This window comes from Nautilia sp. (assembly GCF_053994455.1).
In genome coordinates, this window is sequence record NZ_JBMYAU010000032.1 from 1 (window position 1) to 47231 (window position 47231).

At 38.4% G+C, this 47231-nt stretch carries 43 protein-coding genes; 12 read left to right on the plus strand and 31 right to left on the minus strand.

The features are described from left to right. Positions 1–88 precede the first annotated feature (88 nt). Positions 89–970 (minus strand): GGDEF domain-containing protein, encoded by an 882-nt coding sequence (locus tag ACXJIE_RS02205; protein WP_456479342.1) that lies wholly within the window; start codon positions 968–970, stop codon positions 89–91. Between the two features lie 69 nt (positions 971–1039). Here ACXJIE_RS02205 and ACXJIE_RS02210 point away from each other — a divergent pair, with 69 nt between their 5' ends. Then, on the plus strand, positions 1040–2086 hold the full coding sequence (locus ACXJIE_RS02210) for a dehypoxanthine futalosine cyclase (protein ID WP_456479343.1): 1047 nt from the start codon (positions 1040–1042) through the stop codon (positions 2084–2086). On the opposite strand, the gene ACXJIE_RS02215 is transcribed toward ACXJIE_RS02210, so the two are convergent. From ACXJIE_RS02215 to ACXJIE_RS02235, 5 genes are read right to left on the minus strand one after another with little or no spacing between them, the layout of a single operon-like run. Beyond that, positions 2079–2855: a carbon-nitrogen hydrolase family protein gene (locus ACXJIE_RS02215; protein WP_456479344.1), complete on the minus strand. Its 777-nt coding sequence runs from the start codon at positions 2853–2855 to the stop codon at positions 2079–2081. The genes ACXJIE_RS02210 and ACXJIE_RS02215 overlap by 8 nt on opposite strands. After that, positions 2852–3025, minus strand: coding sequence for an exodeoxyribonuclease VII small subunit (xseB, locus tag ACXJIE_RS02220; RefSeq protein WP_456479345.1), 174 nt, complete (start codon positions 3023–3025; stop codon positions 2852–2854). The genes ACXJIE_RS02215 and xseB overlap by 4 nt, the downstream gene beginning before the upstream one ends. Next, positions 3022–4131, minus strand: a complete 1110-nt coding sequence (metX, locus tag ACXJIE_RS02225) for a homoserine O-acetyltransferase MetX (RefSeq protein WP_456479346.1) — start codon at positions 4129–4131, stop codon at positions 3022–3024. The genes xseB and metX overlap by 4 nt, the downstream gene beginning before the upstream one ends. Positions 4132–4156: 25 nt before the next feature. Continuing rightward, positions 4157–6385, minus strand: a complete 2229-nt coding sequence (locus ACXJIE_RS02230; protein WP_456479347.1) for an EAL domain-containing protein — start codon at positions 6383–6385, stop codon at positions 4157–4159. Next, the gene (locus ACXJIE_RS02235; RefSeq protein WP_456479348.1) at positions 6369–7631 is read right to left on the minus strand and encodes an O-acetylhomoserine aminocarboxypropyltransferase/cysteine synthase family protein; all 1263 of its coding nucleotides are present in this window, start codon (positions 7629–7631) and stop codon (positions 6369–6371) included. Before ACXJIE_RS02235 ends, ACXJIE_RS02230 begins: the two co-directional genes overlap by 17 nt. A 50-nt stretch (positions 7632–7681) precedes the next feature. On the opposite strand from ACXJIE_RS02235, the gene cmoA reads away from it, so the two are divergent. After that, the gene (gene cmoA, locus ACXJIE_RS02240; RefSeq protein ID WP_456479349.1) at positions 7682–8389 is read left to right on the plus strand and encodes a carboxy-S-adenosyl-L-methionine synthase CmoA; all 708 of its coding nucleotides are present in this window, start codon (positions 7682–7684) and stop codon (positions 8387–8389) included. On the opposite strand, the gene flhA is transcribed toward cmoA, so the two are convergent. The 3 genes from flhA to ACXJIE_RS02255 are packed head-to-tail and all read right to left on the minus strand — an operon-like array spanning position 8386 to position 12885. Further along, positions 8386–10545: a flagellar biosynthesis protein FlhA gene (gene flhA / locus ACXJIE_RS02245; RefSeq protein ID WP_456479384.1), complete on the minus strand. Its 2160-nt coding sequence runs from the start codon at positions 10543–10545 to the stop codon at positions 8386–8388. The two genes, cmoA and flhA, sit on opposite strands and share 4 nt — an antisense overlap. 13 nt (positions 10546–10558) lie before the next feature. After that, entirely contained in the window at positions 10559–10981 is a 423-nt protein-coding gene (locus ACXJIE_RS02250) for an RrF2 family transcriptional regulator (RefSeq protein ID WP_456479350.1), read from the minus strand. Positions 10982–11034: 53 nt separating this feature from the next. Continuing rightward, positions 11035–12885 carry a sensor histidine kinase gene (locus ACXJIE_RS02255; protein WP_456479351.1) on the minus strand — a complete coding sequence of 617 codons (1851 nt, stop codon included), beginning with the start codon at positions 12883–12885 and terminating at the stop codon, positions 11035–11037. 119 nt (positions 12886–13004) lie between these two features. On the opposite strand from ACXJIE_RS02255, the gene rpsO reads away from it, so the two are divergent. Next, the gene (gene rpsO / locus ACXJIE_RS02260; protein ID WP_456479352.1) at positions 13005–13280 is read left to right on the plus strand and encodes a 30S ribosomal protein S15; all 276 of its coding nucleotides are present in this window, start codon (positions 13005–13007) and stop codon (positions 13278–13280) included. A gap of 60 nt (positions 13281–13340) precedes the next feature. On the opposite strand, the gene ACXJIE_RS02265 is transcribed toward rpsO, so the two are convergent. From ACXJIE_RS02265 to hisD, 3 genes are read right to left on the minus strand one after another with little or no spacing between them, the layout of a single operon-like run. After that, a complete protein-coding gene (locus tag ACXJIE_RS02265) occupies positions 13341–15680 on the minus strand; it encodes an ATP-binding protein (protein WP_456479353.1) in 2340 nt (779 codons plus the stop codon). Positions 15681–15699: 19 nt separating this feature from the next. Beyond that, positions 15700–16140: a VIT1/CCC1 transporter family protein gene (locus tag ACXJIE_RS02270; RefSeq protein WP_456479354.1), complete on the minus strand. Its 441-nt coding sequence runs from the start codon at positions 16138–16140 to the stop codon at positions 15700–15702. Further along, entirely contained in the window at positions 16141–17430 is a 1290-nt protein-coding gene (gene hisD / locus ACXJIE_RS02275; protein WP_456479355.1) for a histidinol dehydrogenase, read from the minus strand. Positions 17431–17542: 112 nt separating this feature from the next. On the opposite strand from hisD, the gene ACXJIE_RS02280 reads away from it, so the two are divergent. After that, positions 17543–18265, plus strand: a complete 723-nt coding sequence (locus ACXJIE_RS02280) for an ABC transporter permease (RefSeq protein WP_456479356.1) — start codon at positions 17543–17545, stop codon at positions 18263–18265. A gap of 162 nt (positions 18266–18427) precedes the next feature. Here the strand turns inward: ACXJIE_RS02280 and gpmA are convergent, their stop codons facing one another. Together gpmA and ACXJIE_RS02290 are read right to left on the minus strand one after the other, a co-directional pair. Beyond that, the gene (gpmA, locus tag ACXJIE_RS02285) at positions 18428–19117 is read right to left on the minus strand and encodes a 2,3-diphosphoglycerate-dependent phosphoglycerate mutase (protein WP_456479357.1); all 690 of its coding nucleotides are present in this window, start codon (positions 19115–19117) and stop codon (positions 18428–18430) included. Between the two features lie 19 nt (positions 19118–19136). Next, on the minus strand, positions 19137–19643 hold the full coding sequence (locus ACXJIE_RS02290) for a stationary phase survival protein SurE (RefSeq protein WP_456479358.1): 507 nt from the start codon (positions 19641–19643) through the stop codon (positions 19137–19139). A gap of 24 nt (positions 19644–19667) precedes the next feature. On the opposite strand from ACXJIE_RS02290, the gene surE reads away from it, so the two are divergent. The 4 genes from surE to ACXJIE_RS02310 all read left to right on the plus strand — a co-directional run bounded on the left by surE (position 19668) and on the right by ACXJIE_RS02310 (position 22485). Continuing rightward, positions 19668–20429, plus strand: coding sequence for a 5'/3'-nucleotidase SurE (gene surE / locus ACXJIE_RS02295; RefSeq protein WP_456479359.1), 762 nt, complete (start codon positions 19668–19670; stop codon positions 20427–20429). Then, positions 20429–21670, plus strand: a complete 1242-nt coding sequence (locus ACXJIE_RS02300) for a YcaO-like family protein (protein WP_456479360.1) — start codon at positions 20429–20431, stop codon at positions 21668–21670. Before surE ends, ACXJIE_RS02300 begins: the two co-directional genes overlap by 1 nt. After that, a complete protein-coding gene (locus ACXJIE_RS02305) occupies positions 21660–22286 on the plus strand; it encodes a ThiF family adenylyltransferase (RefSeq protein ID WP_456479361.1) in 627 nt (208 codons plus the stop codon). Before ACXJIE_RS02300 ends, ACXJIE_RS02305 begins: the two co-directional genes overlap by 11 nt. A gap of 70 nt (positions 22287–22356) precedes the next feature. Beyond that, a complete protein-coding gene (locus ACXJIE_RS02310) occupies positions 22357–22485 on the plus strand; it encodes a hypothetical protein (RefSeq protein WP_456479362.1) in 129 nt (42 codons plus the stop codon). Between the two features lie 452 nt (positions 22486–22937). Here ACXJIE_RS02310 and ACXJIE_RS02315 read toward each other — a convergent pair whose 3' ends face one another. Then, positions 22938–24023 (minus strand): TRAP transporter substrate-binding protein, encoded by a 1086-nt coding sequence (locus ACXJIE_RS02315; protein ID WP_456479363.1) that lies wholly within the window; start codon positions 24021–24023, stop codon positions 22938–22940. A gap of 85 nt (positions 24024–24108) precedes the next feature. Between ACXJIE_RS02315 and ACXJIE_RS02320 the strand changes: the two genes are divergently transcribed. After that, positions 24109–25233 carry a PAS domain-containing protein gene (locus ACXJIE_RS02320; RefSeq protein WP_456479364.1) on the plus strand — a complete coding sequence of 375 codons (1125 nt, stop codon included), beginning with the start codon at positions 24109–24111 and terminating at the stop codon, positions 25231–25233. Here the strand turns inward: ACXJIE_RS02320 and ACXJIE_RS02325 are convergent. Genes ACXJIE_RS02325 through rsmH form a run of 7 tightly spaced genes read right to left on the minus strand, consistent with a single transcriptional unit; the run spans position 25227 to position 33890 of the window. Then, positions 25227–26345, minus strand: a complete 1119-nt coding sequence (locus ACXJIE_RS02325) for a calcium:cation antiporter (protein ID WP_456479365.1) — start codon at positions 26343–26345, stop codon at positions 25227–25229. The genes ACXJIE_RS02320 and ACXJIE_RS02325 overlap by 7 nt on opposite strands. Position 26346: 1 nt before the next feature. After that, positions 26347–26808: a pimelyl-ACP methyl ester esterase BioV gene (gene bioV, locus ACXJIE_RS02330; RefSeq protein WP_456479366.1), complete on the minus strand. Its 462-nt coding sequence runs from the start codon at positions 26806–26808 to the stop codon at positions 26347–26349. 10 nt (positions 26809–26818) lie between these two features. After that, positions 26819–28300 carry an AAA family ATPase gene (locus tag ACXJIE_RS02335; RefSeq protein ID WP_456479367.1) on the minus strand — a complete coding sequence of 494 codons (1482 nt, stop codon included), beginning with the start codon at positions 28298–28300 and terminating at the stop codon, positions 26819–26821. Beyond that, positions 28287–29504: a tRNA (N(6)-L-threonylcarbamoyladenosine(37)-C(2))-methylthiotransferase MtaB gene (gene mtaB / locus ACXJIE_RS02340; protein WP_456479368.1), complete on the minus strand. Its 1218-nt coding sequence runs from the start codon at positions 29502–29504 to the stop codon at positions 28287–28289. The genes ACXJIE_RS02335 and mtaB overlap by 14 nt, the downstream gene beginning before the upstream one ends. Beyond that, positions 29505–32627: an efflux RND transporter permease subunit gene (locus ACXJIE_RS02345; RefSeq protein ID WP_456479369.1), complete on the minus strand. Its 3123-nt coding sequence runs from the start codon at positions 32625–32627 to the stop codon at positions 29505–29507. Between the two features lie 53 nt (positions 32628–32680). After that, on the minus strand, positions 32681–32974 hold the full coding sequence (locus tag ACXJIE_RS02350; RefSeq protein WP_456479370.1) for a hypothetical protein: 294 nt from the start codon (positions 32972–32974) through the stop codon (positions 32681–32683). Continuing rightward, positions 32958–33890, minus strand: coding sequence for a 16S rRNA (cytosine(1402)-N(4))-methyltransferase RsmH (rsmH, locus tag ACXJIE_RS02355; RefSeq protein ID WP_456479371.1), 933 nt, complete (start codon positions 33888–33890; stop codon positions 32958–32960). The genes ACXJIE_RS02350 and rsmH overlap by 17 nt, the downstream gene beginning before the upstream one ends. Before the next feature lie 56 nt (positions 33891–33946). Between rsmH and ACXJIE_RS02360 the strand changes: the two genes are divergently transcribed. Genes ACXJIE_RS02360 through recG form a run of 3 tightly spaced genes read left to right on the plus strand, consistent with a single transcriptional unit; the run spans position 33947 to position 37466 of the window. Continuing rightward, complete coding sequence (locus ACXJIE_RS02360; protein ID WP_456479372.1) at positions 33947–34507, plus strand: class II aldolase/adducin family protein; 561 nt, start codon at positions 33947–33949, stop codon at positions 34505–34507. Between the two features lie 21 nt (positions 34508–34528). Continuing rightward, positions 34529–35680, plus strand: a complete 1152-nt coding sequence (locus tag ACXJIE_RS02365) for a M16 family metallopeptidase (protein WP_456479373.1) — start codon at positions 34529–34531, stop codon at positions 35678–35680. Position 35681: 1 nt separating this feature from the next. Further along, entirely contained in the window at positions 35682–37466 is a 1785-nt protein-coding gene (gene recG, locus ACXJIE_RS02370) for an ATP-dependent DNA helicase RecG (protein ID WP_456479374.1), read from the plus strand. Here the strand turns inward: recG and ACXJIE_RS02375 are convergent. The 9 genes from ACXJIE_RS02375 to ACXJIE_RS02415 form a co-directional block, all read right to left on the minus strand. Then, a complete protein-coding gene (locus ACXJIE_RS02375; protein WP_456479375.1) occupies positions 37463–39601 on the minus strand; it encodes a BspA family leucine-rich repeat surface protein in 2139 nt (712 codons plus the stop codon). The two genes, recG and ACXJIE_RS02375, sit on opposite strands and share 4 nt — an antisense overlap. Positions 39602–39706: 105 nt before the next feature. Next, positions 39707–40384, minus strand: coding sequence for an aspartate/glutamate racemase family protein (locus ACXJIE_RS02380; protein WP_456479376.1), 678 nt, complete (start codon positions 40382–40384; stop codon positions 39707–39709). Continuing rightward, entirely contained in the window at positions 40381–41685 is a 1305-nt protein-coding gene (gene murC / locus ACXJIE_RS02385; protein ID WP_456479377.1) for a UDP-N-acetylmuramate--L-alanine ligase, read from the minus strand. The genes ACXJIE_RS02380 and murC overlap by 4 nt, the downstream gene beginning before the upstream one ends. Further along, on the minus strand, positions 41682–42143 hold the full coding sequence (locus ACXJIE_RS02390; protein ID WP_456479378.1) for a hypothetical protein: 462 nt from the start codon (positions 42141–42143) through the stop codon (positions 41682–41684). The genes murC and ACXJIE_RS02390 overlap by 4 nt, the downstream gene beginning before the upstream one ends. Further along, positions 42140–43234 (minus strand): succinyldiaminopimelate transaminase, encoded by a 1095-nt coding sequence (locus tag ACXJIE_RS02395; protein ID WP_456479379.1) that lies wholly within the window; start codon positions 43232–43234, stop codon positions 42140–42142. The genes ACXJIE_RS02390 and ACXJIE_RS02395 overlap by 4 nt, the downstream gene beginning before the upstream one ends. Before the next feature lies 1 nt (position 43235). Next, positions 43236–45404 (minus strand): polyribonucleotide nucleotidyltransferase, encoded by a 2169-nt coding sequence (locus ACXJIE_RS02400; RefSeq protein WP_456479380.1) that lies wholly within the window; start codon positions 45402–45404, stop codon positions 43236–43238. After that, a complete protein-coding gene (locus tag ACXJIE_RS02405; protein ID WP_456479381.1) occupies positions 45404–45997 on the minus strand; it encodes a phosphoribosyltransferase family protein in 594 nt (197 codons plus the stop codon). Before ACXJIE_RS02405 ends, ACXJIE_RS02400 begins: the two co-directional genes overlap by 1 nt. Positions 45998–45999: 2 nt before the next feature. Continuing rightward, positions 46000–46224 carry a DnaJ domain-containing protein gene (locus ACXJIE_RS02410; protein ID WP_456479382.1) on the minus strand — a complete coding sequence of 75 codons (225 nt, stop codon included), beginning with the start codon at positions 46222–46224 and terminating at the stop codon, positions 46000–46002. Positions 46225–46250: 26 nt separating this feature from the next. Continuing rightward, positions 46251–47231: MlaD family protein (locus tag ACXJIE_RS02415; RefSeq protein WP_456479383.1), on the minus strand; the 981-nt coding region annotated here is incomplete at its 5' end.

Consider the following 47231-nt stretch of genomic DNA (forward strand, 5'->3'; position numbering starts at 1 on the left):
GGCGAGTTCTTTTATTATACCGTTAAAATACCCCTTAATTGCTAGAATAAGCGTAATACCGATGATAATTCCGTCAAAAATACTCATATCATTCCCCTATTTCAAAGCCGTTGCGCTTGATTTTCGCCTGATACAGCGCATTATCGGCTCTTTTTATGATTTCATCGAAAGTGTCGTTTCTTTTGTGTTTCGCAAGACCTATAGAAACGGTGACCTTGATTAAATCCTCTTTATATTTCAAAAGAGTGTTTTCTATTTTTTTTATAATTCTTTTTATAATTTTCCTTACATTTAAAATATCCATTCTGTTAAAAATAATAATAAATTCGTCTCCTCCGTATCTATAAATTTTATTTTCCCTTCTTATCATTTTTTTTATTATATCCGCTATTTTTATAAGTACGAAATCTCCTACTAAATGACCATATTTGTCGTTAATTTCTTTAAAATGATCCAAATCCACTATTGCGATTATAAGGTTAAGATCCCTCTCTTTTCCTTTTTCCAATATTTCGTTTAAATCCTTAAGAAGCGCTTTTCGGTTGTAAACCTTCGTAAGGGGATCTATAAGAAGCTCTTTATAAGCTCTGTCAAGCTCTATTTCAAGGGAATGCACCGTCTTTTCGAGTTTGTTTATTTTCTGCAGCAGTGAAGTGCTGAACTGCATAATAATCTCTTTTATCTCCTCCATCTGCAACGGAGCCACTTCTTCGATAAGACTTTCGGAATCCTGTTTTATTTCCTTTGAAACGTTAGAAACCTCTTTGATTGTACTGATTGTTTTGTGAAGTATCATTTCGTTCAGGTCCGGATCCACACATAACAGTTTCGGATTGAGCTCTTCATAAATGCCTTCCTGTTTTACCAAAGAAACAAATATGTTTTTATAATACAAAGGATACGGCGGTTTATGTGCTTTTTTCAGCTCATCCATCGCTTTTTGGGAAATTTTTATAATCGTTTCTTCCATTCCGTTACCTTTTTTGTTATTATCTGAAAAAATCAAAACTTATGAATTATACAAAAAAAAGGAGTGATTTTGAGGCTTACAAAAGAAAAAGCTCTGCAATTAATCAAAAATGAAGATCTGATAACCCTCGGAAAAATGGCACTGGAGAAAAAAAGGGAGCTTCATCCGGAAAAAATAACCACTTTTATAGTAGACAGAAACATCAATTATACGAACATTTGTTTCGTAAACTGTAAATTCTGCGCTTTTTACAGACACAAAAAAGACAAAGACGCCTATGTTTTGAGTTTTGAGGAAATAGATAAAAAAATTGAGGAGCTTATAGAAATAGGAGGGACTCAGATTCTTTTCCAAGGAGGTGTACATCCTAACCTGAAAATCGATTTTTATGAAAATTTAGTGGAACATATACATAAAAAATACCCACAAATCACAATTCACGGTTTTTCGGCCCCTGAAATAGACTATATATCCAAGGTTTCGAAAATTCCGGTAAAAGAGGTTTTACTAAGACTTAAAGAAAAAGGGCTCGGCTCCATTCCTGGAGCCGGTGCGGAGATATTAAGCGACAGGGTAAGGGACATTATAGCCCCTAAAAAAATAGACTCCTCCCGCTGGCTTGAAATACATAAAGAAGCGCATCTTATAGGTATGAAAACCACGGCCACCATGATGTTCGGTACGGTGGAGAGCGTTGAAGAGATAGTCGAGCACTGGGATTTAATAAGACGTTTGCAGGATGAAACCGGGGGATTCAGGGCATTTATAATGTGGTCGTTTCAGCCTTACAACACGGTTCTTTACAAAGAGGGAACCGTAACGGGTAAAACATCTTCGAACAGGTATTTAAGATATCTGGCAGCCGCAAGACTGTTTTTGGACAATTTTAAAAACATACAGTCAAGCTGGGTAACACAGGGCAGTTATATAGGGCAGCTGGCACTTCTTTACGGGGCAAACGATCTCGGTTCCACAATGATGGAAGAAAACGTCGTAAGAAGCGCGGGCGCACAAAACAGGATGAATCAGCAAGAAATGATAGAACTTATTAAAGATATAGGGGAAATTCCGGCGAAAAGAAACACCGCATACGAAATTCTGGAAATATTCAGCTGAAATTTATCTCTTTTGCAAGTTTGTTAAACCTCCATTCCTTTCTCGCCTCTTTTATAAGGTTTTTATCTATACGGGATATGAGAAGCTCCTCTTTTTCCCCGAGACTGACGACGGTTTCGCCGTCCGGGTTTATTAAAAAACTGTGCCCGTAAAATTTCCATTCCCCCCAGCTTCCGGTTCTGTTGACGCGCGCCGCATACATATTTTTAACAAAAGCGAACGTTTTTATCAGCTCAAGCCATCTTTTTTTCGAGTTGAACGTTCCTACACTCGGAATCAACACGAGATCCGTTTTTTTTTCTGAAAAATAATCCCAAAACCTGCTGAAATGCGCTTCGAAACCGAACATAGCCCCGATTCTTATGTTTCCTACGGAAAATATCAGGGGTTTGGATTCTTTTTTGTCAAAAAACATATCCTCGTTCCAGTGTTCGTACGGCATATACACCTGCTGGTAATAAAATCTCGCCTTTCCTTTTTGAAATTTTACGATGCTTTTGTGTTTTTTGCTCCCCTTTACGATTATAAGGGGCGCCACTATCGTAATGTTATATACCAAAGAGAGTTTTTTTAACAGTTTAAGCTGATGGTTCGACTGCTCTTTTACGAAATTAACCGGAATTTTTTCAATATCTTTGAAAAAACGGTTTAAAACGTATTCGGGCAATACGAAAAGTTTTACGTTTTCCGTTTTTGCAATATTCAGATAATAATTCAGTTTCGCTTTGTCAAAAGGAAGCTCGGCACTCTGCAAGAGGGCTATTTTCATTTTATTTCCTGAAACTGCAGTTTCGCCTCCTCTATCATTTTAGTAGCCTCTTCAAGCAGTTTCACCCCCTTTTTATAATATTCCATCGCTTCGTGAAGCGTTATTTCGGGGTCGTTGAGTTTTTCGAGCAGTTTTTTCGCCTCGTTCAGTTTCGTTTCAAAATCCTTCATTTAACATCTCCTTTTAAAATGTCGTTTATGATAAAATCGAATTTTTCAGTTTCAACTAAAAAACTGTCGTGTCCGTAGTCGCTGTTTATCTCAAACAGCCTGCAATCCCCTCCCGTTTTGTCCATATAATTTTTTATATCTCTCATCTCTTCCGGGAAAAAGAGGGTGTCACCGGTAAATGAGATTAAAAACACCCTGTCTTTAATATGGGAAAAAGCGTCTTCTAAAGAAACGAACCCTCTTGAAATGTCAAAAAGCGATATGGCTTTTAAAATATATATATAACTTAGGGGATCAAACCATTTAGGAAACATAGCGCCGTTGTATTCAAGGTAGCTTTCAACCTGAAATCTGCCGAAAAGCTCGAACATTCCGTCGGTTTTTACATATTCCCTTCCGAATTTCCTCTCAAACGTTTTAGGAGATATATAATTCAGGTATCCTATCATTCTTGCGGCGGCAAGGCCTTTTAAGCCTTTTTGTTTTATTATGTCGGGATCATAATTCCCGTTTTTGAATTCGCCGTCCGCCCTTATGGCTTCAATCATGGATTTGTTTATGGCTATAACGTAAGGCTTTGTCTGGTAGGTGGTGGCGATGGGTATCACGTTTTCGCAAAAACCCGGAAAATCAACCGCAAACCTTAAGGCCTGCATTCCGCCCATGCTTCCCCCGACCACCGCTTTTACCCGTTTTATTCCGAGCGAATCGAGTAATATTTTTTGTGCTTTTACCATATCTTTTACGGTAATAACGGGAAATTTCAGCCTGTATCTCTCACTGCTGCCGGGATACATCGGAGACATCGGTGAGGTTGAGCCGAAACAGCTGCCTATAACATTGGTTGAAATAACAAAATATTTTCTCGTGTCTATCGCCTTGCCGTCTCCTATCAGAGCGTCCCACCATCCCGGTTTTCTGTCCCCTTCGTACATACCGGCTGCGTGGTGTGAGCCCGAAAGCGCATGAGTTATGAGTATTACGTTGTTTTTTTCTTCGTTGAGTTCACCGTATGTTTCGTAAACAATCTGCCACGGCTCGAGAATCCTGCCGCTTTCAAGGTACAAAGGCTTTGTAAATTTTGCTGTTTTGGTTTCAATATTCATATCTGCCTTTTTTCGTGTAATTTTATCAATTTTTTAAAATTTCTTCTAATGGTTTGGGTTCACAAAAGTAAAATCCCTGAAATTCGTCGACGCCGAGTTCTTTTAAGAGTAAAAATTTCTCTTCGTCGCTTACGAACTCCGCTATTGTTTTCAAATTGAATTTTTTGTTAAAATCGACTATCAGTTTTATAATGTCCTTATATTTTCCGTCTTTTACGTTTTTGACAAGCGTACCGTCTATTTTTATGTAATCCGGATTAAGCATAAGCAAATTTACGAAATTCGAATAACCGCTGCCGAAGTCGTCAATCGCTATTTTGGCGCCGTATTTTTTAACGCAGTTGATAAAATCTATCACTATGCCGAAATGTTCTATGTTTTCGGTTTCGAGTATTTCGAAAACCACGTCCATTTTATTGTTTTTTAGATAAGAACATATAAAATTTCTCGTATCGTCGTTTTGGATATCTTCATAAGAGAGGTTTACCGAAACGGTTTTTTCGATTTTTTTCATATCTTTGAAAACCTTTTCAATCATAACGGTTGAAAATTTGTCATACAGTTTTGAGTCTTTAAGTATGTCCATAAAATAATAAGGGGGATATATTTCACCGTCAAGTTTCAGTCTCATTAAAGATTCGTATTTGAGCGTTTTGCCCTCTTTATCCACTATACACTGGTAATAAGGGAGTATGCCGTCTTTTTCGAGTATTTTGTGCAGCGTCTGTATTTTGGAGAGTTTGACTTTCTGTCTTTCCTCCATATTTTTGTCGTATAAAACAAAATTTTTTTTAGTGCTTTTAAGCGCGAATTTCAAAGCGGTTTCGGCGGTTTCGAAAAGCTTGTTTTTAATATTGCTCGCACCTATGGTGAAATTTATTTTTATATCGAAATATGAAAGCTTCATATCGGTAAAACGTTTAAAATCCTCATAGTCTATATTCTCCTTAAACGCAACGGCAAATTCGTCACTGCCCACACGGTAGACGTTTTCAAAATTTTCTTTGAGATATTCCGCTACGAATCTCAGAATTTTATTTCCGAATTCAAAACCGTAAATATCGTTGATATCGGAAAAATTGTCAACATCCATCAGGACAAGGGCTTTGTAGTTTTTAACGTCGTCAAGCAGTTTGTTTCTGTTAGGAAGTCTGGTAAGAGAATCGAAATAATACCTTTTTATCAGATCTTCTCTTGCCTTTTCATAATTGTTTTTTAATTTTTCATATTCGCAAACTATATTGGTCGCTATTATGTTACCCACATAGTAAGTTATCAAAATACTTAAAACCGCTATGAGGATAAGGGTTAAAAACGTGGCGGTGAACAGTTCTTTTACATTGGAAAATATTTTGTTTTTGGTCCGTTCTACTATGTTTTCTATCTGCGATATGTAAATACCTTTCATTATACCCCAGTTATAAGGCTTGTAAAGGGCGAAATAAGAGATCTTTTTTTCGTATTTTCCCGTTTTGGGATTTTTGAAATAATATTCGACAAAGCAGTTTTTGTCGTTTTTAAAACATCTGAAATATGTTTTGTTAAAAAAGTTTCCTTTTATGTCGGGTTTGTTGATTGAAATTTTACGCCCGATCATATTTTTCAGACCTTCCGGCGCATATATAATTTCACCGAATACACCGTTTTTGGGAGGGTTCCACGTGTCTATTTTACCGAGTGCTATATAAGACACCTGATCTTTGTTTATTTTGTCCAGAAATTCAAAAATGTTTTTCTGGATGGTTTTTTTAATAATGTCGAGATTAAAAGCGATTCCGATATCCGCACCGTCGACGTTTTTATAAACCGTCAGATATTTTTTTCCTCCGTGCTTTGTTACCGTATATATTTTCCGTCCTATTTTTGTTTTTTCCAAAACAATATCCCGCGGATACGCCGTTTTTCCGGTTTTATACCAGAAGAAAAGATCTTCGGTGTAGTAGTTTTTAAAATATTTTTCAACCCCGGCTTTATAGTTTTTGTAATTGTCCGTAACTATATGCAAAAGATTTTTGTTAACGTCGTATGCAAGGGCGTATCCTATCTGCCTGCTCTGGTTTATAACGGCTAAAACGGTGTCCACTTCGTTTTTTAATATTCTTTTTTCGTTTTCGATAAGCTGCTGCTTGTCAATTTCGAATTTTTTATTTGCCAAATCAAAAAGCAGATTTTTATACAGCATAAAAAAAACTGCTATGGTAAACAGAAAAGAAACAATGGGAATAACCAAAATCAGTTTAATCTGCTTTTTCAATAGCCTCCCTTAAATCCTCAATCAAATCACCGACGTCTTCAAGCCCGACACTAAGCCTTATAAGACCTTCCTCAACGCCCGCCGCCGCAAGCTCCTCGGAACTGAGCTGCTGATGTGTGGTGCTCGCCGGATGTGTGGCGAGGGATTTGCTGTCGCCTATATTGGTGACAAGCGAAAATATTTTAAGGTTTTTAACGATATTTTTGGCGTATTCGTAATCTTCCACTTCGAAGCTTACGATTCCGCCCGCATATTTCAGATATTTTTGTGCGTACTTATAATTATCGTCCGTTTTTAAAAACGGATAATTGACTTTTTTTATTTTTGGGTGTTTTTGCAAAAACTCCGCTATTTTAAGAGCGTTTTGAGAATGCTCTTTTATTCTTAAGTGCAGATGTTCGAGCCCCTGAAGCAAAAGCCACGAATTAAAAGGAGACAAAACGGCGCCGTAATCCCTCAAAAGCGCAAGCCTGGCCCTTTGTGTAAAAGGGTTTTCGAATCTTTCGCAGTAAATAAGACCGTGATAACTCTCATCCGGTTCGTTAAACTGGGGGTATCTCTGGGTTTTGAGCTTATTTACGGCTTTTGGTGACTCTATGACGCACCCCGCTATCGCACTTCCGTTGCCCGCTATGTATTTGCTCGCACTGTGTACCACTATATCGGCTCCGAATTGAACGGGTTTTACCCCGTAAGGAGTCGCTATTGTATTGTCGCATATTAAAATAACACCGTGTTTTCGGGTGATTTCCGCTATTTTTTCAAAATCGGGCACCGTCAGGGCCGGGTTAGCCACACTTTCTATCAAAACAAGTTTCGTTTTTTCGTCTATCATTTCATCAAGCGCATCCGCTTCATGTACATTAAAATATTTCGCATTTATGCCGAACTGCTTTAAAGTCTGCGTCGAAAGGGTTATGCTTCCGCCGTACAGTTTGTCCGATATTATTATATTATCCCCGTTTTTTACAAGGTTGGCAATCGAATAAAATATTGCGGCCATCCCGCTGGCCGTTGCAAGCGCGTCCACACCCCTCTCAAGCGCCGCGATTCTCTTTTCGAACACCCTCGTGGTGGGATTGCCTATACGGGTGTAAATATTTCCCTCCTCTTTCAAATCGAAAAGTCTTGCTGCGTGATCCGTATCCTCATATTCATACGCCGTAGTCATATAAATGGGAACCTGCATTGTTTTTTCACCGTCTTTAACATATCCGTAATGAAGGGCGAGCGTAGCGTCTTTCATAAAAAAATCCTTTTTTGATAAAATTACCATAATTATACCAAAGGATAAAAATGGAAGACAAAGTTTTCACAAAACCTATAGAAAAACAGTTCGAATTCGACGAGGAAGTGGCGAGCGTGTTTGACGATATGTTAAACAGAAGCGTACCGTTTTACAAAGAAAACCTCTCTTTACAGATAGATATTCTTGAAAATTTTTTGGAAGAACAGGACGCCGTAGCGGATCTCGGCAGCTCCACCGGAACGTTTTTAATAGAACTTGCCAAAAGAAAAAAAAACCTCTCGCTTACGGGTATAGACAATTCGGAAGCTATGATAAAAAGGGCGAGGAATAAAGCCAAGGCGTTCGGTGTAAACGTCAATTTCGTAAATGCGGATTTTCTCACATACGAATTCGGGGAATTAAAAGCGGTTATAGCGAACTACACCGTTCAGTTCGTAAGACCCCTTAAAAGGGAAAAGCTGATACGTAAAATTTACGATTCCCTAAAAAAAGAAGGTGTTTTTTTAATGAGCGAAAAACTTGTCACCGAAAACAAAAAACTCAACAAAATAATGATAGACATATATTACCTCTACAAAAAAAGGATGGGTTACAGCGAATACGAAATAGCAAGAAAAAGGGAAGCCCTTGAAAACGTACTGATACCATACACTATGCAAGAAAACATCGAAATGCTCAAAAACGCCGGTTTTGAAGATATAGAGGTTGTTTTCAGATGGAACAACTTCGCAACGTTTATAGCTTTTAAAAATTAACCGTTTTGACGGAAATTAATTGTAATACTGCCTAAGACTTCGAATTTTGCATTGGGATCTATTTCGGCGTGGGAAAGCACCACCACCTCTACCCCGAATCTTTCAAGTATTTCGGCGAGAGGTTTTCTAATCAGCGGATCAACAATCAGAATAACGGGTGCGATTCCTTTATTGAGTATTTCGGCCGCGGCACTGCTTATTTCCTCAACAAGTTTATTCATTTCGGCGACGGTGAACATAAACTGTTTTTGTTCCCCCTGCTGCTGAAGTTTGTTCATAAGATACTGTTCGGTCTGCGTATCAAAGGTGATGAGTTTAAGCGTTCCGTCTTCACTTTCGTACAGTTTCGTTATTACGCGGCTTAGGGCGCTTCTCACATGCTCTACGATTATGTCTATATTTTTGGTATATTCGGCGACATCGGCAACCGTTTCAAGAATGGTAATCATATCCTTAATAGGTATTTTTTCATGTAAAAGTGCTTTTAAAACCCTTTGTATAAGCCCGATATTCGCAACTTTCAACGCATCCTCAACAACCGCCGGGAAATCTTTTTTGATTCTGTCAAGCATAGCCTGAACATCCTGGCGCGTCAGAAGCTCCTCGGCGTATTTTTTTATTATTTCGCTTATGTGCGTAACTATTACGGTTGAAGCGTCGACAACCGTATAACCGTTCATAAGGGCTTCTTCCTTTTTCTCCTCTTCAATCCAGATGGCGTCTATTCCGAATGCGGGTTCTTTTACTTTTTCGCCTTCTATCTCCTCTATCACCATAGGACTCGACATCGCAAGATATTTATCTGGGAAAATTTCCCCTCTCGCCACTTCGACGCCTTTTAAAAGAATCTGATATTCGGTCGGTTTTAAATGAAGATTGTCTTTTATTCTTATCTGCGGCACCAAAAATCCGAAATCCTGGGCTATTTTTTTTCTCATTGTTTTTATACGGTCGAGCAAATCGCCCCCCTGGTTGGGGTCGGCTATTTTAATAAGCTGGTAACCGATATCAAGTTCCAACAGTTCCACTTTAAGTATGTCTTCAAGGACTTTTTCCTCCTCTTTTGCAAGCTCTTCCGGGGATTTTTTAGGTTTTTCGTCTTTTTTTGCCGCTTTTTGTGACTCTTTTGAGGAGACGGATTTTTTGGCGGGAGGGGCTTTTTTAAATTTAGATATTAAGGAGTGCAGCGGATCCGTCCCCTTTTCGCTTTCCATCATAAGATAACCGGTAATCAAAAACACAAATCCCACAAACATCATACTGCCTGTCGGAAATCCGGGGATAAAAGCCATAAAAAAGAGAATCGTGCCTACAATAAGCACTACTTTATAATCTCTCATAAGCTGTTTTATAACGCCTTCGGCAAAATTGGTGTCGTCTTTTGTCGCCCTGGTTATAATAATACCCGTTGCGGTGGAAACCATAAGTGCCGGAATCTGCCCCACAAGACCGTCTCCCACCGTCAGAATCGTATAAGTGGAAGCCGCACTGGCCAAATCCATTCCCTGCTGAAAAACACCTATCATAAAACCGGCCAAAATATTTACGAGCGTTATTATAATACCGGCGATTGCGTCGCCTTTTACGAATTTGCTCGCCCCGTCCATAGCCCCGTAAAAATTGGCCTCCTGAATAAGTTCGGCTCTTCTTTTTTTCGCTTCGGCTTCGTCAATAAGCCCGGCGTTCAAATCCGCGTCAATGGCCATCTGTTTACCCGGCATCGCGTCAAGCGTAAACCTCGCCGCAACCTCGGCAACCCTGGTGGAACCCTGAGTGATAACCATAAAGTTTATTATAACCAGAATTATGAAGACTATTATTCCTATAACGTAATTTCCGCCCACCACGAAATTACCGAAAGCGGTTATTATTTTTGAAACGGCGTCCGGCCCTTCGTAGCCTTTGGAGAGAATCATCCTGGTGGTGGCCACGTTTAAAGAAAGCCTGTAAAGGGTTACTATAAGAATTATTGTAGGAAACGTTGTAAAATCGGTCGGTTTGGGGATATAAAGACTTAGCAGCAGAATTAAAACCCCAACCGACAAAGAAACGGTCAGGAAAAAATCGAGTATGCCGCTTGGCAGCGGGACTATAATTATAAGCAGTATAGCAAAAACAAAGGCGACTACGCCTAAATCTGTTATTTCACTAACAATTTTTAATGAGTTTTTAACTTTGGTTATCAGATTTCATCCTTATGACGTCTTCTAAAGTGTAGTTTTTGACAATTTTTAAAAATTCGTTTTCCAAAAATGCGAAAAAAGGCCTTATGGAACATATACTCGCCCTGTTTCTCATACAGTCGTCCGGATCGCTCGAACAGTAAAACACCAAAGAGTTTTTGTCTTCCATAACCCTGAAAATATCTATAATTTTAATGTCTTTGGGTTCTTTGGACAGAATAAACCCTCCGTGAATACCCTTAAAAGATTTTACAAAACCCTTTCTCGAAAGCGTCTGAAGAAGCTTAGCCAAAAAAGGTTTCGGCAGTTCCGTAATTTCGGCTAAATGTGTAACGTCTACCGGTTTGTCGAACTTCGAGAGTTCAACCAGTGCGTGAAGCGTGTAGGCGGTCGATTTCGTAAACAGCAATTTTCATCCTTTTTTGTAAAATTATACACAAATTATCTTTTTTATTATGTTTTTTAATTGAATTTTATTGTAAAAACGGCGCCTTTTTCATCATTTACGGCTTCAAGTTTTCCGTTAAAATATTTCTCGACAATGATTTTGGACATATAAAGTCCTATGCCGCTTCCTTTATTCTCTTTGGTGGTGAAATAGGGTTCGAATATTTTATACATAATATTTTCGTCTATTCCGCCGCCGTTGTCTCTTACGGAAACACTTCTTTGTTTGGTTTTTATTGTAATTGTTATTTTCCCCTCTTTTACCGATTTTTCCTCAATAACGTCCTTTGCGTTTGAAATCAGATTTAATATCACCTGCTGAAACTGCGTTTTGCTGCCGTAAATTATAAAATCCCCTCCTTCTACTTCGGTTTTTATATTTTTGGCTTTTAACTGCACCCCTATTAATTTAAGCGTATCTTCAAGCGCCGTTTTAACGCTGAATTCGGTTTTTTTGTTATCGTCCACAAAAAAATTCCTGAAATCGTCAATAGTCTGGCTCATAAAAAAGATTGTTTTCATATTTTTTTCTATAAACGCGTCTATACTTTCCTCGTCACATCCGTGTTCTTCTATATATTCAGGGAAAAGCTGGATGTTAAGTGCGAGTGTGTTTAAAGGCTGTCTCCACTGGTGCGCAATCGCCCCGATCATTTCACCCATCGCAGCAAGTTTTGTCTGATGTGCCAAAATCCTGTCTTTTTGTGAAATTTCTTCGACCGCTTTTTTTATTCTCGTTTCGAGAGTTTCGTTTAATTCTTTTATTTTTTCATTATAGTTTTTCAACTGTCTGTTTTTATAAGCAAGTATAACGAGAAATGTAAATACCACAAAAGAAAGCGCGACTCCGAGGATAATCCAGTTTTTGTATATTTCCAAAACAGAAGTCGGTTTGTTTACGTAAACCGCATGGGTATAGCCGAGCTTATAGGCGTCGATACCGAATTTTTCAAGATTTTTTACGTTCAGATACATTTTGTTGGCTTTTTCGAACGTAAACGGTATGGATTCAAGCGGTTTTCCGCCGACGTACCTGAGCACTTTTTTCCCGACTTCCCTTCCCTGCGAAAGAGCGTCCGTAACTTTACCGCCTACCACGTTCGTATCCGGAATGTCCGCAAAAATATCGGTATGGACTATTATAGGATTGTTGTAATGTTCTGAAATAATTTTTGTTGCTTTTATATAATCCACGTGTCTGCCGTTGAGGTAATAGCTTGAGGGAGTAAGAAGCATCATTACGGAATCGGGGGAATATTCGCTAAGCGCTTTTAAAACTTTTTCGAGCCGTTTTTCGTTTATAACGTGGAATTTTATGTTTTTAACGTTTTTAAAAGCGTTCAGATACTGTTTTACAACCAACGTTCCCGAAACGGAAGCGTCCGAAACGATATATACGTCTTTAAGCGGATTTTTTATTTTTTTGGCGAATTTCAGGTTTTCCATCGGTTCTTTCTTTTCAAAAACCCCCGTATATATTTTTTTATCCAGTTTTGAGGAGAGAGTGAGGTTGTTGACGCCGCAGAAAAACACCTTTGCGTTTTTAAATAAAGGATAATTTTTATATTTTCTTACAAAATTCAGCGCGTTGTCGTCCGTTGTTATAACTATGTCGAATTTTACGTTTTTATATTTATTACTTAAATAATAGTAATAATTGTACATTCTAAGAGGAGTGGGACGGAAGATTTTGGTATCCATAAATTCAATATATTTTTTCAGCTTTGAATTTTTGTCAAGTTCTTCCAAAACACCTTCGAGTTCGCCTTTAGTCCATGCGAGCTGAATGGAATACGAGTTTAAAATAAGAACGTTTTTAGCACAAGAAACGCTAATCAGTATAAAAAATAAAAACAAAAACCTCATAACAACCCTTTTTTTTAATGTGTTATTATATAAAAATTTGCTTTTTAAAAAAAAACCGGATATACTTTCATTTCAATTCAATTGTAACAGATTGAAAATTTACCAATCAGGAGGCTGACATGGCTTTGGATTCGGCGAAAAAAAGAGAAATTATCGCTAAATTCGGAAACGATGAAAAAGATACGGGAAGTCCTGCGGTTCAAATAGCACTGTTGACTGAAAGAATCAATGAAATCAACGAACACTTAAAACAGCACAAACACGACCATTCAAGCAGGCTCGGACTGCTTAAACTTGTCGGTCAGAGAAAAAGACTTATGAGATACCTCAAAAGAAAAGATCACGAAAGATATCTTGAGGTTATTTCGGCTCTAAATTTAAGAGACAGGGTTTAACCCGGTCTTTTTTTATTTTTTGTAAAAGTGCCGGACACTTTTTTACAAGAAGACTCTTTTTCAGCCTTTTTTTCTTATTTTAAATACGAATTTCGCACCGTTTCGGGTGTTAGTGACGTTTAAAACACCGGTATGCTTAACGGCTATTCTGTTTGCAAGATAAAGGCCGACACCGCTGCCTTCTTTTTTCGTGCTGAAGTTAAGATCAAAAATTTTGTCTTTTATGTTTTCGGGAACACCTCCGGCATTGTCTTCTATTCCAAGATAATAAAAATTTTCGTCCTCCCTTGTGGATATTTTAATTTTTCTGTCCTTTATGTTTTTTTCGTTAAACACGTCTTTGGCATTAATAATAATCGTAATAAGAAGATGTTTGAATTCGTTTGATATCCCCATAATACAGAAATCAGGTTCAAGGCTAATATAAACCTTTATACCGTTTTTAATCAAATCGTCTTTTAATAAAAGCATTGTGTTGTTCACCACCGTGGATATGCATATCAGTTCTTTTTGCTTGTCGTCTTTAAAAAAGTTCCTAAATTCGTTTAAGGTGTTTACCATATGTGTAATCTGCGCTTTGATATCGTTTGATATCTCTTCTATGTTTCCGTTTTTCTCTTTTTTCAGTCTGTACAGGTAAAGATTTATCAGCGACAGCGGCTGTTTCCACTGGTGCGCTATTGCGTCTATCATTTCGCCCATTAACGCAAGACGCGACTGTTTTAATAAAACCTCTTCCTGGCAGGTTCTTTTTCTAACCTCTTCCTTTACTTCCTTTTCAAGGTTTTTCTTGTGCTCTTTTAATGCTTTTATCGTTTCGCCGAGCTGTTTTTGCAACGAAAAAAACTCTTTTATCAAAATACCCATTTCGTCGTTGTAAAAATATTCCCTGCCGGCGCTTATTCCTTTTTTATGTTTTTGAATGGTCGTTATGAGGTATGTTATGGGTTTGTATATTTTCTTTTTTATCATTATAAACAGAAGAATGTTGCTCAATACAAAAATCAGGGCTATGGCCATAAACAATAAAAACTGATATTTGATTTTGTCTTTAATTAGGCTTATTTCTTTGTCGTTTTCGTTTTTAATGTAGTTCCTTATAAGTTTTATCTGATCCATTATATAGCCGAAACTGCTGTCGTAAATGGATATGTCGGCGAGGTTTTTCATTACTTTGTCCTGAAGGGTGATCAGGTTGTTGAGGATAATTTTAATTTTTGCGATTTTGGATAAAACGGAAGGGTGAAAAAATTCGGGGGAAAGGTAATAAGAAAGCGTTTTATCAAGTACTTTTAACCCGTCAGCGTTCCGTTTTCCTGCAAACAAAGCGTAATAAGACGTTTGTCTGTTTTTTATTTTTCTTATAAAAGCGTCGTTTAACTCGAATACGGATTCCGAAATTTTATCCGTAAGAAAAAGTTCGTTAAAACTCCTGGATTTGACTTGCAATATTTTATTTGAATAATAATTAAGCATCACTATTTCATAAACAATCATCGCCAAAATAAAAGCCTCTATCGTAAATATCCCCATAAGAAACTTTTTTAGTTTCAGATTCAGGTATTTGCGGGTTATGAACAGATAAACGATTACGAATAAAAACAGAATGGTTGAAAACAGCAGCACGACATCTGCGGGATTTATCAAATCCTTTAACGTTGTTTCGGGCGTTATCACATTGACAGGAGGCATTGGGTTGAAATAATATTTCTCTTTAATTTTTTCAATTTCATCATAAGGTATCGCTTTAAACGCTTTTAAAACGACAGAATACAAAACGGGGTATTTTTTACAGATTCCTATATGCTCCTCCCCGGACGTGTCAATAAAGACCTTTGTCACTTTTAAATTTTTTACAAATCCGGTTTTGGGCATATAAAACGTTAAAACAGCGTCTATTTTCCCCCGCATCAAATCTTTATAAGGGTTTTTGGTATATGTCAAAAAAATTTTTTTGTTTTTCAACAATTCCCTTATTATGGAATTTTTGGCGACAAACACCCTCTTGTTTTTCAGATCTTTAAAAGAGTGTATGTCACTTCCTTTTTTTACAATCAGGTAATAAGGATTGTAATTGTAAGGAGGCGTGTAATAAAAATATTTTTCTCTTTTTTTAGAACGGCTTAAAGCCGCAATACCGTAGGTTTTCCCCTCTTTTGCCGCATTGAACCCTTCCGACCAGTATTTGAAATAGATAGGCTGGATGTTTAAATTCCCGTATCTGTTCAACAATCCGATAAAATTGGTGTGAATCGAATTTCCGTTTTCGTCAACAGGCCAGTATTCCATCGCACTGAAATAAATCACCGGATGGGATTTTAAAAAACGTTTTTCTTCGGATGTGTATTTCAGCGCAAAAAGAAAGTAGGCAAACAGACATAAAAAAACTATTTTTTTCATAACCCTCCCCCTTTGTACGTCACAATTTGTTATTCAGCGCTTTTTTTTCGAGCTCGTTCAGTTTTTTTTCATAATAAATGTTTTTGGGCAAAATCTTTTCGTGAAAAAAGTCGAACAGTTTTTTTGTTCTGTTGGGATGATTCAAAACTTTTTCCAAAAACACAAACGATTCCTTTTCTTTATTTTTCACTTCGAAATTGTCATAAAACAGCACCAACGCTTTAAAAAGTTCTTCCGACGAAGTGCTGCTCGAAGAGGCGACTTTTATTAAATCGTCCATTTTAAGAGAACTTTTTACATTTTTTTCTTTTCCAGCTTTCACTGAAAAAACTTTTATAATCAGCAGGCTTAATATAAAAACCCCCGCAAGATAAAAAACAAACACGACCGCATTTGAAGGAAGCAGATTAAAAAGACTTTCGCTCAGAAAAGAAAAAAAGGAAGTTACCGCTTCTTTCAATTATTTCAGTCTTTCAAGAACCGATTTTTCATGTGCCGTAAGTCCCTCCGTATGAGCGAGAACGGCGCAATCCTCACCCATAGACATTATCGCTTCTTTGCTGAAAGAGATTATAGAACTTTTTTTCATAAATACTTCGACGTTTAAAGGTGAATAAAATTTGGCGGTTCCGCCAGTGGGAAGCGTGTGATTAGGACCCGCTATATAATCACCTATAGGTTCGGGGGTGTTTTCACCGAGGAATATAGCTCCGGCATGTTTTATCTTAGGCAGCAGTTCAAAAGGATTCGCCGTTACGATTTCAAGATGTTCGGGTGCGATTTCGTTCATAAGCTCAACCGCTTCGTCAATCGATTCGGTTACGATTATGGCCCCTCTCTCCTCAATCGATTTCTTGGCAATCTCTTTTCTTTCAAGCTCTTCTAAAAACCTGTAAACCTCTTTTTCGGTTTTAACCGCCAAATCCTCGGAATCGGTAATTAGAATGGAGCTTGCCATTTCGTCGTGTTCCGCCTGGGAAAGCAGATCTATAGCCATATAGTTGGGTTTTGCGCTGCTATCAGCAATAATGCCTATTTCGCTCGGTCCGGCTATCATATCTATATTTACTTCTCCGTAAACAAGTTTTTTGGCGGTCGCCACAAAAATATTCCCGGGTCCCGTAATAACATCCGCTTTAGGAACAGTTTCCGTTGAGTATGCCATTGCGGCTATTGCACTCGCTCCTCCGACTTTAAACGTTTTAGGCATTCCGCATATGTAAAGTGCCGCGAGCAGCAGACTGTTAGGAGTGTTTCCTATAACGGGCGTGGTTACCGTTATTTCTTTAACCCCCGCGACAATGGCCGGAATTACATTCATAAGAAGCGAACTCGGATAAAACGCCTTGCCTCCCGGAACGTACACTCCCGCTCTTTCCACCTGAGTTACTTTCTGACCCAAAACGGTTCCGTTGTCTTCAAATGTCAGCCATGTTTTGGGAAGCTGTTTTTCATGGTAGGCTTTTATTCTGTCATACGCCAGATGAAGGGCTTTTTTTAATTTTTCATCAAGGTTCTCATACGCTTTTTTCATCTCTTCTTTTGAAATTTCCAGATCTTCACCGCTTTTTGGCTCCCATCCGTCAAATTTGGCAATATGTCTGAAAAGCGCGGCGTTGCCTTCGTTTTTTACTTCGTTTATAATGTTTCTGACAATCCCCTCAACATTTTCAATATCCATCTTACCGCGTTTTAATATTTCGTTAAACTCTTCTTTAAACCCGGGAGATGATGTGTTTATTATTTTCATAACTTCCCTTTTTTTAAGAAATTGTACCAAATTAATCCCATAAATGTTAAAATTCGAAAAAAGTCCCTTCTGTTTTAAAACAAAACGGTTAATTTCAAAGCAAAGGAAATATATGCAGTTTTCCCTTATAAGTTTCAGTTTTGTTCTGGTTTTAATACCTTTGATAATATCCTACAGATACAAAGTCGGAATAGAAAAGGAGCTTTTTGTCAATTCGGTAAGGGCTTTTTTGCAGCTTACCACTCTCGGGTTTGTGTTGGGTTTCATATTCAAAATCAAAAATCCGCTTTTTTATATTCCCATAGTTTTTCTTATGCTTTTATATTCCGCCTATATAGCCAAAAAAAGAAGCGAATTCAGCTTCAAAGCGGCTTTTTACTCCCTTACTCTCAGTACGGTTATTATTCTTTCAACACTTATAATATTAAAAATCATTTCCCTTAAACCCAACGAATTTATTCCTATAGCCGGAATGATTATAGGAAATTCGTTAAACACTTACACTCTGACCGTAGAAAGGATAAGAAGAGAGCTCGAACTTCAAAAAGAGCTGATCGAAGCCTTCGTGGCAATCGGGGCAAACATACGCGAAGCCCTTAAGATTATGCAGCGCCAGGCTATAAAAGCGGCGCTTATACCGGTTAACAATATGCTTCAGACAATCGGTGTCGTGGCGATTCCGGGGATAACCACGGGTATGCTTTTAGCGGGTGCTGATCCTCTTAAAGCCGTAAGCTACCAGATAGTTATCATTTATATGCTTGTCAGTATCAATCTTTTCAGTGCGCTGTTCGGAAGTATGTTCTTTATAAGAGAAAACAGATTCATTATATAATAAAAGGGTTTTTTGATTTATAATAAATCAATATTCAGCAAAACATCAGGTGTTTATGTCAATAAACGCCGAACCTTCAAACACTACACTCAGGAAAACGGAATTTTAAAAAGTAACGGGTTATACAACTGTTAAAAAAGGAGAAACTGCCGATTCTCCTTTTTAGTCTATATTATACACGTTTTTAATATGAAGCGCTTCATCGAATTCATATACCCTCGGAACACCGGTTGCAATTTCGAATTTCGGAATGTCTTCGTCGCTTATTCCGTCAAGCTCTTTTACCATTCCCCTTATTGTGTTTCCGTGTGCCGTAATAAGCACGTCCTTACCTTCGACAAGAAGCGGGGCCACCCTTTCGTGGAAAGCCGCCATCGCCCTTATCTGGTTGTCTTTTAAACTTTCGGTGTTAGGCAGCAGTTCGGCGGGAAAGTTTTTGTAATGCGGATCAAATCTCGGATGCCTTTTGTCGTCTTCGCTCAACGGCGGAGGAGGAACGTCGTAGCTTCTTCTGTACAGAAGGAATTTCTCTTCCCCGACTTCCGCTTTAACCTCGTCTTTGTTAAGGCCGGTAAGCGCACCGTAATGTCTTTCGTTAAATCTCCAGTCTTTAATATGGTCTATAAACAGCAAATCAAGTTCTTCCAAAATGATAATCCCGGTTTTAATCGCCCTTTTCAGATATGAAGAAAAACATATATCAAAACAAAAACCCTCTTCTTTTAATTTTTCACCGGCCTTTTTAGCCTCTTCAATTCCTTCGGGTGCGAGATCCACATCAACCCATCCGGTGAATCTGTTTTGTTTATTCCATTCGCTTTTTCCGTGTCTGACAAGTACAAGTTTAGCCATATTCGTCCTTTATTATGAATTAAGTATGAAATTTTACCAAATTTTTCATATTTGCCCTATTTTTCCACTCCGCAAGTTTTACAAGGGCTAAGTTTATATCGAAATTTCTGCTTATCATGGGAAAAATGACCTCCCCGTCAACAGCCACGAAAAACATATCGCTGAAATCCTTTTTATTTTTTCTCTGGATTATAAGATATGTAAGCTCGTTGTCTATAATTCTCGGGATCTCTTTGCCGATACATACGCCTATCTGCTCTCTCATAAAAGTATTCAAAGCCTTCATATAATTCAAAACCACGTCCTCCCACGTCAGTTCTTCACCCGAAGAATTAAAAATTTTTATATCCCGGTCGTTCAGTTTTCCGTTTTCCGTTTTCCATTGTCCGCTTACAAAAATTCCGACATCATATTCAAAAAGCCTTCTTTTAAACTTTTCGAAATCTTTTTCGATATCCGCCGAATAAAACGGGTAATTTGATAAAATTTTAAAAGATATATCGGAACGTAAATACTTTGAATACATCAACAACCCTTTTTAAGGAGAATTATGCCAAAAATTTTAATAACTAACGACGATTCCTTCGAAGCGAAAGGCCTTGAAGTTTTAACAAACGCCGTAAAAGAACTCGGCGAAGTGTATGTAGTGGCGCCGGCTCACCACAAAAGCGCGTGTTCCCATTCGCTTACCATAACAAAACCTTTGAGGTTTGTGGAAATAGGAAAAAACTTTTATAAACTCGATGATGGAACACCGGCGGACTGCGTATATCTTTCGATGGACAAACTGTTTAAAAACGCCAAACCGGATATTGTATTAAGCGGAATAAACCACGGAGCGAATATGGGCGAAGATGTGAATTACTCAGGAACCGCCGCAGGAGCTTTTGAAGGCGCCGTTCACGGCATCCCCTCCATAGCCTTTTCACAGGTGCTTAAAAGTTACGACACACCGCCGTGCGAAGTAAACTGGGACAGTACCGGCGCGATTGTAAAAGAAATTACGCGAAAAACCCTTGAAGGGAAAATAAAAATACCGCACAGGCAGATTTTAAACGTAAATATACCAAACACCCGGCATATAAAAGGTTATAAGATAACCAAACTCGGCTACAGACTTTACGGATTCGACGCCCACAGGCACCTTAACCCGAGGGGGGAGGAATACTACTGGATAGGTCTTCACCCGCTCCGGTTTAAAGAAGAGGAAAACAGCGATTTTAACGCCGTAAAAAACGGATACGTTTCAATAACCCCTTTAAAACTCGACATTACAGCGTATGAAACAATCGAAACTTTAAAGATTTTTTAATGGAAAAAATGCATAACCTTTTAAGCTCTTTGGGGATGGAGCCCTCTCATACCGTAAGAACCCCTGAAAAAAACGTTTTCCTTGCCGAACTTACCGATTACAAAACGGCTCTGAGCAGTTTCGGCAAAGGGGAAACCGAAGAGGAGGCGCTAAAAAGCGCCTACGGCGAAATGTGCGAACGGCTGTTTACAAGAAACCTTTTCGAAGAATATTATATAAACGGACTTTATCCGGATATGAAAAACACCGAATTTTTAAACGGAGAATTAAAGGAATTTTATAAAATAGACCTGATGCAAAAAGAGGATTTGATTGATTTTAACAGCGACAGTTTTGAAATACTTTCAATTCCTTTTTTTGAAAAAAACTCCGGAAAAAAAGTTTATTTTCCGGTTAACCTGCTTCAAAACCTTTATGCAAGCAACGGTATGGCTTTTCATTTCGATTTTAATACGGCATATTACAACGCAAAAACGGAAATAATAGAAAGATTCGTAAAATTCGACGTTATAAGATACGCCATTCCGCTTCCTAAAATAAAACACCCCCTCAACTCCCCGAACATCCAGATATACGACGCCTCCCTCGGCGGAAAATACCCCGTGATGGCGGCAAGTTATATAAAAAACGAAGAAATAATTCTCTCTTTCGGATGTGATTTAAACAGGGAAAAAGCGGTAAAAAAAGCCTATCTCGAACTGTGGCAGACGGAAATGAGGGAAACGGGAAATTTTAACGACGATATTGAAGAAGTTAAAAACTCTTTTAATCTTTACAGACATTTCACTAATTTAAGCGGAGACGTACACACCAATTTTTTAAAACGCCCCCTTTTTAAACAGGCGCAGTGGAATTTCGACAGCCTTGACGTTTTTAACAAAAAAGAGTACATAAAGTTTTACGATGCCAATCCGTTTTTCGCAATTCAAATAATAATTCCCGGAATAAGTGAAGTTTATCCCCTCGAAGATATGATATACAACAATATAAACCAGGGTAAACTCTATTACAGGGACAAGATACTTCATTATGAAAAATACCCGAAAGAGGATATTTACGAAATAATAGACGAACTAAAATACTCTTTTGCCACGGAAACGGGCGCTCTGATAGGCGTAAGATTCGAAAAACCGGTTTTTGCTGACGATTTCGAGCGTCATTTCCGAAACGGAACAAAACCTAAGTTTTCAGATACGTATTTAAACATACTCAACCTTGCAAGGAAACTGAATGAGATATGACAGATGCCGTAAACTGTTTTCCAAATTCGATCATTTAAAAGAGCTGAAAATATTAATCTGCGGTGTGGGAGGGGTCGGCGGATACGCCCTTGAGTGTCTGTACCGTTCGGGTGTCAAAAACATAACCGTTGCCGATTTCGACGTTTTTGATCCCACAAATCAGAACAGACAAATCGGAAGCGAATATGTCGGAGAAAAAAAAGTCGAGGTTCTCTCAAGAATGTATCCCGGGATAACATCTCTTGATATAAAGCTCTCGCCTGACAACATAGAGGAGCTGAATTTAAAAAGTTACGATATAATAATCGACGCAATCGACGATTTAAACGCCAAGACAGAACTTATAAAAAAATCTTATCCGAAAATAATATCATCCATGGGGGCCGCAAAAAGAGTGGATCCGACAAAAATCAGAATCGAAAGCATATGGAAGACAAACACCGACCCCCTTGCCAAAAAAGTACGGGACAGGCTTAAAAAAGAAAAATTCCAAGGAGATTTTAAAGTTGTATATTCCGTTGAAAAACCGATTAAATGCGATATGGGCAGTTTTGTCGGTGTTACGGGAGCTTTCGGATTCGCACTGTGCGCAGAAGTGCTTAAAGATTTCGTTTAGCATTTTTCACTAATCAGCTGCTTGACATCGAGAGAAATGAATAGTAAAATCTTAAAAAAACGGATTTATAATGGGAGCAAAAGAAAGATTGCAGAAAGAGTTTGATTTATTGCTTGAAAAATTAAGATTTTGGAGATATATAATTTTTGGAATAGTTTCAGGCACTTTAGGGATAATTGTTAGTGCATCACGCGCTTAACGGACATCCGGGCGCAACCGGTTGTGCACTTTAAGGATAATTATTAGTGCATCACAGAATAAATTGCATATGAATTTAACTATTATATTTATATTAATAATTGCATTGATCGGAATCATAATTTCAATTAAAAGAATTGACACTTTAACAAAAGAATACCAAATTTTATTAGAACTTTTAGAAAAGGAATTGTAATGATGGAAATAATAGGTTATGTATTAGGATTTTCGATTTTAATAGCATTTTTGTATTTTATGTGGATTGATACTCAACCAACCGAACACAAACCTCAACACGAGAAATAATTATTGGTTCTCTGAGTATAAGCGATAAGGAATGTGAAAGTATACAATTAATTGAACTCTCTGAAAAACATCGCTTTTTTCAGAGATAATAATTCATAATTTAACAACATTAAAAATCCAACATTAAATTCCCCAAAAGGGGAAAAATCAAACCAGCATTCCGCTGTCTCTTATATCGAGATAGGATTTCATTCCCACATCCGTCCATTTTCTTGTGGTAGGGAAAAATTTCTGGATTGATTCGTAAACTCTTGCAAAATCTCTGTTTTTATTTGCGTTTTCCTCCAAGATTTTTTTAATCGCCCTTTTCGCCGCTTCGTTTACGTCATCAGGGAACTGTCCTAAATGAACGCCGTATTTTCCTTCCATTATTTTTTTAAGCGCTACGCCGTTTTCGTATTGGAATTGTGCAAGCATTCTCGCATTCATTTCGTTTGCCGCAGCTTCAAGAATCGCCTGCTGTTCTTTTGAAAGTCTTTCGAATTTTCTTTTATTGAATGTTAGTTCTAAGTTAGTTCCCGGTTCATGCCATCCTGAATAGTAGTACTTAGCCACTTTATAGAATCCCATTTTGGTATCAAGAGCGGGTCCTACCCATTCGGTGGCGTCTATTACTCCTCTTTCTAAAGCCGTATAAATCTCTCCTCCCGGGATATTTACGGGTTTTACGCCCAAAGCGGCCATAACTTCACCGCCGAGACCGGGAATACGCATTTTAAGACCCTTCATATCGGCAAGGGATTTTATCGGTTTTCTGAACCATCCGCCCATCTGGTTACCGGTGTTTCCGCCTTTAAACGGAACAAGGTTGTGTTTTGCATATAATTCCCTCCAGATATCCATTCCGCCGCCGAAATCAAACCATGCCATCATTTCATCGGCTACCATTCCGAAAGGATATGCCGTAAAGAGACTGAATGCCGGGTTTTTACCTTTCCAGTAATAAGGCCCCGAATGAAAACCGTCGATAAGCCCTTTCGAACACGCATCGAACACCTGAAGCGCCGGTACCAATTCGTTCGCGCCGTAAACCTTTATTTTAATACTTCCGCCGCTTAATTCTTTTACTCTTTTTGCATACCATAAAATACCTTCACCCATAATAGGCAGCGTTTTTGGCCATGATAAACACACTTTCAGCGTTTTAGTCGTTTTGGCATACAGGTTCGTTGTAAATGTTGACGCCGCAACGGCCCCTATTCCCGCCGTTTTTAAAAATTTTCTTCTGTCCATTAACACTCCTTTTTTTTAATTTTCACTCAATAATAATACCAAAGTTTTAAATTTTAGTATAATAAAACAAAAAAAGAACTGAAAAATGAGTGAAGAAATAGAAAAACTGAAACAGGAAAACGAAAAAATAAAAAAAGAAAACGAAGCGCTAAAAAAAGAGCTTAATTACTTAAAACAGATTAAAGAAGCCCTTGATAAAACGATGATAATCTCCAAAACCGACGAAAAGGGGATCATAACCGACGTAAACGAAATGTTTGAGAAAATATCCGGGTTCGAAAAAGAAGAACTGATAGGAAGGCCCCACAGTATCGTCCGCCATCCGCAGATGCCCAGACTTATTTTTAAAAAACTCTGGAACACGATAAAAAAAGGAAAAATCTTTAAAGCGGTGATAAAAAACAGAAAAAAAGACGGAGGGGAATATTACGTATTAGCAAATATTATCCCTATAAAAGACGAAAAAGGAAATATAAAAGAGTATATAGCCATCAGGCAGGATATTACAAAGAGAATGCAGCTGCAGGAGGAAAAAGAGCTTTTTGTCTATTCGCTGATAGATTATTTTTTAAAAAAACTTAAAAACCCCACGTTCGTCATTACAAAAAACGCCAAACTGATAGAAGAGGAGCTTTCAAAAAAAGAGATAAACGTAAAAAAAATCAAACAATACAACAAATCCGTATTGAAAGAAGGTTATATACTTCAAAGAAGCTATAACGTTTTAAAAACGATTCTCGCATTCAAAAACAAAAAAATCAAACCTAAAATCGAAAGCGTCAATATAGCGGGTGTCATCCGGCATCTGTTCAGAAAGTATTACAAACTTTACGACAAAAACGTAAAACTTAAAATTTTGAACAAAAACATAATGATTGAAACCGACAGGGGACTGTTTTTAATGATGCTTGAAATACTTTATATGAACGCCCTTTTATATTCGGAAAACAACGTAACACTCTCTTTATACAAAGAAAACGGAGAACCTGTAATAACAATAGAAAACGACGGGGAAACTATAAAAGACAAACTGAAAGTGTTCGATTTTTTTCACCAGCTTAAAAACAATTCCCAAACGGGAATGGGACTCTTTTTGGTAAAAAAAATAGCCAACCTTTTCGAATATGACCTAAGTATAAAAACGGACGGGAAAAACATAATAACGCTTAGACTTAAAACCGCTCCGCCCAAAAAGCTTTTAAATCAATAAAAAACAGCTATAACGGCGTAACTCAAAAAAAGCATCAAATGCGAAAGACCCTCAAGATAATTCGTCTCCCCGTCTTCGGTTGTTTTCCAGACAAGTAAAATGGTAAGTATCAACGCCCCCACCTGCAAAGGAGTAAAATCGAGGGTGAGATCCACCCCTACGAGCAAGGAAAGAAATATCAAAGAAGGCACGGTTAAAAGAATACTCACCGTACTCGCGCCCATGGCAATGTTTACAACACGCTGCATTTCATCGTTTTTAGCCGCTCTTATTGCAGTAAAAAGTTCCGGGGCAACAGTTACGAAGGCTATCAAAATACCGACAAACCCGGCAGTCAGTCCGAAATTCTGAAACACGTTCACACCGTCGTTGGCAAATATTTCCGAAAGTATCCCTATAATCACAAGCAGGAAGATTAAAAAGACTATGTTAAACAGATTGGATTTTTTTTCGAAATAATAATCCTCCGCGTCATCGTCTTCCCTTTTGTATTTTTTCACCCTGCTTCTTTTTTTAAATTTAAAAAAGTGCACATGCGTATCGGTCTGGAATCTGAAAATAAAGAAATAATAAACGGCCAGCAAAAAAGCCATTATCAGGCTTGCGTTGTATAAAGACTTCTGATCCGAATGCATGGAAATGGTGGTCGGCACCAGAAGCATAGCGGCGGCTACGAACAAAACGGTGGTGTAACTTGCGGAAGTGTCTTCGTTGTGCACCTGCTCTTTAAAACTGAGCCCCCCTACAAAAACCGCTATTCCGAGAAGTGCGTTCAAATCAACTATAACGGTGGCGATAATACCGTTTTTAACGGTTTCTACGACCTCCGGATGTATTTTGGCCTCCAGCACGACCATAAACAGTATCAAAATCTCCACAAGCACGGCACTGAACGTTAAAATCAGACTTCCGAACGGCTCCCCGAACCTTTCCGCAAGAATTTCGGCAATTTCGCTTATGGTTACGGCAAGCGCCCCTATACCCGCGGCTGCGAAAAAAGTGGCTAACAGATTCCCGTTTTGCAAATGAAACAGCAAAGCCAAAGGCAGTGAAGAAAATCCTACAAAAATATCCCAGTACTCTTTAAAAATATGCCTCGCGGGTTCTTCCAATTTAACTCCTTAAAAAATGATTTGCTTTTTTTATCAGATATACGTTTCCGTAATTTTTAAAAAAGCCTTCCGCTTTTTTTAAAGCGATGATTTTATCAAATTCTCCCAGAAAAATCTCTATTTTTACGTTGTTTATACGTTTTATTATTTCCCACTCAAAAGTAAAAAGAGAATACAAATCCCTTTCGCTGCAGTCTCCGTAATATTTTTCATTAAAAAATCCCGCTTTTTTAAAGAAATTTTCAATATAAGCGTTTCTGTTTTTTTTAAACGCCTTTATGTTCATATCGATTATTTTCCGGCCGTAATCGAAAAACGCCGGTGAAAGAAGCTGAAGTTTGTCAACCCTTTTTTTCGTATTCAGTACGTATTCAACCGCTTTTTGAGCCCCGTAACTGAAACCGGCTACGACAAACTCCCCGTTTTCAATATACCCCTCAAACAATTCTTGTTCGTTTTTCAAACAGAAACCGCTAAAATAAATCATTTTTAATTTTTTCGAAATCCTCTTTGTGAATCACTTCTTTTTCAAGAAGTATCTTATAAACGGCCTCTATCATCTGAAGGTTAGAAGAATAAAGCACTTTTACCTCCGCATAAGCATCGTTCAGAATTTTTACGGTTTCCGTTTCATCGGCCGTTATACTCTCCCCCATACCGTAGTCTCGTATCATTTTTTCGGCAAGTTCCCTCGCTTTTTTCAAATCGAGGTGGGCGTTTGAATATTTTTCGTTAAACCTGTCTTCCACGCCCACTCTTCCGGCAAGGTAAACCTGGATTTTGTTCATTATTTCGGTTTTGGAGACAATCTCCTTGTCCTCTTCTTTAAAATCGTCCTTTACAAGGGATATTCTTTCAAAATCTACACTGAGCCATTCGGCAATTACGGCTTTACTCGCCTGATAGTAGCTTAAAATCTCCTTTTCTTTGGGGTTGTAAGTCTGAAGCCTCTTTTTACCCACGAGGACTTTGTCCTTTACAGCATAAAAGTCGTCTTCCTCCACAAAACGTTTGCCCTTTTTAAGCGCATATATGCTCGCTTCGTTAACAAGACTCGCAAGCGCGGCGCCGCTGAAACCGACGGTCATTTTGGCGATGTTTTCAAGGTTTCCTTTAAAAGGTTTGTTTTTTAAGTGGACTTTTAAAATTTCAACCCTGTCTTCAAGCCCCGGAAGCTCCACATACACTCTTCTGTCAAACCTTCCGGGTCTGAGAAGCGCCTCGTCGAGAAGTTCCACCTTGTTTGTGGCTCCGATTACTATCACGCCGCTGCTGCCTTCAAAGCCGTCCATTTCGGTCAGAAGCTGGTTTAAGGTCGATTCTCTTTCATCGTTTCTCAGATTTCCCCTGCTTTTTCCTATGGCGTCTATTTCGTCGATAAAAATAATGCTCGGCGCCGCCGCTTTGGCTTTAGTAAACAGATCCCTGACTCTTTTGGCGCCTACACCCACATACATCTGAACAAAACTGCTTCCGCTCTGATAAAAAAACGGCACTCCGGCCTCACCCGCAAGGGCTTTTGCTATAAGCGTCTTACCCACACCGGGAGGACCCACTAAAAGCACCCCTTTTGGAAGTTCTATTCCGAAAGCCCTGTATTTATCCGGATTTTTCAGAAAATCCACAATTTCCACAAGCTCTTCCTTAACTTCGCTGATTCCGGCCACATCTTCAAACGTAACGTCTGAAGTCGTCGGTTTTATAACGAAATCCTTTTCAATTCCGGTATCCATCTGCACCTGAACCTGCTGGGGGGGATTCTGCGAAGGAACGGTTTTTCTTAAAAGCACGATAAGCAGAATAAAAAAACCGAACACGATAATTACGGCAACTATCTGGTTAACGAGGGTTTTCATATCAAGACCGTCGCCTTTTAAAGAGGCGAACAGTAAAAGGGCTATCAATATTCCGCTTAAAGCGGAAACTATAACCGCGTTTTTGTTAGATTTCTGCATAGTTTACATCCTTTATTTCATAATTTCCGGTTTTAATCCAAAAATTTTTTAAATCTTTGTCGCTTTTTATTATCATTTTGTTGTAAAACTGGTCCCATCCTTCGTAGTATCCGTTTTTTCTGTTTTCTATATGCACGCTCAGTTCCGTTTTATTTTTAATTCTGAAATTATAATTGTTTTTTTGCACGATTTCCTCTAATATTTTAGCGCGTTTTTTTGCAACATCACCCCTTACATCCTGCTTCATTTCCGCCGAAACGGTTCCTTTTTTGGGTGTAAACCTGAATACATGTATATGCGTAAGCGGATATTTTTTAAAATTTTCAAGAGCTTCTTCCCATATCTCCTCACTCTCCCCCGGATGCCCCACTATAAAATCGGTTCCGAGCGCCAAACCTTTATCCGCCAGTTTTTCAAAAAGGTTAAGCGTCTGTTTGACCCTGTTTCTTCTTTTCATAATCCTTAACATTCTGTCGCTCGTATGCTGCAAGGCTATATGAAAATGTTGTTCAAGAATTCCGTTTTGCGTCATTTCAATCAGTTTTTCATCAAGCTGGGAAGGTTCTAAACTGCCGAGCCTTATTCTTTTCACTCCTCTTATTTCGGAAATTTTTTCTATAAGTTCCGCCAAAGACGCCCCGGTATCTTTTCCGTAGCTTCCCATATTTATACCGGTCAGCACAAATTCGCTTATACCGTTTAAAGAGAGGGCTTTTATCTGCTCGAGTACTGTTTTTTCGTCAATGCTTCTCGAATGCCCCCTCACTTTCGGTATTATACAATAAGCGCACTCGAAATCGCATCCTTCCTGGATTTTAACGAAAGCTTTTGTTTTCGAATAGGAGGTTATAATCTTTTTGTTTACAAAATCGAACCCTCCTAATTTAATTCCTTCAAAATCGAGATATTTGTCGATATGTTCCTTGTACCGGTGTCCTATAACCGAATTTATTTTTTTTTCTTTTAACAGCTCTTCACCGAGCGTATACGCCGCGCAGCCCGTTAAAATGATTTTTTTATTTTTCCATCTGTTTATGTAACGTTTCAAATCCCTGTCAGCGAAATTCGTAACGGTACAGGAATTGACGATAATATATTCCGCCTCTTCTTCGGCGCTTGCAATTTTTCCGTTTAAAACGTTTTTCATAATTTCGCTGTCGTAAGCGTTGCTTCTGCATCCGAACGTTTTGATAAAAACCTTCAACTAATTCCTTTTAAATATTTTAGAAAACATTTCGTAACAAAAACTGTTCATTTCGCATTTTAATCTTTTTCTTCTTAATATATAATAAAAAATCGGCAAATAAAAGAGGTTAAGCACCGTTCCCCACGCAAGACCGAACCCGAGGGCGATTGCAAGGGGCTGCAGTATTGCCGACTGGCCGCTCGGGAAAAACATTAACGTAAGAAGTCCGAAAAACGTCGTTATCGACGTTAAAAGAACGGGCCTTAACCTGTGGGATGCGAATTCCAAAACCCCTTCGACGCTTTCAGCCCTTTTTATAAAATCTATCATAACTATACCGTCGTTTACGACAACCCCCGCAAGTCCGACTATACCTATCATTCCGAGCATCGTCATATTCATATCCATTATCATATTTCCGGCTATCACCCCTAAAAACGAAAGCGGAATAACGGAAATAATAACGAAAGGCAGCACCGCTGAATTAAACATAAGCACAAGAATCAAAAATATCAAAAGCACGGCAACGACAAGCGCTTCTTCCAAATCTTTTATAAACGCCTTGCTTGTTTTTGCGGCGCCTCCTATAATAACCGTTAGTCCCTCTTTTTTGAATTTTTTAAGTATACCGGCCGCTTTTTTATAAAAATCGGCGGTTGTTATTATTTTTTTGTTCAGGGTGGCATATACGGTTTTTGCCGCTATTCCGTCATATTTGTGGATTTTTTTAAAAGCCTTGGTTATTATGAAATCGCATACTTTGTCAAGTTCTATATACTGATCGGTTCCCGGAATATTGACCCTGAAATGTTTAAGTTCCCCAAAAGAATCCTTGTGTTTGTCCTTAAGGATTATTTTCACTATTCCATCTTTGTCAAAACTTTTGTCAAATTCGGCCTCGGCGAAAAAACCTCTAAGCTCGTTAAAAATCCCTATCTGGGTAAATCCGAGTTTCTGTCCGTAAGGGTTGATTTTAAGTTTCAGCTCATCAGCCCCCATTTCCGCATCGTCGTATATGTTGTAAACACCTTTTATCCTTCTCATAAAACTTTCAAGCTCTTTTAGGGCTTTTATGATCTCTTTTTGGTTTTTTCCCCCCAAACTTATGACAATATCGCTTTTCACGACACCCGCCTGAGGAACTATCACGTTAAGTTCAGTCATTCCGGGTATTTTTATTTCGGAAAAGTCCTTTTTAAACATTTGCGCAAGCTGCTGGGCAGTATGGGTTCTTATCTGGTTTTCCACTTTAATGGGCTGAAAAAGCGGCGCTATGTATTTGTTATAAAAATCGGACGGCTTTTTGTCGTTAAGATCCACAAAGATATGAAAATAATTCTCTCCTACGTTAGCTTCGCCTTTGCTGTTCATCTGCATCCCCACAACGGTTGTAAACCCTTCCACGTCACCGCCTACGTATTTTTTTAAATCCCGCTCGATTTTTTTAATGGCTTCGGCAGTCTGTGTAATTGTAAAATTACTCTCGAATTTTCCGTTGACATATATCTGACTGGCGTCGAAATCAGGAAAAAGCTGAAATTTAGAATGTTTCATCCCGATACCTATCAGTAACGGGACAATTATCAGAAAAAACGCCAAAGCGGCAAACCTGAACCTGAAAAACAGCGTAAGAATCTTTTTATACAGTCCCGAAAAAGCACGCCAAAACCTGTCTTTGTTACTTTCTTCAACTTTTAAAATCTCTTTCGAGTGCAAAGGCAAAAACACAAAAGCTTCAAATAGCGAAGAAAGTATCAGTATGGTAATCATGACCGGAAGAATTTTTATAAAAACCCCTATTTCGCCTTTTATTAACAGCATAGGCAAAAAAGCGAGTACCGTTGTCATTGCCGCGGCCATCACAGGCCAGAAAACTTCACTCGTACCTTCTATGGCCGCCGTAACCTTGTCTTTTCCCATCTGCATATGACGGTATATGTTCTCCCCTACGACAATGGCCTCGTCCACTATCATACCAAGTGCTATAAGGGCGCCGAGCATGGAAAGAAGGTTAAGGGAGAAGTTATAATAATCGAGGGCTATCATCGCTATTGCAAACGAAGTGGGAATCCCCATCGTTACCACCAGTGAAATTCTCCAGTTTAAAAATATCCACATTACGAAAAATACCAAAATAAGACCGAATACAATGTTGCTTACAACGGTATTAAACCTGTTTCTGACCCACTTGCTCGTATCGGTGGAAATACCGAAAGTAACTTCAGGATGTTTCTTATGGTATGTTTTTAAAATTTTGCGTATTTTTTTACTGATGGCTATGGCATCTCCGCTTTCACCTTTTCTTACGTCGATGGTTATGTTCGGAATTCCGTTATATTTCCCTATCTGCGTAGGGGTGGCGTACTCTTTTTTTACGTCGGCTATATCTTTTAGTCTTATTTTAATTTTCCCCACGCTTATTATCATATTTTTAAATTCATTAACGTTTTTAGGATACATCGAAATAAAATAATGCCTGCTTCCTTCTATTTTTCCGACGGGGAAAATGGTGGAAACCTGTGAAAGGACATTTATAAGCTGGGATTTGTTTATTCCGAGGGCTTCTATTTTTTTGTTGTTCAGTTCGAAATAGATATTTTTGTCGCTATCTCCTCTTATGTCTATTTTGGTCAAATCCTTTATTCTGCTGAGAAGTTTTTTGACATTGTCCGCATGGTTTAAAAGTTCGTCTTTACTTAAAACATCGCTCGCTATAGAAATAAACATTAAAGGAAAAGCTTTTTTTGCAATGGTTACCGTAGGTTCGTTCATATCGCTCGGCAGATCTTTTTTCAGATTTGAAGTAATCGATTTAAATTCGCTTAAAAGTTCAAGTTTGTCGGAGTTCGGTTTCAGGTTTACGGTAATGGTGAAACTTCCGTTTCTGATAACGCTTTCTATAGAAGAGACTTCCTGATAAGATTTCAAATCGTCCTCAATCTGACCGACCGCCATTTTATCAAGCGTCTCGGGGCTCGCTCCGGGGTATGCGCCCTGAATTAATATCTTATCGAGCGTAGCGGGCGGAAAAAGCTCTTTGGCAACGTTTTTATATGCTATTACTGCGGAAATTATTACAATGATAAAAAGTGTATGTGTAAATACGGCATTTTTAATAAAAAATTCTATAAATTTTTTCATCCGTCCTCTTTTTTTCGAAAATTGTATCAAAAATTGGTTAATAAGGTATGAAGTTAAAAAGTCAGTTTTTCCATTCTGTTTTTGAATTTGATTTTTTCTATTTTCGAAGCGAGAAGGGAATTTTCCGCTTTAAGGGAATAGTATTCGTTTAAAAGTTTGTTGATTTCATAAGACTTCAAATAAATGTTTGCCGAAATATATATTTTAGGAAACAGCAGTGTCAAAGAAAAAACTATCGTAAAAATAAGATTTTTTACTATATCCGATGAGATACTCTCTTCTTGTATATACTCTTCTATATTGTTTAAAAGTTCGGTTTTTTCACCGGTTTCAACATCGTTTTTCATAATCCCCCCTAAATTGAAATCCCCTCAGTTTGGCACTTCTGCTTCTCGGATTCATTTTAATCTCCTCTTTTGAAGCGCAAAGCGGTTTTTTCGTCAAAATTACGCCTTTTTCATGATTGCCGCCGCATTCGCATCTTATGGCTTCCGGCGGGCAGATACATTTTTTAGACCACTCTTTAAATTTGTTTTTAACTATTCTGTCTTCCAAAGAATGAAAGGTTATTATACCCAAAACAGTTCCGTCTTGCGAAAGTTTGCAGCTAATCTCCAAAATTTTTTCAAGCTCTTCAAGTTCGTTGTTTACTTCAATTCTTACCGCCTGAAAAATTTTTGCGAGATCTTTTTTGTTTTTAATTCCCGCCTTCCCTAATATATCGGTAAGCTCCCTGTTGGACTTAATAGGTCTTTTTGAAATTATAATATCGGCTATTTTTTTATATCTTCCGCACTCTCCGTAATATTTGAATATTTTTTCGAGATCTTCCCTTGAATAGAAATTAAGCACTTCCCTCGCACTGAATTTTTGGGATTTATCCATTCTCATATCCAGTTCTTCGCTTTCAAAGGTAAATCCCCTCCCGCTATTGTCGAGCTGGTAGCTGCTGACCCCCACATCCGCAAGGATACCGGCTATTTTCAGATCTTCCGGAAGCTCCTCAAGGGCACGGGAGGCTCTTTTGTTAATAAAAAAAACCCTTTCACCGAATTTGGAAAGTCTTTTTTTCGCAAATTCCATAGCTTCCGCATCCTGATCTATTCCTATGAGTTTAATTCCCGGAAATTTTGTCAATACGGCCTCGCTGTGCCCTCCGAAACCTAAGGTACAGTCTATAAAATATCCGTTTTTCGGCATTTTTTCAAACAAAGCCACCGTTTCGTTCAATAAAACGGGAATATGTGGTGTGTTTACGTCCAATTTTCAATTCTCCATTCTTTATTAATATAGTATAATTGTATCAAAAAAGGCGTGTTTTGGTAATTAAAACGATTATAGACGAATATAAACTTACGGCCAAAATCCTGTATGAAAAAAATATGCTCAATCTTGCGGTCGGCAGTATATCTTTAAAGATTGAAAACGATAAAATGATAATCAACAATCACAACAAATCCATTTATGAGGAGGATTTCTGCAAAATAGTTCATATAAACAAAAAGGATTTGTCCTGGAAGGAAGCCTCGAACGACGTAAACATACATGCGAGGATTTATAAAGACATTTCGTATGCCAAAACGGTGTTGAACGTTTTTCCCCTGAATATTATCACATATTCGTTAGAACACACTTTTTTCAAACCCATAGACTATCAGGGCAAAAGAATACTCGACAAAGTAAAAATAATAGAAATAGACGATGTCCAGAAATGGGAGGAAAACAAAGACTTTATAATATCCAAAAACCTGAGAGACAAAAACATCGTTATAATTAGAGGGTTCGGTGTTTACATAATTGCAAGGGATATAAAAGAAGCCATAAAAAAAGCGATTATTCTGGAAAATTCGGCGTATATTTTATTAAACAGCCCTCATTGAAAACAATAAAAAAGGAGTAAAATGACAATATTCGAACAAGACGCTTTAGGAAGAAGCATAATTGAAATAATTTTTAAAAATTCCGGCAGTATTTTCGCAAAGGACGGAGTTGCTTATTTTCTGTCCCATATTTTCAACACGAAAGGGACATTGAAACAAAAAGAAAAATTCTATTCCTTGCTTGAAGAGGACGCCATAGAACTGCATGCAAACGTAAACAAGGAGTTTTTTTCCCTGTCGGTTAGGTTTTTAAACGAAAAAGAAAAAAAAGCCGAAAAACTATTAGCAGAGCTTCTTTGCTCTTTAAATCTTACGGAAGAATCGGTTGAAAAATCAAAAAAGGAGATTATTGCCAAAATACAAAACAAAAAAAACGACAACGATTATATAGCGGCGACAAACCTGTACAAAGCCATTTTCAAAAACACTCCCCCTTCCCGTCCCGTAATGGGGGAAAACCCCGAAAACATAATATTAAACGATATTGAAAAATTTTACAATTCTTTATTTAAAAAAGAATACATCGTCATCAACGGCGGTAAAAAACAGAATTTGGAGGAAATAACAAAACTTTTCAGTCCCGAAAAAGAAAAAACTCCGTTTTTTACTCCCAAAAAAAATGAAGACATATACCATTACAAAAACGTGGAACAAAGCTATATCCATTTTGCGGCTCCTTTTGACGTCGATTACAAAAAAGAGCTTCACCTTGCCAAAATTGCGACTTTCGTTTTAGGAGCCGGAGGTTTCGGGAGCAGAATGATGGAGGAGATCCGGGTTAAAAGAGGTTATGCGTATTCCGCATACGCCGGCAACGACTTTAGAAAAACATACAAACTCTTAAGCGGATATCTTCAGACAAAACTTGAAAACAGCGGCGACGCACTTAATCTCGTAAAAGAAATGATAAAAGAGTTTCAGGCAAACGGAATAAGTCAGGAAGAACTTAATCAGGCGAAGCGGTTTTTAATCGGAAGCGAACCTTTAAGAAACGAAACTTTAACACAAAGACTGCTCAAAAAATTTAATGAAATTTATCTGGAACTGCCTGAGAATTATTATAAAAAAGAACTTGAACTGATTAAAAACACCTCTTTGGACGAAGTTAACGAATTTATAAAAAAACACCCGGAAATAACGGACATTACTTTTTCAATGGTTACGAAAGAATAAAATGACAAAAGAGGATATCGAAAAACTGAAAAAAATCGGGGTGAAATCCCCCCTTGAACTCGCACTTGTAAAACCGAAAGAATATGAGGACAATTATCTGTACCCTTATATTCTTCCGTCCCCACAGGCTTTTGAAGCCGAAATTCTTGAAATTAAAAAATCCCCCAAAGTTACAAGGGTTAAATTTTATCTCAAAAACGTCAGTCAGATTATATGGGGGGTGTTTTTTCAGTTTAAAAAATGGCACGAAAGCGTATTTAAACCGGGTAACACGCTTTATATAAGAGGTGAAGTGAAAAACCACCAGATTCTTCAGCCAAGACCGATTACAAAAGTCAATGAAATCACACCGGTTTATAAAACGAATCTTAACATCAGAACTCTCAGGGCGCTTATAAAACGTTACGTAACACTTCAAAACCTTTCAATCCTGCCCGAAAACATAGCCAAAACGCTTTTTTTTATGCATTTTCCGCAGGCTCCTGAACATACGAACGAAAAAAAAATTATGTACGCGCTCAAATGGGCTGAAATTTTCAATTATTTAAACAAACTCAAAAACAAAAAAGTAAAGCTGCCTTCTTTCACCGTAAAAGCGGATCCCACGCCTTTTATTAATTCCCTTCCGTTTGAACTCACAAACGACCAGATAAAAGTAATCAACGATATAAAAACAGACATCTCAAAACCTTTGCAGGCGAGAAGGGTCGTTATAGGGGATGTCGGAAGCGGTAAAACGATTGTAATGCTCACAACGGCATATATGGCAAAAAAATCCATTATTATGTGTCCGACTTCCATTCTGGCAAACCAGATATATGAAGAAGCTAAAAAATTTTTTAAATGGAAAACCTACCCAACCAGCCAGAATGGAGAATGGAGAATTACTTTAGTCACCCAAAAGAGTAAATTCAGCGAAGAAGATATACAAAACGCAAACCTTTTAATAGGAACTCACGCCCTTTTATATCAAAAACTGCCTCCGGTAAATGTGGTAATGGTTGACGAACAGCACAGATTCGGCACAAACCAGAGGGCAAAACTTGAAAAACTGACTTCATCGGGTACAAAAGTTCCCCATTATTTTCAGTTCAGCGCAACCCCTATTCCGAGAACCCAGGCCCTTATTATGAGCAGTTTTGTAAATGTAAGCCTTATAAAAGAGCTTCCTTTTAAAAAAGACATCGACACCAAAATAATTTCAAAAGAGGATTTTAAACACCTTTTAGCCCATATTCAAAACGAAATATCATACGGCAATCAGATTGTAATAGTCTATCCGTTGGTGGAAGAATCGGAAAATTTCAGTTATCAAAGCATAGAAGAAGGCAAGAATTTCTGGCTTAAGTATTTTGAGGGTGTGTATATCACGCACGGAAAAGACAAAAATAAAGAGGAAATTTTAAAAGAATTCAGAGAAAAAGGAAATATTTTAATAACTACAACCGTCATCGAAGTCGGCATCTCTTTGCCGCGCCTTACGACAATAGTAATAGTCGGAGCCGAAAGGCTCGGTCTTGCCACTCTTCATCAGCTCAGAGGAAGAGTTGGAAGATACGGACAAAAAGGCTACTGTTTTTTGTATACCAACGACAAAAAAAACAAAAGGCTCGAATCTTTCTCCAAAACACTCGACGGATTTAAAATCGCCGAACTTGATCTCGCTTTCAGAAAATCGGGCGACCTGCTCGACGGAAAGATTCAAAGCGGGGAGAGTTTTAAATATTTCGACGAAACGGCGGATTTAGCCGTTCTTGAAGAAGTAAAGCGTTATTTAGGGGATTAAAAAGGAAATTTCGGCATTTTGCTCGTGCCGTCTATGGGCGAATAAACAGCAAAATCCGTATGGTCTATAACTTTCGAAACGTTCCAGTCGCTTATATTCTGATCAAAAGAGCCGGCGTAATTAAACATATGGCTCATATTGACAACGTTTGAAACATTCCAGTCGCTTATATCCTGGTTAAACATATTAGCATACGCAAACATATAACTCATATCTGTTACGTTTGATACGTTCCAGTAGTTCAAAGGCTGGTTAAAATAGAGATTCCTGTAAAACATATGGCTCATATTAGTCACATTGGAAACGTTCCAGAAATTTATATACTGATTAAATATAGAGTAACTGAACATATAACTCATATCCCTTACATTGGATACATCCCAAAAAATCATACCTTCATTATAAGATAAAGCTTTTTCGAACATATGGCTCATATCTGTTACGTTTGAAACGTTCCAGTCGCTTATGTCCTGATTGAAAGAGCTTGAAAAACTGAACATATTGCTCATATTTTTCACATTGCCCACATTCCATGCGTCTATATCCTGATTAAAACTGCTCGTATTGCTGAACATATAACTCATATCTTCAACTTTCGAAACGTCCCAGCCTCCTATAGCCTGATTAAAAAGTCCGGTATTTTCGAACATATGGCTCATATCCGTTACGTTTGAGACGTTCCATCCGCTTATATCCTGATTAAAAGCCTCCGTCGAAGCGAACATATAACCCATATCGGTTACATTTGACACGTCCCATTTTTCAAGGGTCTGATCAAACACGCGGGCATTGTCAAACAGATGGGCCATATTTTTAACATTGCTTACGTTCCAACCGTCCAGAGGCTGGTTAAACAAAGAGGCATAAGCGAACATATAACTCATATCGGTTACGTTTGACACGTCCCATTTTTCAAGAGGCTGATTAAAAGAAGAGGCGTGATCAAACATATGGCTCATATCCGTAACATTTGATACGTTCCACTTTTCAAGAGAACGGTTGAACAAAGAGGCGTATTCGAACATACGGCTCATATTAAGATCCCTGCCTACATCCCAATTTTCAACGGATCCGTTAAAATCGGTACAGGCAAACATACCGCTGGTGTTTATGATGCTTGTCATATTCCATTCGCCGACATTTTCGAATACACTCAAATCCGTCCCCGCAAAAGCGTTTTCCATACTTGCGACCTGGTTTAAAATAGGCGTGTCGTATGCCGTTATCTGAAGGTTTTCGGCTCCGGTAAAAGCATGGTAAAAGCTCCTCCATTCAATATCACCCCAGCGGATTACGTCAACCAGTTTATCGGCGTTACCCGTATAATGGGGATCAGAAAAGAACGAAACCCCGTCATTGTTAAGATACATGGCCGGAAACTCTTTATATATCTTAACAGTGTACGTGCCCCCTACGCTATAAGTATGAGATATTGAAAAATATACGTTTTCGGAAACACTCCCGTCTCCCCAGTCGACGGTGTAATTATATACGTAATTCGGATTAACCGGTATTGTTATACTCTCGCCCCCCTGCACTTTCCAAACGGTGGTAAAAGGCATAAAATCCGGTTCGTATCCGAGTTCGAGCAGAACTTTTTTATAGTTTTCCCTCGCTTCTCTTTCGGGTATCCATCTTTTATTTATTTTTTCCACCATATATTTTAAAATGCTTATATTATTGTCCGTAAGATTTTCTTCTATGGTATCGTTGATTTCCACAAAATAACTTATTGCGTTCTTAGTCTCTTCGGTGATATTTATCCCGTTGTCTATATTTTCATCGTCGTCGAGGCTCTGCAAAAACTCTATTACTTTTATTACCCTTTCATCCGTTGTGTTGTTTCTGTCAAGTCCGAAAAGATCCGCAGGCAGAACAATTCCGTTCAAAGGCATTTTGGACAGATCAAACGTACCGATTTTCAAATTTCCGAGTGCAAACAGCACTTCCCTGTCACGGGAATCATATCTGAAATAACCGTCTTGCGTAACTCCGCCCATCGTGTTGGTTCTGTAATCAAGACCGCTTACCGGAGAATCTTCAAATACACCCCCTTTTATATTAGTGCTCGTTTGAGTACCGCAGCCTACAAAAAAGAAATTGCATAGTACAACGGAAAAAATAAATTTTTTCATTTTATCCCTTTAATCTACAATTAATAAATTGTACAATCCGATTTAAAAAATGTCAAGGAAGTGTTCTTTAGAATTTAACTGAAATACGGCCGTTTTTATTATTTTTCAAACCATGAGTTCAACAGCTTTTTCGGAATGAAGCACCGTGGTATCGAATACTTTTTTCAGTGTATCCCCCTGAGTGATAAGCATACCGATTTCGGTACAGCCTAATATTACCCCGTCGGCGTCGTGTTTTTCAACAATGTCCAAAAAGGCTTTTTTAGAAGAGTCTTTTACAATTCCTAAGCATAATTCGTTAAAAATAACCCCGTGTATAAATTCCCTTTCCTCTTCATCCGGAACACGTACCCGTATTGCCTCTTTTTGAAGGTAATTAACATAAAAACCGTCTTCCATGGTAAATTTCGTTCCCAAAAGCAAAACGTTTTTAACAGCGTGTTTTTTAATGTTTTCGACAACGACATCCCTTATATCGATTAAAGGCACTGTTACCGAATTCGCAACTTCATTCGCCACCTTATGCATTGTGTTTGTCGTAATCATAATAAAATCCGCACCTGCCCTTTCCAAAGAGATAGCAGCATTTGAAAGGATTTCGGCACTTCCCCTCCAGTCTCCTTTTTTCTGCTGCAGGGCTATTTCCTCAAAATCAACGCTGAAAAGAATGATTTTCCCGCTGTGAAGATTTCCGAGTTTTCTGTTTATTCCCTCGTTTATAAGTTTATAATACAAAGCGCTGCTCTCCCAGCTCATACCGCCGATAAGTCCGCAGGTTTTCATATAAGTCCCCTTAACTGATATGTAATATCCCCGGCTCCGAACCCTATAACAAGCCCTTTTTTTATCTCTTTAATAATTCCGTTTTTTTTATCGATTAACATAATAACATTACTCTCAGACTTCACACGCTCGGCAAACACCGGGTTATGTTTTGCGAAAAGTCCCGGAAAATCGATATCAACCGGCTCTTCACCGGCTTCCCATACAGGAAGTATCACAAGTTCGTCGGCTTCGTTGAAACATTCTATAAAAGCATCGAGGTTGTCTACCGTTCTGCTGTATTTGTGGGGCTGCCATATTGCGGTGACTTTGTCAATGCCGTTTAGTTCGGCAAAAATTCTGGCGCTGTGAAGGGTGGCTTCTATTTCCGTGGGATGATGTCCGTAATCGTCTATTAAAATAAAACCCTCACTTTTTTGAAGTATGTCAAATCTCTTTTTTATTCCCTGGTAATTTTTTATGTTTCGGCTGATTTCTTTCAAAGGCAAAAGCTCGTTTGCGGCTTCAATCGCCAAAATCGCATCAAGCACCAAATGCTCTCCGAAACCGTAAACCTCAAATTCGCAACCTTTATATTCAAATACGGTTTTCGGTTTGTTTTCTATTATTTCGTATCTTATGTTTTTAACATCTTTCACGGATACTTTTTTAACCGGAAAAGAAAGCTTTTTTATAAATTCGTCGTCTCCGTTTGCAACCCTGATTTGCGCTTTTTTCAAAAAAGTTTCGTAATGTCCGTAAAAACGCTCAAGGCTATGGTCGTAATATTCCATATGTTCGGGCTCTGTATTCGTAACCACCGATATAAAAGGATTCGAATCTATAAAACTGCCGTCACTTTCATCCGCTTCAAATACAAGATATCCGCTCCCGGTATATCTCATATTGCTTCCGAAATCCTTGCTTTCCGCCCCTATAATCGCATCAGTATCCGGAAGAACGGAAGCCAGAATCGCGGAAGTTGTGCTTTTTCCGTGGGCCCCGCAAACGGCAATAACCTTTTTGTCATTTACGACAAAAGGCAGAAATTCCCTTCTGCTGAGTGTCTTTATTCCCATTTTTTTAGCTTCTAAAAGTTCGGGGTTGTCAGGTTTCGCCACCGCAGTGTGAACCACTATGTCATGATCTTTTATGTTTTTTTCACTATGCGGTACGGTTACGGCTATGCCTTCTTTTTGCAAAAGCCTTGTAAGTTTGGTTTCGGTTATGTCACTTCCGCTTACTATATGGCCCTTTGCTTTCATATACCTCGCAAGGCCGCTTAAACCTATCCCGCCTATACCTACAAAATGGATTTTCAAGCGCTGAACTCCTCTTTAAATTTATCTTTGTATCTTACAACCAAATCATCTATTTTGTCATCGAATTCGGTAAAAAACATTTCTTTGTAAACCTTATCGCTTTTTACATATTTTTCAAAAAATTCATCAAGACTAAGACCTGCAAGCATTCCGATTACAAACATACTGAACATCTCTTTTAATTTTTTATCATCAACAAGATAAACCATATCATACCCCACGGCTTTTGCTTCGTCTATCGCCTGTTCGTCCCAAAGTTCGAGCATATATTCAAACATAGCCCTGATGGCTGCAGCTTCTTCCGGATCGTTTACGTCGAGGGTTTTTTCGTTTTCTATTTTTTCGTTTATAAGTTTAAACGTTTCTTCAAGTATTTTTCTGAAAACTTCGTTTATTTCGTCATCTTTGTTTTTATTAATTAATTCTTCCAAAACTTCATACTGTTTTGCTATACTCATAACAGCTCCTTTATTATTTTTAACGCTTTTTCGGTTTCTTCGGGGGAATATACGAGTGCTATTCTCACATACCCTTCACCCGCACCTACTCTGCCCATAAAACGACCGGGCATAATCTTTACACCCTTCTTCCACGCTTTTTTGGTAAATTCTATATCATCATCCACCTCAAGCCATATATAAAAAGTGGCTTTAGGTATTTCAACGTTCAAAATTTCTTTTGCTATTTCAAAATTTTTTCTGTATTCTTTTCTGAATTTCTCAACATGCAAATCTTCACTCCAGGCTTTCGCCGCGGCAAACTGCAAAGGAAGGGGCGACGCGCATCCCACATACGTCCTGAATTGAAGATAGTTTTTTAATATTCCGCCATCCCCGGCTATAAAACCGCTTCTAAGTCCCGGGGCCGAACTTCTTTTGGAAATCGAATTTATCGCAAGAATGTTTTTAAAATTTCTGTTTCCGGCTTTAACACAGGCCTGTAATATTGAGGCAGGTTTTTCATCAAAATAGAGCTCGCCGTAACATTCATCGCTTAATATTACAACGTCTTTTTTCAACGCATATTCGACCCATTCGCAAAGCTCGTCAAGACCCATTACACTTGCCGTAGGGTTATTGGGTGTGTTTAATATAATAAAATCCTCATCCCCGTCAAGCTGTGAAACAGTGTTTTTAAAGTTGTTTTCTTTTGTAAGAGGCATATATTTTATTTTACTTCCCGCGGCAATCGCCGCACCTTCGTATATCTGGTAAAAAGGATTCGGAAATGCGGTTTTTTTTGGTTTCAAAAAAAGCGGAAAGTTAAAAAGAACCTCCCTTGTCCCGAATGTCGGAAGAAGCTGTTCAGGTGAGAGTTCAACCTGATATCTTCTTTTAACGAAATCCCTCTGTGCCTTTTTCAAAATCTCTTCACCTGCGGTTTTGGGATATTTGTTTAAATATTTTGTATTTTTACAAAGTTCATTTTGTATAAATTCAGGGGTTTCGAACTGAGGCTCCCCTATTGTTAAAATATATCTTTTTTCAGTTTCAGGTTCGATATCTTTTAATAATTCGTTTAGTTTTTCAAAAGGATACTTTTCAAACATTTCACCCGTCCGCAAGTGCTAGTTCGATTTTAAATCCGCTTTGTGATAAGACTTTTACTTTTATTTTAGTCCCCTCGGCGAAATCGTTAAGCGTTCTGCCGTTCAGTTTGGATTTGTGAAGCAGTCCTTCGACACCGGGAACAAGCTCTACAAACATTCCGAAATCCGTAATTCTTTTAATTTCACCTTCGATTACGGTGCCTATTTCAAATTCGGGAATTTTAGGTTTATCGTCTTTACATATTACGTTTAATATATAATCTTTCGCGCCGTTTAGCGATTCGTGATCTTCCCCGTATATTTTTACTTTACCTGTATCTCTGTCAAGGTCTATCGTCACGCCGAATTTTGCGATGATCTCTTTTACCGTTTTACCAGCCGTTCCGATAATGTCGATTATTTTATCAGGCTCTACTTTAAAGCTTAAAGCCTTCGGAAGCACGGCTTCGTTGTATTTAATCTCTTTTGCCGCGTTTGCCATAAGTTCCAAAATATAAGCCCTCGCGTCTCTTGCCTGATAAAGGGCCTGTTTTAGAATATCAAGTGAAATCCCACCGAGTTTTATATCCATCTGCATAGCCGTAATCCCTTCAAACGTTCCGGCCACTTTAAAGTCCATATCCCCGTCGTGGTCTTCAAGTCCCATAATATCTGTAAGTATCGCGTATCTGTTTTCTTCGGTAATAAGCCCCATCGCAATTCCCGCAGCCATTTTCAACAGAGGAACTTTTGCTGCTTTCATAGCAAGTGAAGCTGCGCAAACGGTCGCCATTGACGATGAACCGTTGCTTTCTAAAATTTCGCTTACCACTCTTACCGTTTCGTCATATTCCGGATCCAAAAGCGGCTCAATAGCTCTTTTTGCAAGGTTTCCGTGTCCGAGCTCCCTTCTGCTCGGCGGTCCTAATCTTTCAGCCTCTCCCACGCTGAATGCCGGGAAGTTGTAATGTAGCATAAATTTTTCGAGTTTCTCCTCTTTGTCCGTCAGGTTTCCGTAAACCTGGGCGTCCATATCGCCTCCTCTTGTCGCAACCGCCAGGGCCTGGGTCTGCCCCCTTGTAAACAGACAGCTTCCGTGGGCTCTCGGAAGCAGGTTCGTTTCAATCGAAATAGGTCTTATTTCATCGAGTTTTCTGCCGTCAGCCCTGATTCCCTCATCTAAAATCATACTTCTTACGATTTCTCTTTTCACCTGTTTTACGGCTTTTAAGATATCTTCAAACTCTTCTTCTTTTTCAAGTGCGGATGCTATTTTTCTTGCAAACTGTTTAAGAAGATAATCCCTTTCGCTTTTGCTTAAATGTTTAATAATGTCTCTGAGTTCATTTGAATATTTGCTTCTGATAAGCTCAACGAATCCGCTTATATCGGCTTCTTTTCTCTCTTCAAATTCAACAGGCTCTTTTTTAAACGCTTTTAAGCCCTCCTCATAAGCCTCCGCCCCCTGTTTAATCGCTTTTTGAACTTCGGTTAAAATTTCCACAAGCTCGTCTTCTTTTATTTCATTAATTCTGTATTTAACAATACTGTTTTCAACGGGAACCCCGTCAAGCATAACATCTTCTACGGGAATAATTTCCACCTCTTCCTGTCCCTGAGATGCAAACTCTATCATTAAAAGCTCGTCTTTCGTGCCGGTAACAAACAGATTGAAATCACCGCTTTCAAGTTCGCTTAAAGAAGGGTTTATAATAAGTTTGCCGTCTTTTCTCGTGGCCCTTACTCCGTAAACCATTTTTGCAAACGGCAAATCGCTTAAATACATACAGGCCGCCGCCGCATTCATCGCCGCCGTTTGGAGATCACTCTCCTCATCCGCACTTAAAGCCATTACGGTCAGTACGGTATTGTATCCGTACTCTTTCGGAAAAAGCGGTCTGAGGCTTCTGTCCACTATTCTTGCGGTAAGCGTTTCAAAATCCCCGGGTTTTTGCTCCCTTTTTACAAACCCCGCAGGAATTCTGCCTACCGCATAAGCTTTTTCAACATACTGAACGACAAGAGGTACGAAATCCTCCTCAACCATTTCGTCCGGATTGTACGTCAACGTCGCAAGCATAACGGTGTTTCCGTCTTCAAACCACACCGAAGCGTTCGCCTGTTTCGCTATTTTATTCAAAACAAATTTCTGTTTTCTGTTATTAACGTTTAATTCTACAACACAACTCATTATTTCTCCTTAAAATAAAAATCTGTATCAACAAAATCTTCTATCTCATAAACAAAAAAAGTATTGTCCACCAGCTTTTCTATAACCCTGGCCGTCTCTTTTGCAATAACGGGGACTGCGACGTTTATACTCGCCGCTTTTTTGGATATGCAGCTTTTTATGGCGCATAAAAGAGTTAAACCCGTATTGGCACCTTCGTCTACTAATAGAACATTTCTATTGCGTAATGAAATTATACTCTCTCCACCGCGAAATTTATATATATTTTGTAAAATTTTTTCCTCATACACCCTTTCCGCCTCATTGAATATATAATCGTCCGTAATTTCAAACGCCTCAATCAGTTCGTTTATCAATATGTAATCTTTGGTTTCACTGATTGCGGCAAGTGACGTTTCTTTGTTTTCGGGCGACTTTATCTCTTCAATAAACAGAAAATCCCCTTCTAAAAGCCCCCCTCTCATTGCTATTTCCCTGGCATAATAATTCCCGTTTTCGCTTATGCTGATGACAAGCATATCGTCAACAGCCTTAATATCGAGAATGGAAAGCAGTTTTTCAAGCGCTTCTTGTCTGTCTTTAAACCTTTTCAATGTCACACCTTAAATTTTTTTAAAAATTCCTCCGGATACTGTCTTGTTATCTCATCTTCACTGAAAGAAAATTTATAATTTTTCGTATAATTTTTCAAAATTTCGTAAGCCCTGTTTATTTCCGTTATTTTACCGTTTTTTCCGCTTATATCGGGATGGTGCTTTTTTATAAGTTTTTTGTACTTTTTATTTATATCCTCAATACTGCTAAGAGGAGGGATTTCCAAAACCCCGCATGCCCATTTTATCTCTTCTATTTTAGAAATGATGACGCTCCTCCGCTTAAAATCGTTTTAAGATCGTTGTCTTTGAATTTAACTCCGAGCCCTAAGAAGAACTTTCTCGCATCCGTATTTAAAATGTTGTCTATCCCGCCGATAATTTGCAGGTGTTTAAGATACAGGTACGTCGCTTTCAAACTCAAATGGGGATTGGTTCCCCTTATGTCGTTTACCGCGTTGAAATCGTAAATTTCCGCACTCAGTTTGACTTTGTCCTTTTTTAAGAAATAATCAAGTCCGAGACCCCCGGTATTTTCAATAATGCCTCCCCTTAAAAGCAGATCGTCATACCTTTTTCCGTACTCAGCCGTTACGAAAACTTTATCCTCCTGGTGTTTGAGGTTAACGGTTGCGAGGTTTGAAAAGTCTTTGGCGCTCGTTACACCGAATATGTAATATTTGGTCGGCTGGGGAAGATAAGAAATGTAAGCCGACGTTTTAAAGTAATCGTCCCCGGTCATATAATTGCTGTGTATGTCAACAAGTATCTGGCTTTTGGTAAGAGAGCTTAAATAATCGTCGATTTTTTTAAAACTTTCCCCTCCGCTTTCAAAAAAGTCTTTGGCGCTTACAATAGCGTTGTTTATGTCTTTTTTATTGTCTTTTATAATGCTGTTGGCATTTTTCCCGAGTTTTATATATTCGTCTATAAGAACGTCGAGTTTTGCGTTGATAATCGTTCCGGTGGTGTTCAGTTCGTTCAGGACGGCCACCGTTTTGTCAAGGATGTCCGGCAGTTTTTTATTAAGGGTGACCCCGGCTTTTTTATATTCCGAAACAAGCGAGTTCGTATTGTTAAGCAGTACCGGAATTTTTTTATCCGTAGCATTTAAAATATGTTTTAACGTAAAAGAGGCGTCTTTTACGTTCTCAACCGTCAACTGTAAATTTTTTATCGTGTTTTCGTCAAGCGTGCTGTTTATTTTTTTAATCAAAACCCTGATATCGCTTAC

Bases quoted from the DNA above. Each gene is read 5' to 3' on its own strand.
- ACXJIE_RS02205 (WP_456479342.1), bottom strand. From the start codon at position 970: ATGGAAGAAACGATTATAAAAATTTCCCAAAAAGCGATGGATGAGCTG.
- ACXJIE_RS02215 (WP_456479344.1), bottom strand. From the start codon at position 2,855: ATGAAAATAGCCCTCTTGCAGAGTGCCGAGCTTCCTTTTGACAAAGCG.
- xseB (WP_456479345.1), bottom strand. From the start codon at position 3,025: ATGAAGGATTTTGAAACGAAACTGAACGAGGCGAAAAAACTGCTCGAA.
- metX (WP_456479346.1), bottom strand. From the start codon at position 4,131: ATGAATATTGAAACCAAAACAGCAAAATTTACAAAGCCTTTGTACCTT.
- ACXJIE_RS02235 (WP_456479348.1), bottom strand. From the start codon at position 7,631: ATGAAAGACGCTACGCTCGCCCTTCATTACGGATATGTTAAAGACGGT.
- cmoA (WP_456479349.1), top strand. From the start codon at position 7,682: ATGGAAGACAAAGTTTTCACAAAACCTATAGAAAAACAGTTCGAATTC.
- ACXJIE_RS02255 (WP_456479351.1), bottom strand. From the start codon at position 12,885: ATGAGGTTTTTGTTTTTATTTTTTATACTGATTAGCGTTTCTTGTGCT.
- rpsO (WP_456479352.1), top strand. From the start codon at position 13,005: ATGGCTTTGGATTCGGCGAAAAAAAGAGAAATTATCGCTAAATTCGGA.
- ACXJIE_RS02265 (WP_456479353.1), bottom strand. From the start codon at position 15,680: ATGAAAAAAATAGTTTTTTTATGTCTGTTTGCCTACTTTCTTTTTGCG.
- hisD (WP_456479355.1), bottom strand. From the start codon at position 17,430: ATGAAAATAATAAACACATCATCTCCCGGGTTTAAAGAAGAGTTTAAC.
- ACXJIE_RS02280 (WP_456479356.1), top strand. From the start codon at position 17,543: ATGCAGTTTTCCCTTATAAGTTTCAGTTTTGTTCTGGTTTTAATACCT.
- gpmA (WP_456479357.1), bottom strand. From the start codon at position 19,117: ATGGCTAAACTTGTACTTGTCAGACACGGAAAAAGCGAATGGAATAAA.
- ACXJIE_RS02290 (WP_456479358.1), bottom strand. From the start codon at position 19,643: ATGTATTCAAAGTATTTACGTTCCGATATATCTTTTAAAATTTTATCA.
- surE (WP_456479359.1), top strand. From the start codon at position 19,668: ATGCCAAAAATTTTAATAACTAACGACGATTCCTTCGAAGCGAAAGGC.
- ACXJIE_RS02300 (WP_456479360.1), top strand. From the start codon at position 20,429: ATGGAAAAAATGCATAACCTTTTAAGCTCTTTGGGGATGGAGCCCTCT.
- ACXJIE_RS02305 (WP_456479361.1), top strand. From the start codon at position 21,660: ATGAGATATGACAGATGCCGTAAACTGTTTTCCAAATTCGATCATTTA.
- ACXJIE_RS02310 (WP_456479362.1), top strand. From the start codon at position 22,357: ATGGGAGCAAAAGAAAGATTGCAGAAAGAGTTTGATTTATTGCTTGAA.
- ACXJIE_RS02315 (WP_456479363.1), bottom strand. From the start codon at position 24,023: ATGGACAGAAGAAAATTTTTAAAAACGGCGGGAATAGGGGCCGTTGCG.
- ACXJIE_RS02320 (WP_456479364.1), top strand. From the start codon at position 24,109: ATGAGTGAAGAAATAGAAAAACTGAAACAGGAAAACGAAAAAATAAAA.
- ACXJIE_RS02335 (WP_456479367.1), bottom strand. From the start codon at position 28,300: ATGCAGAAATCTAACAAAAACGCGGTTATAGTTTCCGCTTTAAGCGGA.
- ACXJIE_RS02345 (WP_456479369.1), bottom strand. From the start codon at position 32,627: ATGAAAAAATTTATAGAATTTTTTATTAAAAATGCCGTATTTACACAT.
- ACXJIE_RS02350 (WP_456479370.1), bottom strand. From the start codon at position 32,974: ATGAAAAACGATGTTGAAACCGGTGAAAAAACCGAACTTTTAAACAAT.
- ACXJIE_RS02365 (WP_456479373.1), top strand. From the start codon at position 34,529: ATGACAATATTCGAACAAGACGCTTTAGGAAGAAGCATAATTGAAATA.
- recG (WP_456479374.1), top strand. From the start codon at position 35,682: ATGACAAAAGAGGATATCGAAAAACTGAAAAAAATCGGGGTGAAATCC.
- ACXJIE_RS02375 (WP_456479375.1), bottom strand. From the start codon at position 39,601: ATGAAAAAATTTATTTTTTCCGTTGTACTATGCAATTTCTTTTTTGTA.
- ACXJIE_RS02380 (WP_456479376.1), bottom strand. From the start codon at position 40,384: ATGAAAACCTGCGGACTTATCGGCGGTATGAGCTGGGAGAGCAGCGCT.
- ACXJIE_RS02390 (WP_456479378.1), bottom strand. From the start codon at position 42,143: ATGAGTATAGCAAAACAGTATGAAGTTTTGGAAGAATTAATTAATAAA.
- ACXJIE_RS02395 (WP_456479379.1), bottom strand. From the start codon at position 43,234: ATGTTTGAAAAGTATCCTTTTGAAAAACTAAACGAATTATTAAAAGAT.
- ACXJIE_RS02400 (WP_456479380.1), bottom strand. From the start codon at position 45,404: ATGAGTTGTGTTGTAGAATTAAACGTTAATAACAGAAAACAGAAATTT.